The 57,671-nt window shown below is 41.7% G+C and carries 50 protein-coding genes and 2 pseudogenes (1 of these 52 running past the window's edge); 48 read left to right on the top strand and 4 right to left on the bottom strand.

Annotated features, from left to right (window positions below; translation table 11 throughout):
- From cps2T to BVE84_RS08165, 13 genes are all read left to right on the top strand, one after another.
- Window positions 1-1,127 carry the 3' portion of a beta 1-4 rhamnosyltransferase Cps2T gene (cps2T, locus tag BVE84_RS08225; protein WP_076996560.1) on the top strand. Its footprint begins 22 nt before the window's first position, so the window shows 1,127 of its 1,149 coding nt (coding positions 23-1,149); its start codon lies off the left edge, out of view; the stop codon is at window positions 1,125-1,127.
- On the top strand, window positions 1,124-2,059 hold the full coding sequence (locus BVE84_RS08220; RefSeq protein WP_076996559.1) for a glycosyltransferase family 2 protein: 936 nt from the start codon (window positions 1,124-1,126) through the stop codon (window positions 2,057-2,059). The genes cps2T and BVE84_RS08220 overlap by 4 nt, the downstream gene beginning before the upstream one ends.
- 2 nt (window positions 2,060-2,061) lie before the next feature.
- A complete protein-coding gene (locus tag BVE84_RS08215) occupies window positions 2,062-2,865 on the top strand; it encodes an ABC transporter permease (RefSeq protein ID WP_076996558.1) in 804 nt (267 codons plus the stop codon).
- Window positions 2,865-4,082 carry an ABC transporter ATP-binding protein gene (locus BVE84_RS08210; protein ID WP_076996557.1) on the top strand — a complete coding sequence of 406 codons (1,218 nt, stop codon included), beginning with the start codon at window positions 2,865-2,867 and terminating at the stop codon, window positions 4,080-4,082. The genes BVE84_RS08215 and BVE84_RS08210 overlap by 1 nt, the downstream gene beginning before the upstream one ends.
- A 20-nt stretch (window positions 4,083-4,102) precedes the next feature.
- Window positions 4,103-5,872 (top strand): glycosyltransferase family 4 protein, encoded by a 1,770-nt coding sequence (locus BVE84_RS08205; protein WP_076996556.1) that lies wholly within the window; start codon window positions 4,103-4,105, stop codon window positions 5,870-5,872.
- Window positions 5,869-7,623 (top strand): rhamnan synthesis F family protein, encoded by a 1,755-nt coding sequence (locus BVE84_RS08200; RefSeq protein ID WP_076996555.1) that lies wholly within the window; start codon window positions 5,869-5,871, stop codon window positions 7,621-7,623. Before BVE84_RS08205 ends, BVE84_RS08200 begins: the two co-directional genes overlap by 4 nt.
- 47 nt (window positions 7,624-7,670) lie before the next feature.
- Window positions 7,671-9,134 (top strand): DUF2142 domain-containing protein, encoded by a 1,464-nt coding sequence (locus BVE84_RS08195; protein ID WP_076996554.1) that lies wholly within the window; start codon window positions 7,671-7,673, stop codon window positions 9,132-9,134.
- An 18-nt stretch (window positions 9,135-9,152) separates the two neighbouring features.
- Window positions 9,153-10,397 carry a lipopolysaccharide biosynthesis protein gene (locus BVE84_RS08190; RefSeq protein WP_135017483.1) on the top strand — a complete coding sequence of 415 codons (1,245 nt, stop codon included), beginning with the start codon at window positions 9,153-9,155 and terminating at the stop codon, window positions 10,395-10,397.
- 8 nt (window positions 10,398-10,405) lie between these two features.
- The gene (locus BVE84_RS08185; RefSeq protein WP_076996552.1) at window positions 10,406-11,128 is read left to right on the top strand and encodes a glycosyltransferase family 2 protein; all 723 of its coding nucleotides are present in this window, start codon (window positions 10,406-10,408) and stop codon (window positions 11,126-11,128) included.
- Window positions 11,129-11,133: 5 nt separating this feature from the next.
- Window positions 11,134-11,487 carry a DUF2304 domain-containing protein gene (locus BVE84_RS08180; RefSeq protein WP_076996551.1) on the top strand — a complete coding sequence of 118 codons (354 nt, stop codon included), beginning with the start codon at window positions 11,134-11,136 and terminating at the stop codon, window positions 11,485-11,487.
- Window positions 11,480-12,253 (top strand): glycosyltransferase family 2 protein, encoded by a 774-nt coding sequence (locus BVE84_RS08175; RefSeq protein WP_076996550.1) that lies wholly within the window; start codon window positions 11,480-11,482, stop codon window positions 12,251-12,253. Before BVE84_RS08180 ends, BVE84_RS08175 begins: the two co-directional genes overlap by 8 nt.
- Window positions 12,219-14,732 (top strand): LTA synthase family protein, encoded by a 2,514-nt coding sequence (locus BVE84_RS08170; protein WP_083708318.1) that lies wholly within the window; start codon window positions 12,219-12,221, stop codon window positions 14,730-14,732. The genes BVE84_RS08175 and BVE84_RS08170 overlap by 35 nt, the downstream gene beginning before the upstream one ends.
- 316 nt (window positions 14,733-15,048) lie before the next feature.
- Window positions 15,049-15,525, top strand: a complete 477-nt coding sequence (locus BVE84_RS08165; RefSeq protein ID WP_076996548.1) for an EbsA family protein — start codon at window positions 15,049-15,051, stop codon at window positions 15,523-15,525.
- On the opposite strand, the gene BVE84_RS08160 is transcribed toward BVE84_RS08165, so the two are convergent.
- Window positions 15,526-15,723 carry a ferredoxin gene (locus tag BVE84_RS08160; RefSeq protein WP_076996547.1) on the bottom strand — a complete coding sequence of 66 codons (198 nt, stop codon included), beginning with the start codon at window positions 15,721-15,723 and terminating at the stop codon, window positions 15,526-15,528.
- A 50-nt stretch (window positions 15,724-15,773) separates the two neighbouring features.
- On the opposite strand from BVE84_RS08160, the gene BVE84_RS08155 reads away from it, so the two are divergent.
- The 5 genes from BVE84_RS08155 to rplT all read left to right on the top strand — a co-directional run bounded on the left by BVE84_RS08155 (window position 15,774) and on the right by rplT (window position 18,303).
- The gene (locus BVE84_RS08155; protein WP_076996546.1) at window positions 15,774-16,286 is read left to right on the top strand and encodes an SAG1386/EF1546 family surface-associated protein; all 513 of its coding nucleotides are present in this window, start codon (window positions 15,774-15,776) and stop codon (window positions 16,284-16,286) included.
- A gap of 8 nt (window positions 16,287-16,294) precedes the next feature.
- Window positions 16,295-16,972, top strand: coding sequence for a (d)CMP kinase (gene cmk, locus BVE84_RS08150; protein ID WP_076996545.1), 678 nt, complete (start codon window positions 16,295-16,297; stop codon window positions 16,970-16,972).
- 170 nt (window positions 16,973-17,142) lie between these two features.
- Window positions 17,143-17,673, top strand: coding sequence for a translation initiation factor IF-3 (gene infC / locus BVE84_RS08145; protein ID WP_075098933.1), 531 nt, complete (start codon window positions 17,143-17,145; stop codon window positions 17,671-17,673).
- Window positions 17,674-17,699: 26 nt separating this feature from the next.
- Window positions 17,700-17,900: a 50S ribosomal protein L35 gene (rpmI, locus tag BVE84_RS08140; RefSeq protein ID WP_003025048.1), complete on the top strand. Its 201-nt coding sequence runs from the start codon at window positions 17,700-17,702 to the stop codon at window positions 17,898-17,900.
- Between the two features lie 43 nt (window positions 17,901-17,943).
- Window positions 17,944-18,303: a 50S ribosomal protein L20 gene (gene rplT, locus BVE84_RS08135; protein WP_000124834.1), complete on the top strand. Its 360-nt coding sequence runs from the start codon at window positions 17,944-17,946 to the stop codon at window positions 18,301-18,303.
- Between the two features lie 96 nt (window positions 18,304-18,399).
- Here the strand turns inward: rplT and BVE84_RS08130 are convergent, their stop codons facing one another.
- A complete protein-coding gene (locus BVE84_RS08130; protein WP_279625869.1) occupies window positions 18,400-20,577 on the bottom strand; it encodes an LTA synthase family protein in 2,178 nt (725 codons plus the stop codon).
- 126 nt (window positions 20,578-20,703) lie between these two features.
- Between BVE84_RS08130 and BVE84_RS08125 the strand changes: the two genes are divergently transcribed.
- The 9 genes from BVE84_RS08125 to BVE84_RS08085 all read left to right on the top strand — a co-directional run bounded on the left by BVE84_RS08125 (window position 20,704) and on the right by BVE84_RS08085 (window position 30,130).
- Window positions 20,704-21,867, top strand: coding sequence for a class I SAM-dependent rRNA methyltransferase (locus BVE84_RS08125; RefSeq protein WP_076996544.1), 1,164 nt, complete (start codon window positions 20,704-20,706; stop codon window positions 21,865-21,867).
- Window positions 21,864-22,538, top strand: a complete 675-nt coding sequence (gene aroD, locus BVE84_RS08120; RefSeq protein WP_076996543.1) for a type I 3-dehydroquinate dehydratase — start codon at window positions 21,864-21,866, stop codon at window positions 22,536-22,538. Before BVE84_RS08125 ends, aroD (BVE84_RS08120) begins: the two co-directional genes overlap by 4 nt.
- The gene (gene aroC, locus BVE84_RS08115) at window positions 22,539-23,705 is read left to right on the top strand and encodes a chorismate synthase (protein WP_076996542.1); all 1,167 of its coding nucleotides are present in this window, start codon (window positions 22,539-22,541) and stop codon (window positions 23,703-23,705) included.
- Between the two features lie 3 nt (window positions 23,706-23,708).
- Window positions 23,709-24,812 carry a prephenate dehydrogenase gene (locus BVE84_RS08110; RefSeq protein ID WP_076996541.1) on the top strand — a complete coding sequence of 368 codons (1,104 nt, stop codon included), beginning with the start codon at window positions 23,709-23,711 and terminating at the stop codon, window positions 24,810-24,812.
- 9 nt (window positions 24,813-24,821) lie between these two features.
- On the top strand, window positions 24,822-25,160 hold the full coding sequence (locus BVE84_RS08105; RefSeq protein WP_076996540.1) for a YlbF/YmcA family competence regulator: 339 nt from the start codon (window positions 24,822-24,824) through the stop codon (window positions 25,158-25,160).
- A gap of 1,235 nt (window positions 25,161-26,395) precedes the next feature.
- Complete coding sequence (locus tag BVE84_RS08100) at window positions 26,396-27,367, top strand: ABC transporter substrate-binding protein (protein ID WP_076996539.1); 972 nt, start codon at window positions 26,396-26,398, stop codon at window positions 27,365-27,367.
- Between the two features lie 20 nt (window positions 27,368-27,387).
- Window positions 27,388-28,362, top strand: a complete 975-nt coding sequence (locus tag BVE84_RS11170) for an ABC transporter substrate-binding protein (protein ID WP_076996538.1) — start codon at window positions 27,388-27,390, stop codon at window positions 28,360-28,362.
- Window positions 28,363-28,419: 57 nt separating this feature from the next.
- Window positions 28,420-29,316 (top strand): ABC transporter permease, encoded by an 897-nt coding sequence (locus BVE84_RS11165; protein WP_076996537.1) that lies wholly within the window; start codon window positions 28,420-28,422, stop codon window positions 29,314-29,316.
- Window positions 29,317-29,329: 13 nt separating this feature from the next.
- Window positions 29,330-30,130 (top strand): ABC transporter ATP-binding protein, encoded by an 801-nt coding sequence (locus tag BVE84_RS08085; protein ID WP_076996536.1) that lies wholly within the window; start codon window positions 29,330-29,332, stop codon window positions 30,128-30,130.
- 689 nt (window positions 30,131-30,819) lie between these two features.
- On the opposite strand, the gene BVE84_RS08080 is transcribed toward BVE84_RS08085, so the two are convergent.
- Entirely contained in the window at window positions 30,820-31,719 is a 900-nt protein-coding gene (locus BVE84_RS08080; protein ID WP_076996535.1) for a LysR family transcriptional regulator, read from the bottom strand.
- A gap of 155 nt (window positions 31,720-31,874) precedes the next feature.
- Here BVE84_RS08080 and BVE84_RS08075 point away from each other — a divergent pair, with 155 nt between their 5' ends.
- From BVE84_RS08075 to BVE84_RS11340, 15 genes and pseudogenes are all read left to right on the top strand, one after another.
- Entirely contained in the window at window positions 31,875-32,711 is an 837-nt protein-coding gene (locus BVE84_RS08075) for a sugar phosphate isomerase/epimerase family protein (RefSeq protein ID WP_076996534.1), read from the top strand.
- Window positions 32,712-32,738: 27 nt separating this feature from the next.
- Window positions 32,739-33,596 carry an SDR family NAD(P)-dependent oxidoreductase gene (locus BVE84_RS08070; RefSeq protein ID WP_076996533.1) on the top strand — a complete coding sequence of 286 codons (858 nt, stop codon included), beginning with the start codon at window positions 32,739-32,741 and terminating at the stop codon, window positions 33,594-33,596.
- A 131-nt stretch (window positions 33,597-33,727) separates the two neighbouring features.
- On the top strand, window positions 33,728-35,044 hold the full coding sequence (locus BVE84_RS08065) for an MFS transporter (protein ID WP_076996532.1): 1,317 nt from the start codon (window positions 33,728-33,730) through the stop codon (window positions 35,042-35,044).
- Window positions 35,045-35,388: 344 nt separating this feature from the next.
- Entirely contained in the window at window positions 35,389-36,615 is a 1,227-nt protein-coding gene (locus tag BVE84_RS08060; protein WP_179098469.1) for an MFS transporter, read from the top strand.
- A 444-nt stretch (window positions 36,616-37,059) separates the two neighbouring features.
- Complete coding sequence (locus BVE84_RS08055; RefSeq protein WP_076996530.1) at window positions 37,060-37,947, top strand: shikimate dehydrogenase; 888 nt, start codon at window positions 37,060-37,062, stop codon at window positions 37,945-37,947.
- A gap of 256 nt (window positions 37,948-38,203) precedes the next feature.
- On the top strand, window positions 38,204-38,977 hold the full coding sequence (aroD, locus tag BVE84_RS08050; RefSeq protein WP_076996529.1) for a type I 3-dehydroquinate dehydratase: 774 nt from the start codon (window positions 38,204-38,206) through the stop codon (window positions 38,975-38,977).
- A gap of 3 nt (window positions 38,978-38,980) precedes the next feature.
- Window positions 38,981-41,887: an FAD-dependent oxidoreductase gene (locus BVE84_RS08045; RefSeq protein ID WP_076996528.1), complete on the top strand. Its 2,907-nt coding sequence runs from the start codon at window positions 38,981-38,983 to the stop codon at window positions 41,885-41,887.
- 978 nt (window positions 41,888-42,865) lie between these two features.
- Window positions 42,866-43,795 (top strand): lactate/malate family dehydrogenase, encoded by a 930-nt coding sequence (locus tag BVE84_RS08040; RefSeq protein ID WP_076996527.1) that lies wholly within the window; start codon window positions 42,866-42,868, stop codon window positions 43,793-43,795.
- Between the two features lie 329 nt (window positions 43,796-44,124).
- Window positions 44,125-45,411 (top strand): 3-phosphoshikimate 1-carboxyvinyltransferase, encoded by a 1,287-nt coding sequence (gene aroA, locus BVE84_RS08035; RefSeq protein WP_076996526.1) that lies wholly within the window; start codon window positions 44,125-44,127, stop codon window positions 45,409-45,411.
- A gap of 1 nt (window position 45,412) precedes the next feature.
- On the top strand, window positions 45,413-45,904 hold the full coding sequence (locus BVE84_RS08030; RefSeq protein ID WP_076996525.1) for a shikimate kinase: 492 nt from the start codon (window positions 45,413-45,415) through the stop codon (window positions 45,902-45,904).
- A complete protein-coding gene (gene pheA, locus BVE84_RS08025) occupies window positions 45,895-46,722 on the top strand; it encodes a prephenate dehydratase (protein ID WP_076996524.1) in 828 nt (275 codons plus the stop codon). The genes BVE84_RS08030 and pheA overlap by 10 nt, the downstream gene beginning before the upstream one ends.
- A 13-nt stretch (window positions 46,723-46,735) precedes the next feature.
- Complete coding sequence (locus BVE84_RS08020; protein WP_076996523.1) at window positions 46,736-48,025, top strand: LCP family protein; 1,290 nt, start codon at window positions 46,736-46,738, stop codon at window positions 48,023-48,025.
- Window positions 48,026-48,473: 448 nt separating this feature from the next.
- Window positions 48,474-49,832, top strand: coding sequence for a 23S rRNA (uracil(1939)-C(5))-methyltransferase RlmD (rlmD, locus tag BVE84_RS08015; protein ID WP_076996522.1), 1,359 nt, complete (start codon window positions 48,474-48,476; stop codon window positions 49,830-49,832).
- A 417-nt stretch (window positions 49,833-50,249) separates the two neighbouring features.
- A pseudogene (locus BVE84_RS11345) lies at window positions 50,250-50,297 on the top strand (hypothetical protein); the annotation flags it as partial.
- Window positions 50,298-50,348: 51 nt separating this feature from the next.
- Complete coding sequence (locus BVE84_RS11340) at window positions 50,349-50,585, top strand: resolvase (protein ID WP_416222645.1); 237 nt, start codon at window positions 50,349-50,351, stop codon at window positions 50,583-50,585.
- 151 nt (window positions 50,586-50,736) lie between these two features.
- Here the strand turns inward: BVE84_RS11340 and BVE84_RS08005 are convergent.
- Window positions 50,737-50,841 (bottom strand): annotated as a pseudogene (locus BVE84_RS08005) (IS3 family transposase); the annotation flags it as partial.
- A gap of 119 nt (window positions 50,842-50,960) precedes the next feature.
- Between BVE84_RS08005 and BVE84_RS08000 the strand changes: the two are divergent.
- From BVE84_RS08000 to BVE84_RS07975, 6 genes are all read left to right on the top strand, one after another.
- A complete protein-coding gene (locus BVE84_RS08000) occupies window positions 50,961-51,575 on the top strand; it encodes a CadD family cadmium resistance transporter (protein WP_306170843.1) in 615 nt (204 codons plus the stop codon).
- An 11-nt stretch (window positions 51,576-51,586) separates the two neighbouring features.
- Entirely contained in the window at window positions 51,587-51,925 is a 339-nt protein-coding gene (gene cadX / locus BVE84_RS07995; RefSeq protein WP_000711078.1) for a Cd(II)/Zn(II)-sensing metalloregulatory transcriptional regulator CadX, read from the top strand.
- A gap of 458 nt (window positions 51,926-52,383) precedes the next feature.
- A complete protein-coding gene (locus BVE84_RS07990; protein ID WP_076996520.1) occupies window positions 52,384-52,833 on the top strand; it encodes a CopY/TcrY family copper transport repressor in 450 nt (149 codons plus the stop codon).
- A 17-nt stretch (window positions 52,834-52,850) separates the two neighbouring features.
- A complete protein-coding gene (locus BVE84_RS07985) occupies window positions 52,851-54,293 on the top strand; it encodes a multicopper oxidase family protein (RefSeq protein WP_076996519.1) in 1,443 nt (480 codons plus the stop codon).
- Between the two features lie 339 nt (window positions 54,294-54,632).
- The gene (locus tag BVE84_RS07980; RefSeq protein WP_076996518.1) at window positions 54,633-55,082 is read left to right on the top strand and encodes a CopY/TcrY family copper transport repressor; all 450 of its coding nucleotides are present in this window, start codon (window positions 54,633-54,635) and stop codon (window positions 55,080-55,082) included.
- Between the two features lie 19 nt (window positions 55,083-55,101).
- Entirely contained in the window at window positions 55,102-57,228 is a 2,127-nt protein-coding gene (locus tag BVE84_RS07975) for a heavy metal translocating P-type ATPase (RefSeq protein WP_076996517.1), read from the top strand.
- Window positions 57,229-57,671 lie beyond the last annotated feature (443 nt).

Genomic DNA, 57,671 nt, shown 5'->3' with positions numbered 1-57,671 from the left:
GTAGTCGTGGACTGCCAGCTAAGTATGGTGGTTTTGAGACCTTTGTTGAGCAACTGGTCAGTCATCAGGTCAGTAAGGAAATCCAGTATCACGTAGCTTGCTTGTCAGACCAAACGCACCAAGTGCATAAAGAGTACCAAGGAGCAGATTGCTTTACCATCAATCCTCCTAAACTAGGACCAGCGCGCGTCATTGCTTATGACATGATGGCGCTCAGCTATGCCCTCAACATAGTCAAAAAACAGCAGATAGAGCGGCCCATTTTCTATATTTTAGGAAATACTATCGGCGCCTTTATTGCGCCGTTTGCCCATCAGATTCATGCGGTCGGAGGGCGCCTCTTTGTCAATCCAGACGGTCTGGAGTGGAAGCGCAGTAAATGGTCGCGTCCTGTTCAGGCTTATCTGAAATATTCTGAAAAGCTAATGAGCCGTCATGCAGATCTTGTAGTGACGGACAATGAGGGGATTGAAGCCTATATTCGGGAGTCTTACCCCTGGTCCAAAACAAGCTATATCGCCTATGGGACAGACTTGCTCCCAAGCCGTTTGACTAAGGACAGCCCCGAAGTACGTGCATTTTTTGACCGTTTTTGTCTAGTGGAAAAAGGCTACTATCTTGTCGTAGGGCGCTTTGTTCCCGAAAATAACTATGCGGCAATTATCCGAGAAGTGATGGCGAGTCACACGAGACGTGATTTGGTCATCGTAGCCAACCATGAAGGTTCCGCTTATTTCCAAGAGCTAAAAGAGGAAACAGGACTTGAATTGGATAAGCGAATCAAATTTGTCGGGACAGTGTATGATCAAGAACTACTCAAGTACCTTCGTCAAGCATGTCGTGCCTATATCCACGGACATGAGGTGGGGGGAACCAATCCTAGTCTCTTGGAGGCTCTTGCCCACACCACGGAAAACGTGATTCTAGGAGTTGGTTTTAATCAAAAGGTTGCTCTTGATACCGCCCACTATTGGACCAAGGAACCAGGTGATTTGGCAGCATTGCTAGATAGCATGGACAGACAAGAAGAAAATCAAGCGCTTGGTCAAGCAGCCAAAGAGCGAATGGCAACCCATTATACATGGGCGAAAATTGTGAACCAGTATGAGGATTTATTTTTAACATGAAGGTACATATCTTGCTATCCACCTATAATGGTGAACGCTTTTTAAGCGAACAGATTGACAGCATCCGCCGGCAAACCTTTCGAGACTGGACCTTGCTGATTCGAGACGATGGCTCAAGTGACGGGACACGGCAGGTGATTGAGGAGTATTGTCAAAAAGATGAGCGAATCTCTTTCATCAATCCAGACGATAGGACCAATCTCGGTGTCATCCGGAGTTTCCATGCTCTTTTACAATATGAGCGAGCAGACTATTATTTTTTTAGTGATCAAGATGATGTTTGGCTTGAGCAGAAGATGGAGCTGCAATTAGCGACTGCCGAGGCCTATCCATCAGATCACCCCTTGCTCGTCTATACAGATTTGACAGTAGTAGGGCAAGACTTGACAGTGATGTCTCAAAGTATGATGAAAAGCCAATCGGACCATGCCAATACTCAGCTATTGCAGGAGTTAACAGAAAATACAGTCACTGGTGGTGTAGCGATGATCAATCATAGCTTGGCTGAGTATTGGACTGGTCAAGAAGAGCATGCGATACTCATGCACGACTGGTACTTGGCGCTTGTGGCTTCTGCCTTGGGGAATCTGGTTTATATAGATGAGTCGACGGAACTTTACCGGCAGCACGAAGCAAATGTTTTGGGAGCCCGAACACTCAAAAAGCGGATGCGTAATTGGCTTTTCCCCCAACTACTTTTTTCCAAGTATTGGAAGCTGATTAAAGATAGTCAAATCCAGGCTAAGAACCTGTTAGCCCTGCCTTTAACAGACAGAGATCGAGCATTGGTGGAGAATTTTGTCACCCTTATGGACTGTCCATTTGTAGAGCGTTTCAAGCGCTTGCGCACCTACGGTTATCGAAAAAATAAGGGATTTCACACCCTGGTCTTTACCAGCCTAATTTTGACAAAATTTGCGTATAAGGAGTAAACATGGATATTTTTTCCAAAAAAAATCGAATTTTACTAAAAGAATTGATTAAGACAGATTTCAAATTGCGATACCAGGGTAGCATGATTGGCTATCTGTGGTCTATCTTAAAACCCTTGATGCTGTTTGCTATCATGTATGTTGTTTTTATCCACTTCCTGCGTTTAGGAGGAGATGTTCCCCATTTTCCTGTAGCTCTCTTATTGGGAAATGTCATCTGGTCCTTTTTTGCAGAAGCGACCAATATGGGGATGGTGTCGATTGTCACCCGTGGTGATCTACTTAGAAAACTGAATTTCTCAAAAGAAATTATCGTCCTATCCTCAGTCTTTGGGGCAGCAATCAATTTCTCAATTAACCTGATTGTTGTGTTAATTTTTTCACTCTTTAATGGCGTAGAGTTCACATGGGCTGTCATTGTGGCCCTTCCTCTCTTTTTGGAATTATTTATGCTGGCAACAGGCGTGGCCTTTATCTTATCAACCCTCTTTGTGCGCTTTCGCGACCTAGCACAAATTTGGGAAGTTGTGATGCAGGCAGGGATGTATGCCACTCCTATCATCTACTCTCTTTCTTTTGTAATGGATAAGAGTCTGTTAGCAGCGAAACTGATTATGCTCAACCCTCTTGCACAAATCATTCAAGATATGCGCTATTTTGTAATCGATCGTGCCAATATTCCCGTATGGCAGGTCATTCAACATAAGGCTATTGTTCTTATTCCTTACCTCATTCCAATTATCATCTTTGTCATTGGAACAGCGGTATTTAAGAAACATTCTAAGAAATTTGCGGAGATTCTTTAATGACAAATAAACAGATTGCAGTACAAGTAGATCATGTTAGCAAGTTCTTTAAATTGCCGACGGAAGCCACACAAAGTCTGCGGACAACTATGGTGAACCGTTTCAAGGGTATAAAAGGCTATAAGGAGCAGCATGTCTTAAAAGACATTTCTTTTGAAGTGGAAAAAGGAGATTTTTTTGGGATTCTTGGGCGCAATGGCTCAGGAAAATCGACCTTGCTCAAAATCATTTCTCAAATCTATATGCCCGAAAAAGGGTCGGTCACAGTCAATGGTAAGCTCGTATCCTTTATCGAGCTGGGGGTTGGCTTTAACCCTGAGTTGACAGGGCGAGAAAATGTCTACCTAAATGGCGCCCTTCTCGGCTTTTCCCGAGAAGAAATTGATGCCATGTACGATGATATTGTTGACTTTGCTGAACTTCAAGAGTTCATGAACCAAAAATTGAAAAATTATTCTAGCGGTATGCAGGTTCGTCTCGCTTTCTCTGTGGCGATTAAAGCACAGGGGGATGTCTTAATTTTGGATGAAGTCTTGGCGGTTGGAGATGAAGCCTTCCAGCGCAAATGCAATGATTACTTCCAAGAACGCAAGAAAAGTGGAAAGACAACGATTCTTGTCACCCACGATATGGGGGCGGTGAAAAAATACTGTAATAAAGCTGTTTTGATTGAAAAAGGCTTGGTCAAAGCGATGGGAAATCCCTACGATGTAGCCAACCAGTATAGTTTGGATAATACAGTAGTAACGGCCCCTCAGGCTATTGTCGAAGAAGACACAGCAGAAGTATCTCAGCCAATCCAATTAGAAGTGGAAGATTTCTCAGTCACCTTACTCTCTCGCCCTCATTTGACACCGGACGAAGAATTTGAGTTTGAATTTTCCTATAAATTGTTAAAAGATCAGGAGACTCACATTGCACTGTCCTTCATTGACTTGGATACAAATGTCGGCTATTACAATGACAACTCAATGGAGATCGAAGTCAATGAAATAGGTGTCCATACCCTTCGATACCGTTGTAAATTCCCTTATTTTAACCAAGCAAGGTTAAAATTAGTGGCTACTGTACGAGATGCTCAAAAACGTGTTCTGGCTTTTTTATCGGAAGAACAGGCGCCTGTGATTTTTGTTGAACGATTGAAAGACGAGACACTGACAGAATCAGAAAAAGATGCTGCGACAGGATTGTTGAGACGAAGCGGTAAGTGGATGTAGGGATAAGGGTGCAGTAAGGAATGAAAAAGAAGATTTTAGTTGTTTCTCCAACAGGAACCTTAGATAATGGAGCAGAAAAATCTATTGTCAATTTGATGGTGTATCTAGTAGAACAGGGGTATCAAGTTTTCAATGCTTTTCCGGATAATCAACATGAAACCAAGGAGAGGTATGTGCAAGTCCTGGAAGAACACCAGATCAAATCGATTTCTATCCAGACTGCAAAATGGTGGTGGCCCGAAGCGCCGGGAACGGTTCCATTTTTGAAGACGGAGCAGATTTTGGCCTATCAGCAGGCGGTTTTTACCATTCGTCAAATCATTAAAGATGAAGATATTCAGCTCGTCATTTCAAACACAGCCAATGTTTTTCAGGGAAGTTTAGCAGCTGCTTGTGAGGGGGTTCCGCATTTTTGGCTAGTCCACGAATTTCCGACCAAGGAATTTGCATATTACCGCGAAAAAATAGAGTTTATGGCGCAACATTCTACAGCGATTTTTGCGGTTCATGGCAATCTGTGTGCCAGATTACAAGAGCTGTTTCCTGCCTCTACGGCTGTCCAAGATTTTATTCCCTATTCCCATATAGAAGGGACACCCTTACAAGAAAGTACCAGTCGTCGAATTGTCTCTATTGGGCGCATCAATGAAAATAAGAATCAATTAGAATTGATAAAAGCCTACCATCAGCTAAAACAACCGCAATATCCCCTCATTTTTATTGGAGACTGGGATGAGGCCTACAAGGCACAATGCGATGACTATATTGCTGAACATAAAGTGACAAATGTCCATTTTCTAGGGCATCAGAACCAGCCCTGGAAATGGGTCAGTCAATCGGATATTTGCGTCTTTACCTCTCAATCAGAATCCTTCTCACTGGTCTTTGTTGAGGCTGTTTTAAATGGAGTCCCAGTTATTGTCTCGGATAATCTAGGTTATCAATCGGCCAAGAGTTTCTTGCAGGCAGGTACGATGTATCCTCTAGGAAATGTGGAGCAATTAGTACGGGCCTTGCAGGAACATTTGGAGCAATTTGAAGCCTACAAGGCAGAGAGTTTAGCGCAGCAGAAATATGCCCAAGAACTCTACCGTCTAGATAGGTGTTACCAGAACATCCTGCAGGCGATTGAGGAGGAGCTGACTCCGCCTGCTAACGAGCTGTATGCCATTCGCCATCTGTTGGGAGAAGTTGATCATCGTCACCTCCTATCCTTGGTTGATGAACAGTCTATTACTGTCTATTTTGAAAAAGAGGGGGCTTTTAGTGAAGGGCATACGTCGGTCTACCCCTTAGAATTGGAGGGGACGATTGACATTGTCCTTCCTGAAGATTGTCAAAAAATTCGTATCGATATGACAGAGCGTCCTAGCTTTTATACTGCCATTCAGCTTCTTGCCCTGGACTATGATACCAGCCTTTTGCCGACCTTCACGAACGGTCTGGTCTATCGTGATTCCTATATTTTTCCAAATCCAGATCCACAGATTATTTTTCATGTCCCCCCTTTCTATGGGAAAAGACTGCGCTTGAGTTATTGCTTATATGACATTGATCAGGTAGCTTCAGATGCCTACATTGGAAAACACTTGGCACAGGAATTACTGGATCTGCGCAGAAAGTTACTCCAGCTAGAAGCAAAGGAAGTTGCCTACCAGCAAGAACTGGTCGTCAACAAGAACCTGCGTCAGCAACTAGAAGAGGTGCAAGAGCAGTACAACCGCGTGATTTCTTCCAGACGCTGGACCATTCCAACTACACTAATCAATTTCTTTAGGAGAAAAAAATGAAACGCCTACTTTTATATGTGCATTTTAATAAATTGAATACGATCAGTTCCCATGTTACTTATCAGTTGATGCACATGCGACCACTTTTTTCAACCGTTGTTTTTCTTTCAAATAGTAGCCTCTCCTCAGAAGTAGTTGAACAACTGCGGAAAGAACAACTCATCGATGAGTTTATCCAACGGGAAAATATCGGCTTTGACTTTGCCGCTTGGCGTGATGGAATGGCACATATTGGCTTTTCAAATCTCCAAGAGTATGATTCGGTCACGCTGATGAATGATACTTGTTTTGGACCTCTGTGGGATATAAAAGAAGTCTACCGTCGTTTTGAGCAGGATGAGGCGGTTGATTTTTGGGGGATGACCAATCACCGAGCGACCAAGGCCTTTCCAGAACATATCCAGAGTTACTATCTATCCTTTTCTGCCAGAGTCGTACGTTCCGAAGCCTTCCAAGATTTCTGGCAAGGAATCCAAAATTTTACAGATGTCCAAGACGTCATTCAGCAGTATGAGACCCAGGTGACGACCTCTCTCGTAGAAGCAGGGTTTCGCTACCAGACAGTATTTAATACAGTTACTGCGGATACAACAGGTATGCTACATCCGGACTTTTCTTACTATAATCCGACGAGTATCCTAGCCCATAAGGTTCCCTTTATTAAAGTAAAGACCTTTGAAGGGAATCAAATGATTGCTCCCTTCATTCTTGATGAGATAGCAAGGGTGACAGACTATCCGGTTGATCTCATCATTTACCACCTATCAAAGGTGTTTAGTCCTACCCGTGACTACCTGTTAGGAAAGAAATATCATACAGATACCGCCATTAGTGCTTCATTACAAGATGCGAAGGTGGCCGTTCATTTACACACCTTCTATGTTGATTTATTAGAAGAATTTTTGGATGCATTTGCAGAGTTTGTCTTTTCATATGATTTATATTTGACGACAAATACCGAGGAAAAAATTCAGGAGATTCAAGCCATTTTAGACCGGCGCAATGTTTCTGCCGTCATCAAACTGACTGGAAATATTGGCCGAGATGTCTTGCCGATGTTGAAATTGAAAGAGGAACTGTCACAATATGACTATGTAGGACATTTCCATACCAAAAAATCAAAAGAAGCAGACTATTGGGCTGGACAATCCTGGAGGACCGAATTGATCGATATGTTAGTCAAGCCATCCAATGAAATTCTCTCAAGTATGATGGAGCAGGATGAATTAGGGCTGATGATTGCAGATATTCCGAGTTATTTCCGCTATGTCCGTATGGATCCCTGGGCAGAGCTTGGAATGATTCCGTTTATGGAAGACTTGTGGGAAAAAATGGCCTTGCCAAAACAGATGGACTTTTATGAGGCAGATGTCTTTGTCATGAGTTATGGTACCTATGTTTGGTTCAAATACGATGCCTTGAAACCCTTGTTTGAAATCGGCTTGACAGATCATGACGTGCCCAAGGAACCCTTGCCACAGAATACCATTCTTCATGCGATTGAGCGCTTGCTCGTCTATATTGCTTGGGGACAGGGATACGATTTTAGAATTAGACAAAATCCGAATCCGATTCCTCCTTTTGTTGATAATCGTATTCTGAATAGGAGACGCCTAGAACAATTTAGCCCCTATGCCTACATTGATTTTACCTATTTTGGCGGCATCAAAGGTGCTATCAAATATTTAAGAAAATCTTGGATAAATACCTTTGCCTACCTATGGAAACGATTGTTAGGGAAGAAGGGCTAAGGCCTTATACTCAATAAAAATCAAAAAGGAATAGAGTGAAGTTATCGATGTTAGTAAAACAAAATATGAAGTATAGCCTGGTCTTACTCTTAGTAGCGATTGTTGTTTTAATTGCTTATCCAGGAGAGATAGGGATTCCGAAATTGGTGTATCTGATTACGGGGCTCTTCCTTCTTGTCAGTCTGTTTCTACCCCACTTATTGGATAAGTGGAATGGGAAAGGCTTGTATTTGCTGATTGCTTTTTTAGGGACAGTCAGTGCCTTAGTCACTCCTGTTTTAAATACACCGGATGAACCAGTTCACTTTGCTCGTGCCTTAAAGGTAGCAACGGGGGAAGTGAATCTAGATAATCGTCCCGAACATTTGACCGTTTCCCAAGACTATCAAGAGGTCAATCGGCAGGGAAAGGTTCAAGTGACAGAGACAGATCTATTTTCTGTTCCTACATCAGATAAGCAGACAGAGTTTGTCAATCAGGCAGATTACAGAGCGACCAATCAGTATAGTTTTTTAAGTTATCTACCTCAGGCCTTTGGCATTGTAATCGGAAAGTTTCTACACTTGAATGTAGGATATATCTTTTATCTAGGACGTATCTTTAACGCATTAGCCTATGCTGTATTTGCTGTATTTGCCATTAAACTTAGCGGTAGATGTAAGCAGCTCATGTTTGCAGGAGCAACTCTCCCGATGACGATCTCGCTGGCAGGCTCTTATAATCAAGATGCTACTAGTATAGGTGTCCAGCTGTTGGCGATAGGTTTCCTCCTCCATCTACTAGAAAAGGAGGAGAAAATAGGGCTTTTAGATGTTGTCTTGTACGCCCTTATTTGTGGGATGATTCTATTGACAAAACTTCCTTTTGTGGCTTTTGCTGGTCTGTTGATCTTCATTCCTAGAAAACGGTTCAGCAGTAAAGGAGTCTATCTATCCACATTTTTAGTGGCGGCCATGCTTGTGATAGCGACTGGTATTTGGTATAAGGTGAGTGGAGAGGTTCATTATTCTTTTCATCTGCCAGATACAGATGTATCGTCTCAGCTTCATAATCTAGTGAGCCAACCAAGTAGCTACCTGCCCGTTCTTTTCAAGGAGTTTGTAAATATAGGGTATCGAATGCACCAGTTATTTATTTTTGGTTGGTTGGATTTACCGATGTCACATCTCTATCCCTACTTCCTCCTCCTTTATGCGGCCATTGTAGGCCTCAATATGGGGACAGTCAAGCTACCTAAGTGGACCAAACTAGGATTTCTACTAGTTAGTTCAGTCATTATTCTAGGGATTGTCACGGTCATGTATCTAACTTGGACTCCCGTTGGTGCCGTAGAGGTTTTAGGGGTTCAAGGCCGGTATTATATTAGTATTTATGTTATAATAATGCTCATGATAGCATCCATCAAACCAAAAGTATTCGCTGTAAATCAAGTTTCGGATTCACTTGTTCTGCAAACAAGTTTATACTCGAATCTGGCCATGCTACTTTTGAGTATATCGATGCTTCCTTAAAAGATGGAAAATAGAGTGATGAATAATAAGCGTAATTATTTTTGGAATATGATTGGATCCATATCCTCTTCCTTGGTTTCAACCATTTTACTTATCTTTGCTTCTAGGCTACTATCACCAACCTCCTCGGACTTATTTGGTATTTTATATTCTTTGGGGCAACAGTTATTCATCATTGGACTCTTTCAAGTGCGGGATTACCAAGCCACAGATGTCAAGGAGAGATTCTCTTTTCAAGTTTACTTAGAAACCAGAGTCGTTACTATTGTTATGATGGTTGTTTCGACGTTTGTTTTCGTCTATTTGAATCAATACTCAGTTGAAAAAACATTGATTTTCCTACCGCTGGTTTTAAGTCGCGCAGTTGATGCTTTTTCGGATGTTTTTCAGGGTTTTTTTCAGCAACAAGAACGATCAGACTTGTCAGGGAAGATTTTATTCTTTAGAAGCATTGTGGTGATGGCGTCCTTCTATTGTTTTTTAGTAGGGACTCATTCCTTGTTGATAGCGTGTTGTGGTGTATTGATGTTGAATGTTGCTCTGACATTTTTCTTGGATTTTCGCTACTTTGGAGCTGTTAGTTCCAAGCTGTCTCTCAGGTTAAAAAAAGAGGATTTGCTGCAAGTCAAATGTGTTCTAAAGGCGTGTTCCCCCCTATTTCTAAGTGGTTTTTTGATTACCTATATTTTTAACGAGCCTAAAATAGTACTCGATCGTCTTTTGAGTGCAGGGCAATTACCAGTAGGAATACAGAGGGATTTCAATATTTTATTTATGCCAACCTTCATCATGTCCTTATTATTGATGATTTTACGACCATTGATAACAGATTTATCCCGAGTGTGGCTAAGGCAGGACTACCAGCAGTTCTTTAAGTCATTTAGTAGGCTCATTCTCATCTTATTGCTATTTGGTAGCATGGTGTTGTTCTTCGGCTATTTAATAGGCACTGAGATATTGGGCTATTTGTATGGTGTCTCGCTTACTGCTTATAAAGTTGAGTTTGCCATCTTGTTAGTCGGTGGAATATTGAATGTCTTAGCTTCGGTTATTGGCAATATGCTCATTATTTTTAGAAAGCAGTCTAATGTCATCATAGTCTATATTTTGACCTTTCTTGTTTCAAAATTGATGTCAACTCGTTTGATTGTGAATTTTGGAATGCTTGGGGCTGCTTATAGTTTTGTCATTTCGATGGCAGTATTTTTACTGCTGAGTATTTGTGTATTCCTGTTAACGAAAAAATATCTCAATGAAGGATGAGGTAAGAGATGAAAGTATTAGTCATTATTCCTGCTTACAATGAGGAAAAAAGTATCTTAAAAACGGTTCAGTCCATACTGGATTTTAAGGCAAAGAAGACTGTAGATATTGAATTGGATTATATCGTCATCAATGATGGTTCAAGGGATAGGACCAAGGAAATTTTGGTAGAAAATGGCTTGCATGCGATCCATTTAATAGCTAATTTAGGAATTGGTGGGGCTGTCCAGACAGGTTATAAGTATGCTCTAGAAAAGGGCTACGACCTAGCCGTCCAGTTTGATGGTGATGGCCAACATGACATAGAATCCTTACCTAGTTTACTTCTCCCTATCCAAAGAGGGGAAGCAGATCTAGTCATTGGCTCACGCTTTGTGGGAGAGGTTCGTTCGGAGTTTCAAACCTCCTTTATGAGACGTTTTGGAATCACCATCATTTCCCTTGTGATGCAGTTAGTGACCGGCCAGAAGATCTATGATACAACTTCCGGGTATCGTGTGGCCAACAGGGAGATCATCGGTCAATTTGCCAATCGTTATCCAAGGAAGTATCCCGAACCAGAATCAACCGTTCATGTATTGAAACGACATCAAAAAGTTGTAGAAGTCCCAGCTAATATGTACGATCGGACAGGAGGGAGTTCCTCTATTACCCCGCTTAAATCCGTCCGATATATGATAGAAGTATGTTCTTCCATTTTAATTGCAGTATTTATGAAGGAGAGTGAGTAAGTAAGATGACGATTTTTTCTCTGGTCATGTTAATAACAGCCTTGTTATTTTTGTACTTTGTGATTCGTAATATCAATAAAAATATTATGTTAATTGACCAGGCAGCGATGTGGCTGGTTTTGGGGCTGCTTATGCTAGCTTCTGCCCTATTTCCGATGGTTCCCGCTCGGATGGCCCACATGCTAGGTTTCCAATTAACGTCTAATTTTATCTTGTTTTTAGCCGTTATTTTACTGCTAGTCTTACTATTTTTGCAAACTCTTCAAATTTCTAAGCAAAAAGAAGATATTAAAAATCTTATTCAAGAAATTTCAATGGTAAAGACAGGCTTGATAGAGAGTGAGAACCAAGATGTTTAATCATACATTTGTGATTTGTGCTTATGGGGATAGCCCGTATTTGGAGGAATGTATCCTCTCCTTAAAGCAGCAGACGCAGCCATCGACGCTTATTTTATATACCTCCACACCGAGTGACTATATTTCTAATCTTTGCGAAAGATATGGGATACCAGTATACACAGGTGTAGGCGGTTCTATTGGCACAGACTGGAATAATGCCTTATCATTTGTAGAAACACAGTATGCGACGATTGCGCATCAAGATGACTACTATGAACCGACCTATGTAGAAGAAGTGATGAAGAAGCTATCTCCCAACACCCTCATTGCCTTTAGTGATTATTATGAGTTCAAAGGTGGCAGGAAGGTGAGAGAGAATACTAATTTAAAGATAAAACGTCTCATGTTGAACACCCTCTCTCTATTTCCAAATCTAAGGTGGTGGCGAAGAAGGATCCTCGCCTTTGGAAATCCAATTTCTTGTCCAGCGGTGACCTATAATTTAGCAAGGTTAACTGGTTTTACCTTTGATTCACAGATGCGTGTTTCGATTGATTGGTACGCCTGGTCACAGATTGCAACCTATGAAGGTTCTTTTGATTATATTCCAAAGCAGTTAATGTTCCATAGAATACATGGAGAGTCAGAGACGAGCCAGACCATAAAGGATAGTACGAGAAGCAAAGAAGACTTATTTATGTACGAGCAATTTTGGCCTAAAAGCATAGCTAGATGGATTAGTAGGCAGTATGAAAGGAGTCAAAAATCGAATGATGCTCAGTAGTTATACCTCTTTTAAGAAATGGTGTGGTGATCTATTGGGGCATGTGGTGAAAGGGCTGAGCTATCTCCTTACGTCAAAGCGATTTTGGTATCAGTTTCTTCTTTTGACTCTCTTTTTTCTAACGTCCATTTACTTTGTTTGGAATGGTCTAGCCCAGTCGCAAGAGGAAATGGCTAGACTTTTCCCTAGTTTCTACGCCTTTCTTTTGCTGGGTTTGCTGGGGCTTTTCATCAGTGAGAGTATAGACTGGCGATTTATTTTTCCATTTTTAGCCTGCTATCTTTTTTATTTAGTGACGGCTTATTTTATACGAATGACCCTTTCTTTGAATGATTCGGGATTTCATTGGGATAGGTTCAAAAACTTTTTCCAGTCTAATTTTTTAGGGGAGGCTTTCCTGATGATTGGCCTTGCCCTGTCCTGTCACCATATAAGCAAGTGGATGCAAAGAGTAAGACGCAGTTACAGTACCCGTATTCCTACATTAAATACCAACGTCATCTTAGCGGGATTGATGAGTACTGTCTATTTGACAGGCGCTGAATTTTTAAATCGATTAGAGACGAATCACTTCATGCCGGTCACCAAAGGAACAGATCAGGAGATACTGTATGCGGTAGTAGTCTATTCCTTAGGCTTCTTTTGTCTTTATTTTTTTATAAACCTTGTTTTGTTTCATGGCTTACGGCTTCTACGGACCAATAGAGCAAGCTTATCGCTCGCTTTTGCTTCCAGCGTCATCATTGCAGTTGTTGATAATTATTTTATCCAAGCAGGAATTACATTGAAGGGGAAGTGGTATAATTACTATATTGCCTCAGGTGCGACCATTTTTCAAATCGTCCTGCTGACACTCCTTTTCTTTTTTCTTTTCTTGGTCATCAACCGCTTTTTACCAGCCTTCGTATTGAATATTTTTCTAGCAGTTGTGCTGGCTGTGGTGAACCAAGTGAAATTTGCACTTCGTGAGGAACCTTTTTTACCGTCCGATCTTATTTGGTTGAAGGACATCACTTTTTTTAAGGAATATGTTTCGAGTGACGCTCTCTCTAGCTTCTTTCTTATCCTCGTGATAATTTCGATATGCTTATTTTTTATTAGAAAAAAAGTGTTACCTAACCGTCTGATACCAGATTTGAAAAAACAATTCTATTTTGTATTGGCCTTTCTTCTACTGGTTGGCTCCAGCAGTCATCTGATTAGCCAGCATGATGAGGGAAAGTTTCCGAAGAAAGTTCCTGTTTTATCATCGCTCTATAATTTATATGATATTAACTGGCTTGGGATCAATGCTAAGGCAAATTACCAATCTGTAGCCTATGTATGGTTTCGTAATTTGACATCTGAAAAAATGGTCAGACCCGAAGGATACAGTCATGTTAGGGTACGGGAAATTTATGAAAAATACCAAGCCATCGCCTTGGAAATGAATCAAGAGCGGAGTCAGTCGATTTATGACCAAACGGTTATCTACATCTTGAGCGAAAGTCTATCCAATCCACTCAGGCTGCCAGATATTGTAGCTAGTGGGAATCCTATTCCAGCTATTACCGACATTATGACACAGTATACTGGTGGCGAGATGCAGTCAGATGGCTACGGTGGAGGGACTGCCAACATGGAGTTTCAGTCGCTTACGGGATTAGTAATGCCCTATTTTGATACAGGAGTTTCGATACTTTATTCAGAGATATTTCCCACTATGCTCTATGTTCCCACTATCAGCGATCAATTTTTAGAGAAAAATCGGATTGCCATTCACTTAGCTGGAGGGGGAAATTATAACCGCAATTTGGTCTATTCTAAATTGCAGTTTGATCAATTCATCGCCCAAAGTGGAACAAAAGATAAAGCAAAGGATATTATACCTTTCGGCGTACATGCTAGTGACCACTCCACCTATCAATATATTCTCAATTCTTTAGATGAGAATGAAAATCAATTTTTTTCTGTCATCACCATGCAAAATCATACTCCCTATGTCGTAGAAGTAGATAATGGCATTGCGATAGCAGGGAAGGGATTTTCAGATAAGCGGAATCAACAGTTGCAAACCTATGCCAACCTTCTGATGGAAACAGATAGGGCAACCAAGGAGTTATTGGAGCAGTTGCAACACTACCCTAAAAAGGTAACAGTGGTTTTTTATGGGGATCATCTACCGGGAATCTATCCCGATGACTTTTTCCAAGCAAATGCGGAAAATCAATATTTGACCGACTATTTTATTTGGTCGAATGATCAACCCCAAAAATTGGATTATCCGAAGATTCGTGCCAATGATTTTCCAGCCCTCCTGCTGAAAGAAACAAATTCCAGACTCTCTCCTTACTATGCCTTGCTGACACAGTATTTACCAGATAGAAATGGTGAACGGAATCAAGAAGTCGAGGAGGAATTGAGAATTATTCAGTATGATTTGACCGTTGGACGTAATTATATCAGCCACTATCCATTGTTTTTTGAAATAGGAAAGTAATACTCAATAAAAATCCCAGAGTGATTCTGGGATTTTTGTGCGATAGGATGATATAGAGGTATCGGGAAGTGGTTCATCAAGTTATCAAACCTCATCTGCTCCTAGATGATACGATGGATGTTGTGTCACATCTTCATCGGATACTGGAGTTGCTTCGTTCTGTGATTGTTGGATAGCTTTCGTCCAAAGTAAATGGCCTATCAACGATTCCTCAGAAAGGGGAGAGTAACTGGATAGGAAAAGTTTTTATCCTCAAAAGGGGTTTGCTATGAAATTTTTCTGATTTTATGCTAAAATAAGTAACAGGAGGAGCGAAATGATTAAGATATTTGGTAAGGTTCGCTATCATTGGCAGCCAGAATTGTCATGGTCGATTATCTATTGGTCCTTATCCATTACTCCTGCCTTTCTCGCCCTATCTCTGATACTGGAAAGGTTACGCATATCGAATACGATTATTCAGCTATTCATATTGGTCATCATCATGTTTGGCATAGGCTGGCATCGTTATTTTGTAATCGAACAGGAGTATCTACGGATTGCTTCAGCAAATCCATTTGCTTCGAAAAAAATAGGAATCGATACGATTTCTAAAATTGAAGTAACCTATCTATTCGTGAAAATTTTTTCAACAGAGATGCCAGAAGGAAAAATCTATTATATTCGCAAATGGCCTAAAAAGTATTTTGTCAATGCGCTGGCCCTCAATCCCCACTTTCAAGGGGAGATTGTCCTGACCGATCATCTAGTCACACAGGATTATTTTGAAGAATATTATGCGAGTAAAGATTAGCTAGTCGATGGAAATGGCTTTTGTCGGGCAGGATTTAGCCGCTAGCAGCGTCTCTGGACAGTCAGCCAGAGTGACGGTCCTTTCTTGCGGGTAATCAGCAAACAAGACGATTCCATCATCATTATAGTCAAAGGCGCTTGAAATGGTTTGGCACAGTCCGCAAGCAATACATTTTTCTGGATAGAGTGTCGTTTTCATATTATTATTGTAATGAGATTTTATAAAAAAGACAAGGAGAAAGATTAGTCATGTCACAAGAACCCTGGAATGAGGAAATTTATCAATCTACAGAGAGTAGAAGAAGCCGCTCGACGAAAGGTAGCTCAAGCACTCGAGTGCTAAGCATTTTAGCAGTGTTATTCTTGTTTATTGTCATTATTACAACCATTGCCATGGTGTACTTATCTCATGGAGGTAGTAAGACAGACGCCAGTCAAGAATTTTATAACACGAGTAGTACGACTAAGGTGGAATCTACCAGCACAAAGGTGACGGCTTCCACTACTAGCCAGTCGTCAGAAGCCTCAGTCTCAGCAAGTGAGGCTAGTAGCACTAGCAATAGTAGTACAGAGGAGACAGCCTCATCTTCTGCTACAGTAAGCGGTGAGACGATTGCTGTTCAAGCGGGAGAGGGACGCGATATGATTGCAGCTCGTGCGGGTATTTCTCCTGAGGAGTTGGAACGTTTGAATCCGGATAAAATGACCGGACCTGGTGGCACTTGGTGGGCAAATCCAGGAGACCTCGTTAAAATCAAGTAAGGGGAATTATGAGAAGCATTCAAATCGCCATCGATGGTCCAGCATCGAGTGGTAAGAGTACAGTGGCAAAGGTGATTGCCAAAAGATTTGGCTATACTTATTTGGATACAGGGGCTATGTATCGGGCTGCGACTTACTTAGCCTTGCAACATCAGGTGGCTCAAGAAGATAGTGCAGCTATTGTGGCCCTCTTGGATCAATTCCCTATCAGTTTTGGTCGAAATAAAAATGGGGAGCAACTTGTTTTTGTGGGTGATGTGGATATTACCCATGCCATTCGTGAGAATCAAGTGACTAGCAATGTTTCTTGGGTGTCAGCTCTTGCTCCGATTCGTGAGAAATTGGTTGATTTACAGCGCAAGATTGCGGCTCAAGGGGGCATCGTCATGGACGGACGTGATATTGGAACGGTCGTGCTTCCTGATGCAGCATTAAAGATTTTCCTTGTCGCCTCGGTCGAAGAAAGGGCCCTTCGTCGTTTTAAGGAGAATAAGGCTAAGGGAATTCCGACTGATTTAGAGCGCTTAAAAGAAGAGATTGCTCTTCGTGATCATAAGGATAGTACACGGGCCGTGTCTCCTCTTAGGGCAGCAGATGATGCGATTACTTTTGATACGACAGGTGTCTCCATTGAGGGTGTTGTTGAATTTATTTCAAAAAAAGTAAACGAAATTCTTGACAAGTAAAAAAAGTATTGGTATACTGGTAGCATTGAGAAAAGCAGAAGTGAGAGCTTCTCGCCTTGCGACTAACGTTGTCTGGCTCTACGTGTTACAATTTCTTCGGAAGGATAATGATGTAGTGGTGGACTTGTGTTGGCGAGTTCATTTTCTTTTCTCGAAAAAAATAAAATGAGGTGAAAGCCATAGCAAAGCAAGATTTGTTCATCAATGATGAAATTCGTGTGCGTGAAGTTCGTCTTATCGGTCTCGAGGGTGAACAGTTAGGAATTAAACCGCTCAACGAAGCCCAAGCAATAGCTGATAGTGCTAATGTTGATCTAGTGTTGATTCAACCGCAAGCTAAACCACCTGTTGCAAAAATTATGGACTACGGTAAGTTCAAATTTGAGTATCAGAAAAAACAAAAAGAGCAACGTAAGAAACAGAGCGTTGTCACTGTCAAGGAAGTACGTCTGAGTCCGACTATTGATAAGGGAGACTTTGATACAAAACTTCGGAATGCCCGTAAGTTCCTTGAAAAAGGAAATAAGGTAAAGGTATCGATCCGCTTTAAAGGACGGATGATTACCCATAAAGAAGTTGGAGCAAAGGTCTTGGCCGAATTTGCTGAAGCAACGCAAGATATTGCGATTATTGAGCAACGAGCTAAGATGGATGGACGTCAAATGTTCATGCAGCTTGCGCCAGCTTCGGAGAAAAAATAAGCTAACTAAGCAAAAGGAGAATAAACATGCCAAAACAAAAAACTCATCGTGCATCAGCTAAACGTTTCAAACGTACAGGTTCTGGTGGATTGAAACGCTTCCGCGCTTATACTTCCCACCGTTTCCACGGTAAGACTAAAAAACAACGTCGTCACCTTCGTAAAGCAGCGATGGTACATTCAGGTGACTTCAAGCGTATCAAAGCAATGCTAACAGGACTTAAATAAGTCGTACTACTAGAAATTAGAGAATTATTCGGAGGACAATAAAATGGCACGTGTTAAAGGTGGCGTTGTATCACGCAAACGCCGTAAACGTATTTTAAAATTAGCTAAAGGTTATTATGGTGCAAAACATATCTTGTTCCGTACAGCAAAAGAACAAGTCATGAACTCTTACTACTATGCATACCGTGATCGCCGTCAGAAGAAACGTGATTTCCGTAAATTGTGGATTACACGTATCAATGCGGCAGCTCGTATGAATGGTCTTTCCTATTCACAACTGATGCATGGTTTGAAGTTAGCTGAAATCGAAGTGAACCGTAAGATGTTGGCAGACCTTGCTGTTAATGATGCAGCTGCTTTCACAGCACTTGCAGATGCAGCAAAAGCAAAACTTGGCAAATAATCATAAAAAGGTAGACTATTCTGCCTTTTTTGCTTTTTCAAGGGAATAAAAGGCTGTAGAAAAAAGAGTAAGGACTGGGCAGAAGATGCCCAGTCCTTACTCTTTTTTCTCGCTGGATGTTGAATTAGTTGTGGTGGAGCTTTCGTTCGTGCTTGAGGGCTGTGTTGTCTCATGCAGGATGCGATAGCTTGGCGCTTGGAACAGTTCGCTGGTTGATTGACCACCCTTTTGACTGTAGAGACTGGTTGACTTGTCCCCTAACTCCTCCTCAATAGCCAGTTGGGCTTTGAGAGAGTCTATATAAGAGAAGTCTTTCGTTTTTACAGTCGGGAGACCATTATTGAGGAAGCGCAGGAGGTCGCCTGTTTGGATGGCATCGCTAGCAGCCAGCTGGTTTTTTACGTGCGTGCGGATCTCTTCGACCTTTTTGAGTGTATCTTCATCAGGATTGGTAATCTCTTCTCCGGTTGGAGTGCTGTAGAGTTTACCAGCATAGCTGGTGTAGTCTGGCGTAATGAAGTTACCTGGAGTCCGGAGGGCGACAATCTGTTGGTTATCCTTGGATAAGAGGTCCTGTCCAACCTGTAGGTATTTTTTCGCATCAATTCCCAACAGATGCTCTAGAGTAGGGAGAGCATCGATTTCTCCTCCGAAGGTATCGATGATTCGTCCCTTGTTTGTTCCGGGTACCACAATCATATAAGGGACCCGTTGGAGCATGGCATTGTCATAGTCTGACCAGGTTTCAGGATTAGCACCGAGCAAAGGGGCCAGGCTTGGATTACGGGAATTAGAGATTCCATAGTGATCTCCATAAAGGACAATAATCGATTTCTCGTATAGGCCAGTAGCTTTCAAATAGTCAAAGAAGGCTTTGATAGAAGCATCTAAGTAATTAGCAGTAGCAAAGTAGCCATTGATTGTCTCATCCTTGGTATTGGCTAAAGGAAATCCCACTTCATCACCTGTGAGGCTTGTCGTATAGGGATAGTGGTTTGAGACAGTGATAAACTTGGTATAGAAAGGCTGTTGGAGGTGTTCAAAGTATCGGATGGAATCCGCCAACATGACCTTATCATTTAAGCCATATTCAAAGGAATTTTCAGCGGTTGTCGCCGTGAAATAAGATTTATCAAAAAAGTAATTGTAGCCCCATTGTTTGTAGGTGTTGTTTCGATTCCAAAACGCAGCTGCATTTCCATGAAAAACAGCAGAAGTATAGCCGGCTTCTTGGGCGAGGATATGAGGTGCAGCCTGCTGTGTATTGCTCCCCCCGTACTGTACCATGAAAGAACCTTGATTGAGTCCAAAGAGTGAGGTTTCAATCATGGTTTCTGCATCGGATGTTTTTCCAGCCTTTACTTGGTTGAAGAAATTGGAAAAAGCAAAGGTAGAATTGGAGTGATAAAGGGAGTTTAGAAATGGTGTGACCTCATACTCTTTTCCATCGACATGTAATTTATAATCAATAATAAACTGCTGTAGACTCTCCAAGTGCATGTAGATGACATTGCGTCCCTTTGCCAGGCCGAAGTATTCATCGTTTGGCTTGGCATAATGCTCCTCGACGTATTGCTTCACGGGATTCAGGTCCCCTGCCGATGCTTCGGAACGATCTTTGTGAGCATGATAGGTCTGATAAGCATTGTAGCCTAAGAAGGAAGGAAGCCCCAAGGCACGGACGATATAGGTGTTGGAAAAGCCACGTGATAATAGCTCTGGTCGGTCAATTTCTGCTAGAAAAAGATTGATAGAAAAGAGCAGGATGGAAAGGGCGGTAACTGCAAAACTTGACCGCTTGTTGAAAGGTTGCACATCGACAGGAATTTTTTTCTTCATGTATAGATAGGCAAATCCAATAAAATCTAAGAAATAAATCAAATCCCATAGTCTTAAAGCCTTGACGGTCGTTTGAAATAAACCAGCCGCAACACTTGAACTCGCCATCATGGTAGAAATCGAGATGTAATCAGAAAATTCTCTAAAGTAGAGTGCATTGGAAAATAGCCATAAAAACAACAAGAAGTAAAGAAGGCCAGCAGTTCGATAAAACCACTTGGTTGATTTTATGTAGAGAGCTAGACCAATAAAGAGGAGACCGACAGGAAGCGGGTTGATAAAGAGGATAAAATGTTGGTAAAAACTTTTGGTATCTAAATTGAAGTCAACGAGGTAAGCCCATAATGTCTTTATCCAGTAGAGCATGACCAGAATGAGGATAAAGCCGATTCTAGAACGTAAAATTTTTGATAATAGGTAGCGGTTTTTGTTCACAGGAGCCTTCCTTTCTAGTAGTAGTACTTTTTACAAAATCTTAGTTCATTATACCATATTTTTAAAATATTCCTTCATCAGAGAAGTTTTTTTGAGATATAATACAAAATTTGTTATAATCAACTTATGATAGAATTGACAGTAAGCCCCATTGTAGAACGAAAAATTCAGCAAGGAATTTGTGTGCTTGAAGCGCGTGATCTGCCGCATCTTGAGATGGAAAATACCTCGGTCTACCTAGTGAACCAACAAGGAAGATTTTTAGGACAAGCCTATCTTTCTCTCCAGCATAAGGGAGTTGGGTGGTTGATTTCCAAAGAAAAGGTGCCCTTGGACCTAGCTTTTTTTCAGCACCTATTTGCTCTAGCGAGAACAAAACGTCGCTCCTTTGAAGCCTCTGATCGAACCACAGCTTATCGCTTGTTTAATCAAGATGGTGATGGATTTGGAGGTCTCACCATTGACCGTTACAACGATTATGCGGTCTTTGGGTGGTATAATGAGTATGTCTACTCCCTCAAAGAGGAGATAGTTGCTGCTTTTCAAATGGTTTATCCAGAGATTAGGGGAGCCTACGAAAAAATTCGTTTTAAGGGACTAGACTATGAATCTGCCCATCTTTACGGAGATGAGGCTCCAGAGACATTTCCTATTCGAGAACATGGTGTCACCTATCAAGTTTTTTTGAATACAGGCTTGATGACGGGAATTTTTCTGGACCAGCATGAGGTCCGAGGAGCCTTAGTTGACGGGCTGGCAGCAGGTAAACGTCTTTTGAATATGTTTTCCTATACAGCAGCTTTCTCAGTAGCTGCTGCCGTGGGAGGGGCTGCTCAGACAACCTCTGTTGATTTGGCAAAACGTTCGCAAGAGCTATCAGCAGCGCATTTTACAGCTAATAACCTAGCGATGGATCATCACCGTTTCCATGTAATGGATGTCTTTGCTTATTTTAAATATGCAAAGCGAAAGGGACTTTTTTATGATATGATTGTTCTGGATCCTCCAAGTTTTGCACGCAATAAAAAGCAGACCTTCTCAGTAGCCAAGGACTATCATAAGTTGATTGCTCAAGCGCTTGATATTCTCAGTCCAAAGGGGATTCTTATCACCTCCACCAATGCAGCAAATGTCTCTCTCGAAAAATTTAGAAAAGAAATCGAAAAGGGATTCGGTGATTGCAAACATCGCTATCTCGAGACCTATCGCCTTCCGAGCGATTTTGTATTCAATAAAAAAGATGAAAGTAGTAATTACCTCAAGGTCTTTACAATACAGGTAGAAAAATGAAAATAGTAGTACCAGTCATGCCTCGTAGTATCGAGGATGTTGCCAATATCGATTTAGACAGATTAGCAGGAGCTGATCTGATTGAATGGCGAGCTGATTTTCTTCCTAAAGAAGAGATTTTAACGGTTGCACCAGCTGTTTTTGAAAAATTTGTCGGCCGTGAGGTCATCTTTACGTTGAGAACAAGCCGTGAAGGTGGTCAAATTGAGTTGACAAATGAAGAATATATCCAGTTATTAAAGGAAATTGCCAGTCTCTATCAACCTGAATTTATCGATTTTGAATACTATTCGCACAAGGAAGTCTTTGATCAAATGTTGGAGTTTCCAAATCTGGTCTTAAGCTATCATAACTTTGAAGAGACTCCTGAAAATTATATGGAGATTATGTCAGAATTGACCAGCCTATCTCCTGCTGTCGTTAAGATGGCAGTGATGGCAGAAACGGAGCAGGATGTACTGGATGTGATGAATTATACACGTGGGTTCAAGACACTTAATGCAGAGCAGTCCTATGCGACCATGTCTATGGGAGCCTTGGGAAAATTATCGCGTGTTGCAGGAATGCTGACAGGCTCTTGCTGGACTTTTGCAAGCCTAGATGAAGTAAGTGCGCCAGGGCAGATGTCCCTAGCGAATGTACAAAAGATATTGACGGTATTGGAGGAGTAGATGCGGTATTTGACAGCAGGCGAGTCTCATGGTCCACGCTTGACAGCAATTATCGAGGGGGTACCAGCAGGATTAAGTCTTACAGCAGCAGCTATTAACAAGGATTTGAAACGGCGCCAAGGTGGCTATGGTCGTGGTGCTAGGATGCAGATTGAGACAGATCAGGTTGACATCACCTCTGGCGTACGGCATGGAAAAACGACAGGGGCTCCCATCACGCTGCATGTCATGAATAAGGACCATCAAAAATGGTTGGATATTATGGCGGTGGAAGATATTGAAGCCCATCTTAAAAGCAAGCGGAGAATCAAGCATCCCCGCCCGGGTCATGCCGACTTAGTCGGAGGAATCAAGTATCGCTTTGAGGACTTACGCAATTCCTTGGAGCGTTCGAGCGCACGTGAAACCGCTATACGGGTGGCGATTGGAGCCGTTGCTAAGTGCCTGTTGGCAGAGTTGGGGATTGAGACTGCTCATCATGTAGTCGTTTTTGGCGGTAAAGAAATCGCTATTCCCAACGGACTGACAGTAGAAGAGATTCGGAGCCGTGCTAGTGAGTCAGAGCTATCTATTGTTACTCCAGAACGTGAGAAAGAAATCAAAGATTACATTGATCAGGTAAAGCGAGATGGGGACACCATTGGTGGAGTTGTCGAGACGATTGTTTGCGGTGTTCCGGTAGGTTTAGGCTCCTATGTCCATTGGGACCGTAAGTTAGATGCAAAACTGGCGCAAGCTGTTGTATCCATCAATGCCTTTAAGGGAGTGGAATTTGGTCTAGGCTTTCAAGCAGGTTACCGTAAGGGGAGTCAAGTGATGGATGAAATCACTTGGTCAAAGGAAACAGGTTATCGTCGCTTGAGCAACAACCTAGGTGGTTTTGAAGGTGGAATGACCAATGGTGAACCCATTATTGTTCGTGGGGTCATGAAGCCGATTCCGACCCTCTATAAACCCTTGATGTCTGTTGATATTGATAACCATGAGCCTTACAAGGCAACAGTGGAGCGTTCTGATCCAACAGCCTTGCCAGCGGCTGGTCTTGTGATGGAAGCGGTCGTGGCAACAGTTCTTGCGACTGAAATCATCGAAAAATTCTCCGCGGACAATATGGAGGAACTCAAAGAAGCAGTGGCACAACATCGAACATTTGTGAAAGAATTTTAAAAGATGACAAAGACGATTTATATTGTGGGGCTAGGATTGATTGGAAGCTCATTGGCTTTAGGGATTCGTAAGGCTCATCCAGAGTATCGAATTGTCGGCTATAATCGTGGCGAGCAGTCTCGGACAATCGCTTTGAAGCGTGGGATTGTTGATGAGGGAACGGACGATATCAGCCATTTTGCCGCAGAGGCTGATATGATTTTTCTCTGTGTACCCATTCAGCAGACTATCCGCTTTTTAGAGGAATTATCCACCTTACCCCTAAAAGAAGGGGTTATCGTGACGGATGCAGGCTCGACCAAGGAGGCGATTGTAGAGGCTGCAGAAACCTATCTTTCTGCAAAGAACCTTCAGTTTATCGGAGGGCATCCTATGGCAGGAAGTCACAAGACAGGAGCCAATGCAGCGGATGTCCATCTATTCGAGAACGCTTATTATATCCTTACGCCGAGTCGTCTGACGCAAACAAGTACGGTTTCACGTTTAAAAGAGGTTCTCTCAGGACTCCAGGCGCGCTTTGTGGAAATGGACGCTGCCGAGCATGACCGTGTGACGAGTCAGATTTCTCACTTTCCCCACATTCTGGCCTCCAGTCTGATGAACCAGGCAGGAACTTATCGACAAGATCATCCCTTTACCCAGCATTTTGCAGCAGGTGGGTTCAGAGATATGACAAGAATTGCAGAGAGCGATCCAGGGATGTGGACCAGCATTCTGTTGACCAACCAAAGCAACATCATTGAGCGCTTGGAAGAATTTGGAAAGCGTCTGAAAGTCATCCAGCACCAGATTGAAGCGGGTGACGCAGATGCTATATGGCAGTTTTTCAATCAAGGCCGGGAGATTCGTAAGGAAATGGAAATCCACAAGCGAGCTGGAATCGATAGCTTTTATGATCTTTTTATCAATATTCCCGATCAAGAAGATACTATTTTAACAGTTCTTGAATTGCTGAGGGGAATTTCAGTCGTTAATATCCGTATCAATGAGGAGAATCGGGCGGATATTCACGGTGTTTTACAAATTACGTTTAAAAATAAAGAAGATTTGGAGCGGGCTGAGGGCATCATCCGTACCCAAACTAGCTACCAAGTTTTCGTAGATTAGGAGACAACAATGGCACAAAACATTTATGATATTGCAAACGAATTAGAACGTAGCATTCGTCAGTTACCGGAGTATAAGGTAGTTGAGGCAGTCAAGGCTTCAGTTGAAGCCGATAAAGAGGCGAAGAAGTTATTGGAAGAGTACATCTCTTTTCAGAGAGAGGTTCAAGAGCAACTCCAGGCAGGTCAACTACCAGATGGTGATTTGCAGGGACGCTTGCAGGAGTTTAATCAAAAAATTCAAGACAATTCTCTCTTGACAGAATACTTTAGCAAGCAGCAACAGCTTTCTATCTATATTGCAGATTTAGAAAAAATTATTTTTAAGCCCTTAAACGAATTATTGTAGTTTTTTGAACCGACTCCAATAGTTTAGTAGACTATTGGAAGTTGGAGGTAAAGCGGATTGACTCCTATCTATAGTCTAGGAGATGATTGGAGTTTCCTACAGTCCGCTTGACTTGGGAGCTTACAAGAGACGGCAGTTGATAGCTAGGCTAGCAATGCCCATATTGTCATAAGATTTGAACAAATTTAAAAATTGTGTATAAAAATTCTTGACAAGTGGATAAAAATAGTTTATCATTGTACTAACCTAAAAGAAATGAGAAACGGAGAACTATAATATGTTATTGAGTTGTCAACTAACATCAACCAATCATACATATTTCTACAGCTACTTTAGATGGTGTTTGTAGACATGGTAACATGGATGCAAACACGGGAACGTAACGTTTGTATCTATGTGGCTGTGGTAGTTTTGACGATGCCTACATAGATGATACATCTAGATGGCATGTCAAGTCAGTCTGTTTTCATTTTACAGTTTGAATTGAGGGACCGTTTAGATAAATCTAAGGCGGTCCCGTTTTTGTAGTCCAGACCTATCTCATCACTAGGAATTGTGTAGTCTTTTAGTTTGCTTTTAGTACTAGGCAACGAGCTGCAGGCTGCTTCAACAGTCTAATGACTGTTGAAGGTTGGAAATCATACTGACGATAGTCAGTAACAATCGTAGAGTACGGCAAAGCGAGTTCCAATAATCTGGGAGATTATTGGAAGTTGGAAATAGGGAAACGGAGTTTCTAACGACCACTTTTTTGATGAAAGGTGGTCGGCTGAAAACCTCCACTGGAGCTTTTCACTCGTCGAAGTAATAGAAGATAAACTAAATGACTATAGCATCTTTCAGCTAGCTTTTGTCACTGATACCCCATGACATCACTATCAGACTAGGAGCCGCAGCGGCAGAGAGAACTGAACATCCCTCTTATTTTCTGAGTTTGATGTTAAAGGGCATGAGTGGAGTCGCTTACCTAATGAATGTTAGGAATAGGTGGCAATCTAAAAGATACGTTGGAGGATGATAATAGGGAGGGGACGCCCAACCTACTATAATACTCTTTAAAAATCAAAAGGATACTTCGTCCACTCACCTCGGTGAACGCTAGTTCCACCTTCGGCTTCGTTTCCTAGTCTACTTTTGATTTTTATTGAGTATAAGCTAGAAATAAGCTGAGTTTTTTGGCTCGTTTCTAAGGTTGCTTATTTTTACTATTTTTTACTATAAAGGAGATTTCGATTATGGGATTTAAGCAGTTTTTTACAGGTTCAGTAGCCCTTCTTTCAACACTAGCACTCGTTGCTTGTAGCTCTGGGGACAAATCCGTGTCACCAAATAGCGAAAATGTGAAGATTGGAATTATCCAATACGCAGAGCATGATGCCCTATCAGAAGCACGCAAAGGCTTTCTTGAGGCTCTGGAAAAAGGGGGATACACGGAAGGAAAAAATCTTACAGTAGACTACCAAAATGCTCAAGGAGACCAAGCCAATTTACAGACAATGGTCGAACAATTAGCTGGGGAAAATGATGTGAACTTTGCCATAGCAACTCCCGCTGCTCAGGCCTTATTGAGTGCAGATAGTGAGACCCCTTCCCTCTTTACTGCTGTCTCTGATCCAGTCGCTGCAGGTTTGGTCGATTCTTTTGAAAAACCAGGCGGTAATATGACAGGGACAACAGATGCTACAGATGTGGCTGGTCAGATTGAAAAATTGTTAACAGTAGTTCCAACAGCGAAAACGATCGGCATTTTCCATAACTCAAGTGAGGTAAATTCAGAAGTACAGGCCAAGGAAGCTAAGAAGTTGTTAGAAGAACAAGGCTTCAAGGTCGTTGTGAAAACTGTTACCTCTACCAACGATGTTCAACAAGCGATTACTTCGTTGGCAGGACAGGTAGATGCAATTTACCTTCCTTTGGATAACACGGTTGCCTCAACAGCTTCTACTATTGGTGATGTCTTGATGAAGGCAAAAGTGCCAGCTATAGGGAGTGATGAGGCGGTCTTGGAAGCAACTCTCTTTACATACGGAGTAGACTTCCATGCCATCGGTGTGCAGGCTGGTGAGTTGGCACTCAGTATCTTAAAAGGTGAGAAGCCTGAAGATTTAGCAGTGAAAACACCGGAAACAGCAGCGATTGCTGTTAATGAAGAAATGGCAAAAGTAGTTGGAATTGATCCAGAAATGATTAAAAAATTAGGAAAATAAACAATGTAGGAGACAAATCTATGAATAAAATCGGAAAATATCTGCTGAATGCATCTATCGTTGGTCTTAGTACCCTTGCCCTTGCGGCTTGTTCAACCTCAGATAGCAAGAAAGAAAGCGACAATACAGTAAAGGTCGGTATTCTACAGTACATGGAACACGACTCTTTATCAGCTGCTCGCAAAGGATTTGAGGCGGAATTAGCAGAAAATGGTTATAAGGAGGGAGAAAAGATTACCCTTGACTATCAAAATGCGCAAGGAGATCAAGCTAATCTCCAAACGATTTCAGAGCAATTAGTTGGTAACAATGATATTGTCCTAGCCATTGCAACACCGGCTGCTCAAAGTTTGGCCACTATTTCAGCGGATACACCGATTCTATTCACAGCGGTAACCGACCCACAGTCTGCCGACTTGGTTAGTTCTATCAAGGAGCCTGGGGGCTTGTTGACAGGAACCAGCGACCAAGCACCGATTGATAAACAGATTGAATTGCTAGGTCAGGCTGTGCCAGGTGCCAAAACAGTTGGAATCTTGTATACAACGAGCGAACGCAATTCAGAAGTGCAAGTTGAAGAGGCTAAGCCCTTGCTTGAAAAAGCAGGATATAAAGTTGTAATGAAAGGTATTTCCAATACCAATGAGGTCCAAGATGCGGCAACCAGTTTGATGAAGTCGGTCGATGCGGTCTTTATTCCGACAGATAATACTGTTGCCTCCACTATGACCATGATTGGTGAGTTGTCTGTTCAGTATAAGGTACCAGTTATCGGTGGTTCGACAGATATGGTTGATGAAGGTGGCTTGTTGACCTATGGAACAAACTATGAGGCCCTAGGTCGTCAAACAGCTAAAATGGCTATTAAAATTATGGAGGGGGCAGACCCTGCTAAGACGGCCGTCGAATATCCCGCAACCGTTGACCTGCATGTAAATGAAGAAATGGCTAAGAAATTAGGGATCGATACATCAAAACTGTCCGTATCACACTAAACCATCAAAAAAGGAGGAGGAGAAGAAATCAACTCCTCCCGACTAAAGGAGAACATCGTGGATCTTATATTATCAAGTATATCGCAAGGCCTATTGTGGTCCATCATGGCGATTGGAGTTTATTTAACATTTCGTATTTTAGATATTGCTGACCTGACAGCAGAAGGGGCTTATCCCATGGGGGCAGCCATTTGTGCTACAGGAATCGTAAATGGTCTCAATCCCTTACTCGCAACCGTGCTGGCTTTTGTAGGCGGTATGGTTGCTGGTCTGATTTCAGGTCTACTTCATACCAAGATGAAAATTCCAGCCCTGTTAACGGGGATTGTCACCTTAACAGGCTTGTATTCCATTAACTTGAAAATTCTCGGCAAGGCTAATGTGGCACTCTTACGCCAACAAACTCTAGTCACTCAACTGCAGAAAATGGGCTTGTCTAAAACTTATGCAGTCCTGCTCATTGGTGCGATTTTTGTTGTACTTGTGATTGTTTTATTGACCCTATTATTAAATACCCAAGTTGGTCTAGCTCTTCGTTCAACAGGGGATAACATTCCGATGAGTGAGGCCAATGGAATCAATGTTGATAAGATGAAGATATATGGCTACATGTTGTCCAATGGCTTGATTGCACTTTGTGGCGCCCTTTTGACGCAAAACAATGGGTATGCAGATTTGAACTCTGGAACAGGAACCATCGTAATCGGTCTTGCTTCTGTCATTATCGCAGAGGTTATCTTGCGCAATCTTCGTATTGGTTGGCGCTTGCTCTCTGTTGTTCTTGGAGCTGTTGTCTATCGTTTGATTATTCTAGCCATTCTTGAAATTCCGGGCATGGATGCGGACTTGGTAAAATTATTCTCTGCGCTCCTTCTTGCAGTGGTACTGTTTGTACCAGAATTACAGAAAAAGTGGCAGATTCCGAAAGTAACACTGTCAGAAAAATCAGCCTAGGAGGAAGTAGAAAATGACAACAATTTTATCCATTCAAGACATTCATAAGACCTTTGAAGCAGGAACAATCAATGAGAACTATGTCCTGCGTGGCATGAATTTGGATGTTGAAGAAGGAGACTTCATCTCTATTATTGGAGGAAACGGAGCTGGTAAGTCAACATTGATGAACAGTTTGGCAGGAGCCTTGACAGTTGATTCAGGTGACATTTTATTGGAAGGCAAATCAATCAAGAATGTCCCTGCAGCCAAACGGGCGCGCGACATCAGCCGTGTTTTCCAAGATCCCAAAATGGGAACGGCCTCTCGCTTGACTATTGAAGAAAATATGGCGATTGCCTATCGTCGTGGTCTTTCTCGTAGCTTGAGCTGGGGAGTGAAGGATAGTGAGCGCAAGATTTTCAAAGAAGCTCTAAAAGAATTGGGGCTAGGTCTTGAAAATCGGATGAAGGTGGATACGCAATTCTTATCGGGTGGGCAGCGTCAGGCCTTGACACTCCTCATGGCTTCGCTCGTCAAGCCTAAGGTTTTGCTGCTAGACGAACATACGGCAGCCCTTGATCCCAAAACCAGCGATATGGTAATGAAGTTGACTGAAAAAATCGTTGCGAAAGACAAGTTGACAGCTTTGATGATTACTCACAATATGGAAAATGCGATTGAATACGGAAATCGTTTGGTAATGCTTCACCAAGGACAAATCGTTGTTGATGTACGTGGTGAAGAAAAAGCCAATTTGACGGTTCAAGATCTCATGGAGCTATTCCATAAAAATAGTGGTCAAACACTAACAGACGATGAAATGATGTTATGATACAAAGGACGTGAAGTGAGCAAAGCAAAAATAGGAGCTTTTCACTCACCTAGATAAGTTGAAGAAGGCTCCTTTTGATTTTTAAAGAGCATAAGTGGTATCGTCCCATATGATGCTCACCTGCTTTGCTATCCTCGACGAATGTTGACTGACATTGCATACAGGATGTGAGAACAGTTAAAAAATAGGAAATCGAAGCAGATTGCGTTAGTAATCCATCCGATTTCCTATTTTTTAATGCTCTCGTATCTTATATAATTGAGTTCGGACTCAAAATGTGAGAAAAAAGATAGAAATAGTCAGAGGAGTGACTATTTCTACCCGAGGCTACAAATTAGACAGCGAGGTTAGCGGTTGTCGGAGTCGCCTACTTCGATTTCCTATTTTCACTTTGAGTTTTTCACGGGCTTTGTATCTTGTGTAACTGAGTTCGGACTAAGGTCTGTGTGAAAAAGACAATTCCTCCTAGAGTCTCTAGACTCTGCGTCAGAATTCCTATTTTCACTTAGACCTTTTAACGTCCTCACATCTTAATTGAACTCGGACTAAAAGCTCGGAAAAAAGATAGGCAGCTGTTTCAGCTTTAGCTGATTACAGCTGAGAATCCCTTTAGGGATAGATTCCCTCGTGTTCATAGAACACATCGGTAATCTCCTATTTTTCATTTGCTTTTTTAACGTCCTCGTATCTTATATTTCCAGCTCCATTGAGGAAGTGGTGATGAAGTCGATAAAGTTTTTCAAATCTGTGGAGAGTAGCCTATCCTTACGATAGGCAGCATAGTAAATGCGGGCATCTTTCAGTTCTTCCATTTCGATGACCTCAATGTCGTCAATGCGATTTAGAAAATCAAACTTGGGGATAATCGCTAGGCCAAAACCTTGAGCAACGAGACCTGCGACGGTTTCATCTTCGCTGACTTCAAAAGCGATGTGAGGTTTTTCAGCAAAGGGTTGATAGAGCTGCTGGATGACCGGACGGACACCACTACGTTTAGAAAACCAGACTTGTGGAAACAGTAATGTATCCTCCAGACTGATTGTCTCCTGTTTGGTGAGAGGGTGTAGCTTTGGAACGATGAGGACCAAATCTTGAGAGAAGATGGGGATATAAGAAATGGTAGGATAGTCATCTAGCTTGGAACAAAAGGCTAAATCATATTTGTCGTTAATGAGTCCTTCAATCATATCATGTGACATGCCACTATCATTGTGAAAATCAAAGATAGCATCTGTTTCAGGATAGAACTCTATGAACTTGCGTACCAGCTGGGGAACCGCTTTACGGCCGAGAACGCGAAGGAGGGTCAAGTGGATGTTGGGCTTATTGGTATAGCGTCGTTGTAAATTTTGTACTCCTGAGTCCAAAATGGCAAGGGAAGATTGGACAGTTGTATAGAATTCCTTGCCCTGTTCTGTCAAGATGACATTTCGTCCTTGCTTGGTCAATAGGGGGACTTGGAGTTCCTCTTCCAACATGGCAATGGCGTGGCTTAGGGTCGGCTGGGTAATGTGCAGACTTTTGGCAGCCTCAGTATAATGTTCTAAATTGGCTAATGTTAGGAAGTAGCGGAGATGTTGTAAGTTCATAGGCCCTCCTTCTTTCTGCTTGCTCTTATTATATCACAAAATATATAAATTTTTTCTATCAATTATTGTGAAAAAATTCATTAGTAATTTATGTCCCTTCGTTCTATAATATGAACTATAGAAAGTGAAAAAGTTAACAAGGGAGGGACACAAAGATGTCACGTATGTCACCGCTTACGATCAGTTCTTGGACCTTGGGCGATCAATGTCGCTTTGAGGATCGTGTGAAAGCTGCTAAAGAAGCCGGTTATGAAGCCATTGGTCTGCGGGCTGAAACCTATGTTGATGCCTTGAATGAGGGTTTGACAGATCAAGAGATTCTAGCTATACTTGAAAAATATCAACTCATTGTTTCAGAAGTAGAATACATCGTCCAATGGGCAGAAGCCCAAAGAAGTTACGAACAAAAATATAAAGAGCAACTGTGCTTTCATATGTGTCGTCTTTTCAAGGTAGGTCATATTAACTGCGGGTTGATGGAAGACTATTCGATTGAATACACCGCTCAAAAATTAAAAGAATTGTGCCAACGTGCAGGTGATTTGATCATTGGGGTAGAGCCGATGCCTTACAGTGGCTTGCCAACCTTCGATAAGGCCTATGCAGTAGTTAGAGAATCAGGTGCTGAAAATGCCATGTTAATTCTTGATACTTGGCATTGGGTACGGGCAGATCAACCCTATAGAGACCTGACCCCTGAAGAAGCTGCAAAGGTTATCTCTATTCAAATCAATGACGCCTACGAACGTCCATACGCCACATCCATCTTACGTGATGAGTCAATGCACGACCGCTTAGCACCTGGAACAGGTGCGAAAGATACAGCAGGCTTCCTCAAGATGGTCAAAGAAGCGGGGATATTGCCAAAAGTGGTGGGGGTTGAAGTGATTTCAGATGCCATTTTGGCAAAAGGTCTGGCAGAAGCTAGTCACTATACCTTTGCCCACACGAAAAAAGTTTTGGCGGAAGTATGGCCAGAATTATTGCCTTAATTAAAAATAGGAAGAAGGAGAAACAACATGTCAGATACTTGGTTAGGCCTTAGAGGAAAAACAGCAGTTGTAACAGGAGCTGTTGGTGGAATGGGAAAGACTATTGTACAAGAATTTGCAAAACAAGGAACCAATATTGTCTTGTTAGACATTCGTGAGAAAGACCTGAAAGAATATGCGCAAGAAATAGCCGATACATACGGTGTAAAGACACTAGCCATTACGACCAACTCTACCGTGGAAGCAGATGTCGATCGAGCCGTGGAGCTTGCTGTTGAAAAATTTGGAACGGTTGATATTTTGGTCAATACAGCAGCCATGCTTCGTGCTTGTCCACTGGAAGATCTTCCGCTGGAAGAATGGCGGCAGACGGTGGACATCAACCTAACAGGCTATTTCTTGGTATCCCAACGCTTCGGTCGTCAGTTTATCAAGCAAGGAAAGGGAAATATGGTTCATATTTCAACCATTGCCTCTGTTTTCCCAGAAACGTATTCAGCGGCTTATAGTTCCACCAAGGCTGGTGTCAATATGATGTCGCGGCAGATGGCAGCAGAGTGGGGACAATTTGGGGTTCGCAGTAACTGTATCCAACCGTGCTTTGTTAAGACGCCTCTGTCAGAAGCCTTTTATGCAGATCCAACCGTAGAAGAAGGTCGCAAGGCGCTTACTGCCAACAAACGAATTGGAACGACCATGGATATCGCCAATGCTGTCTTGTATCTTGCAAGTGATCGTTCTGACTATACCAACGGACACGAATTACGCGTAGAAGGTGGATTTGGTATCATGATGGGGGATCAGACTCCCAAACCAGGTGGTCGTCGCGAATATGCCATCAAGGAACATAGGGCTTATCTAGAGCGATTAAAGGGAACTAACTAACCTCTTGTGAAGTTCTCCAGCTGCCTTCTTCTGTCCTTGCCTGACTGTAGACTCTTTAAAACTCAAAAGGATACTTTGTCAGCTGAGATGTTCATTGTTTACACTATTTGTATGAAGGGATTATGATGTAAATGTTTAAGAATAATAAATATAATTTTTCGGCTTTCTTGTTATGGATGGCATACTTTTGTCACGGTATCCAAGCCCTAACGATTTCTCAAAATGCAAAATTCTTTGCCGTCAAATGGAATTTGATTAGCACTGCTGATTTGGCTGATCCGGATAAAATGAAGATTGCCACAGCGGCTGTATTGGGAGCGATTGCCTGGACAGGAATCGGAAAAATTTCCTTCCTGATTTTCTCAGGTCCCTTGTCTGATAGAATTGGACGGAAACCATTGATTGTGGCAGGATTGCTTGGGTATGTGTTGATGTTTGGCGCTTTCTTGTTTGCGACCGATCTCTCCATTGCGAAGATTCTTGGATTTGTGGGTGGAGCCATGACTTCTTTATTTGATGGAGCAATCAATCCAGCCTTGTTTGAAATGTATCCGAAGAACAAGGCGACAGCTTCTGTTCTTAGTAAGGCTTTGATTTCTATCTCCTCGATTCTTTATCCGCTATTTGTAGCCTTCCTCGTCACCAATAATCTCAATCCACAAATTGGGATTATCGTACCATTCGCCTTGAGCTTGCTGGTCTTGGTGGGAGTCATCTTTGCCCATTTCCCAGATGCGGATTTGCAAAAAGCAGAGAAACTATCTCCAACAGAAGCTATCCGTCAGCTGGAAGCACGTCAAAGTGCTGCCAGTGCTGGTACCAACAGCGGTCTTGTGAAGAAAAATGAAGGAAAATTTGCGATTGATGGGCTTGTCTTACCACTCTTTGCCCTAACGATTTATTCAAACTTCTATCTTTTTCAACAAGCCTCCAAAATATATGCACAAAATGTGCTCAACATGTCTGAAACAGCAGCAGCATCTGTTACCTCCCTCTACCAATTAGGGGGATTGGTCGCTACTATCGTATTCTCCTTGATGATGGCGCGTGGTATCCGAGATATTGCCATCCTCGTTGTGAGTCCAATCTTTGCAGGTCTCGCAGGCTTGGTGGTATTCCTCGCTCCAAGTCCGACTACCTTGACCATTGCGGGCATTGTCGTTGGTTTTTGTTCAGCTGGTGGTTTACTCCAAATGGGAAATGCGGTCTTGAACCAATTCTTTGATACCAACAAAGGTCGTAATACAAGTATCTATTACTTTGTCATGGCTCTTGGTTCCTACATTGTCCCACAATTAGCGGCTAACTTGATTGCTTCAGGACAAGCAGAGATTATCATGGTAATTGTAGCGGTAACGGGGATTGCTTCAGCGGCCTTGATGCTGTTTGCTGGGACACGCTATCGTCATATTTTTGGAGTATCGGTTTTCTCAAACTCTAAGAAATAATACTTTATAGACATCGAAATCAGAATAGACAAAGGGAACTGAAGGTGTTTGAAATAGTTGATAGCTATTCCAAGCTGGGAAACTTTCGCAGGAGCTGTTGACAGGTCAGAATTTCTGTTTTCCCTTGGTCTTTACATCTTCAATGACATCAGGGCTTGATGTTGACGAGTATAAAGGCTGAAGCAACAATAATGAACTGGAGACGATAAGAGTAGGAACTCCCCTAGAGCAGTTGTCGGAGTTTCTGTGATAGACTTTTAGTTTACTTTTTGTACTTGTTTCTAAAGAGCAGGAGAATCTGTCTTTGCAATACTGATTTGGAATGAGAGGGGAATAGGATTCCTGTGAGTAAAAATAAATATATACCAACCATCAGTAGTTTGTATGTAAACTACATTTTTCAGGGGATTGCGACGATTATTGTATCGCAAAACATGTCCGTACTCCGTGAGAATTGGGGTGCAAGTATCAGTCAGATTACTCTCGTTATCAGCGCGATCGGACTGGGGCGCATTTTAAGTATCAATACGGCTGGAGTGATTTCGGACACCCTTGGCCGCAGATGTGCGGTACTGTTAGGGATTGTCTCGTATATCATCTTCTTTATCGGTCTGCTCCTTGCGCCAAATTACATTGTGGCCTTTATTATCTCGATTTTTGCAGGATTCGGGAATGCGTTTTTGGATACGAGTACCTATCCAGTTGTTGTCGAAGCCTTTGAGAATCGTAGTAGTAATAGTGCCTTGAGTGTTTTGAATAAAGCATTTATTTCTATGGGTCAGTTTGTCTTTCCCATCATTACTAGCTTCATTTTAAAAAATGGTCATTATTTTGGTTGGACCTTTATTGTATCAGCTATTTGTATGATATTGAATTTAGTGGTCTCTCTAAAATTACCTTTTCCTGCGGTTGAGAAAAAGCCAGAAGTGGAGATGAAGGCCACTGTTGAGGCAGCTTCTGTAGCTCGTCATGGACAGGCAAACTTTAGGGTGGAGGGACTCGCCTTACTCACGTTTTCCTTTGTCTCTGTTTCGCTCTTTAATATCTACATCACTTGGATTCCCTCCTTTGCCCAGCAGGCAATAGGAATGGCAGAAGCCGACAGTCTAATCTTGGTGAGTGCCTATAGCATTTTTTCCTTTGTTTCTGTCTTTCTGACCTCCTTTATTGTCAATCGTGGCATTAATGTTCCTACCTTCATGATTTTTTGTACGACGACGACAGGCCTTGCCCTGCTCTTGATGATTCTCCTTCCGAATCTTTATACGGTCATGTTTTCAACTTTTGTCGTTGGCTTTTTTGCAGCAGGAGGAATCTGGCAGCTGGGTCTTGCCATCTTGCTCGAATTTTTCCCTTTCAAGCGTGGATTGATTACGAGCTATTATTCGCTTGCAACATCGATTGCGGTCATGGGGATTCCTTATTTGACCGGGGTGTTAGCGGAGCAAAATTTGAATTATATATTCATACTGATCATTAGTCTGGCCTTTCTAGGCTCAGCGTGTCTATTCATCGTACACAAGCGTTATCAAACAATTTTTATACTCAATAAACAGCAGCAAGTAGACTAGGAAGCTGGCCGAATGGAACACAGGCAAAAATCTCGGAAAAGGTAGGCAGCTGTTTTGGCTTTAGCCAATTACAGATGAGAATCCCTTTAAGGGGGTAGGCAGCTGTTTCGGCTTTAGCCGATTACAGATGAGAATCCCTTTAAGGGGGTAGGTAGCTGTTTCGGCTTTAGCCAATTACAGATGAGATTGAAACAGTTCGGGGAACTGTTTCAACTGGTCACCCAAAAAGAAGAAAGTGACCATAGAAGCCCGAGCCTAAAAATTAGACAGCGAGGTTAGCGGTTGTCTGAGTCACCTGCCCCAATTCCCTATTTTTGCCGTAGCTGTTGCAGGCCTTGCCTGCTTTACAGATATGGATGCCCTTTGGGTACTTACATTTTCTTAACGTCCTCACATCTTACTTGAGCTGGTTTAGTATTACAAATAATAGAAAGAGGTATCTATATGTCAGAACGTCTGTCAGGACACACTTTATTAGTTAGCTTGATTGCTACTCCCATTCGCCATAGTCTCTCTCCCAAAATGCACAATGAAGCCTATGCCAAACTGGGGTTAGACTATGCCTACTTGGCTTTTGAAGTGGGACAGGAGGAATTAGCAGATGCAGTCCAAGGTATTCGTGCCTTGGGTATTCGTGGTTCCAATGTTTCAATGCCAAATAAACAGGCCATCATTCCTTATTTAGACGAGTTATCACCAGCAGCAGAATTGGTTGGTGCAGTCAATACCGTGGTGAATAAGGACGGTAAGGGGCATCTAGTAGGGCATTGCACAGATGGTACAGGTGCAGTTCGAGCCTTAGCAGCCGAAGGTGTGGAGGTTAAAGACCAAATTATCACCTTGGCAGGTGCTGGTGGAGCCGGCACAGCGATTGCTATTCAGCTAGGACTAGATGGGGCAAAAGAAGTTCGGATTTTCAATATCAAGGACAAATGCTATGAAAATGCAGAGAAAACCGTTGAAAAATTAAATCACCGCACGGAAACCAAGGCGAGTTTGCATGATTTGGAAGATACAGCAACCTTCTATCAATCGATTGCAGAAAGTTCCATCTTTATTGACGCAACTGGTGTGGGTATGAAGCCATTAGAAAGTCAAAAACTGATCAATGATCCATCCGTCATTCGCCCGGACCTCGTAGTTTTTGATGTGGTCTATAGTCCAGCAGAAACAGAGTTGCTCCGCTTTGCCAAAGAACATGGAGCGAAAAAAGCCATCAATGGTATCGGTATGATGATCTACCAAGGAGCAGAGGCTTTCAAACTCCATACAGGAGAAGATATGCCAGTTGACTACATCCGAGACCTCTTCTTTGGTGGAGATGTGAAGTAAAAGCTGTTATAAAAGATAGTAACAAACAAGGATTATTTTCGCTAAATAGTCCTTTTTTCTCGAGTTTCTAGCCCTTGGTAGCCATTTCGTTTCCTGGTTTGATTTTTATTGAAGTAGAAAAAATAGTGTTGCTATCAATCAGGAGCTGGTGTAAAACATAGATGAAATTTATCGATTGGCAAAATATATCTATTAGATTTGGTAGGTAGGATTTGGTATACTTTTAAGTGAATATTATCACAAAAAGGTGGTTGAGATGAACAATAATGTTAAGTATGTAAGGGTTGGAGATGTTACCTTTGGTAAGGGAAGACCCAAAATCATAGTGCCTTTAGTTGGCAAAACAGCAGAGAGTATTTTGACAGTAGCCACACAAGCCAAGGACTTGGATTGTGATGTGGTGGAGTGGCGGATTGATTTCTATGACGATGTGACGCAGCCAGAATCAGTAGCAAGCCTTTCACATCAGGTGAGGCAAGCGGCAGGAAAACCCCTTCTTGTAACCTTTCGTACGGCAAAAGAAGGTGGTGTCTTAGAGATTTCAGATGACCTATATTTTGAGATTTACCGTGCTGTACTAGAAAAGGGGCAGGCAGATTTGATAGATCTGGAGCTCTTCATGCCAGAAAAAGAAGTGGCAGCAATGATTGCACTTGCAAATGAAAAAGAAGTGAAAGTCGTGATGTGTAACCATGACTTTGATGCGACACCTGCTAAGGAAGAAATTATCCGTAGACTCCGTCTCATGGAAGCTAGAGACGCGGACATTTGTAAGATTGCTGTGATGCCTCAGTCTAATCAAGATGTTCTGACCCTCCTTCAAGCTACTGCTGAGGTTTCTAAAACTGCAAGCCGTCCCTTGATTACGATGTCAATGGGAGCGCTCGGGATGGTTAGTCGTGTTAGTGGTGAAGTCTTTGGCTCGTCGGCAACCTTTGGAGCCGCTGCTCAGGCCTCCGCACCTGGACAAGTTCCTGTTACTGCCTTGCGGGAGATGTTAACCACTTTACAATTAACAAATGAGGAATAAAATATGACAAAAGAACTTTTTGATACCGTTCGTTTGGCTTCTGGACTAGAGCTAAAAAATAGGGTCGTCGTCTCTCCGATGACTACCCAATCTGCTTATTTTGATGGAAGTATGACAGAAGAATTGATTAGCTACTACGCTCATCGCGCTGGTGAGGTCGGTGCTGTTATCGTAGAGTCTGCCTTTGTGGAAAACTATGGTCGTGGCTTCTACGGTGCGCTAGGGATCGACAAGGACGATAAGATTGAAGGACTGGCTCGCCTGGCAAAAGCTATTCAAGAAAAGGGGTCAAAAGCCTTTATTCAAATTTATCATGCAGGTCGGATGGCTTTTCCAGAAATGAATGAAGGGAAAAATCCGATTTCTGCTTCCGCAGTAGCAGCACTCCGCCCCAATGCCCCTGTTCCCACAGAGATGACCCATCGAGAGATTTTGGACATGATTGCTGCCTTTGCCGAAGGGGTTCGCCGTGCCATTCGAGCTGGTTTTGATGGTGTAGAGCTACATGGAGCCAATACCTATCTGATCCAGCAATTCTTTTCTCCCCACTCCAATCGTCGTGAAGATGCCTGGGGTGGCAATAGAGAAAAACGGGTGAAATTTCCAGTAGAGGTCGTTAAGGCAGCGAAACGCATTATCGAAGAAGAAGGGGCAGAAAACTTTGTTCTAGGCTATCGTTTTTCACCAGAAGAACTGGAAGAGCCGGGGATTTGTTTTGAAGACACCATGTATCTCTTGAACACCTTGGCAGAATACGACTTGGATTATGTTCATTTCTCAATGGGAATCTACAATCGCTCGTCAATTATAAAGATAGATGATACGGAAATGCTCATCACCAAATTCCTTGAACAGCGTTCTGAAAAATTAGCGAATATTCCTGTCATGGGCGTTGGAGGTATTCTCCAAAAGGCCGATGCTGAGGGGGCTTTAGCAGCAGGTTATGATCTATTAGCCGTTGCCAAAGGTTTCTTGACAGAGCCAGACTGGCTGAGTGTGATTCGTGAGGGGAAAGAAGCTCGTCCCTTTGCAGATATTCATGATCGCGAAGCACTCGTTATCCCATCACCTTTATGGCAATTTATGGATGATACCTTCTTCCTAGTGAAAGATATTGAGGCAGAAAAGAAAAAACAAGCCCGTTTGGCAGAGTTGATGGATCAAGATTTATCCTTTACTCCTGGTCAATACCATGTCACAGCGCATGGGCATAACAGCGAATTGCCAATGCTTGTAACATTTGATGACACACGCATTACAGCTATTGAAATTGATAGTGGTGGGGAGTCAGAGGGTCTATCTGACTTGGTATTTGAACGGCTGCCAAAACAAATCATTGAGTTCCAAACCCTCAATGTCGATGCTGTGTCAGGTGCCTCCTCTACCAGTCAAGGGGTTATTGATGGGGTAGCAGCAGCAGCCCTTCAAGCCAGTGGTCAGGATGCAGTGGATGTACTGAAAGCCCGCCAAAAGCCAGTCATCGAGCGTTCAACAGCAGTTATGGAGGAAAGAGCTGATGTCGTCGTTGTTGGTGGTGGAGCAGCAGGGATTGCAGCAGCCCTTAGGGCAGAAGAACTAGGCCTATCAGTAACACTGATTGAAAAACTCAGCTTTATCGGTGGTGCGATTTCGGTTTCAGGAGGAAATCAGGTTGTGATGGGGTCTCGCCTTCAACACGAATCAGGTGTAGTGGACGATACGCCTCAGCTGATGATCGAAGATTTTCTGGAAAATGGAAACCATAAAAATGTCAGGGAACTCCTTGAGCTTTTAGCCAACAATGTTGGTCAAGCAACAGATTGGGTTCATGATTATGTTGGTGTTGAGTATGATATGGCTGGAGGCTTGCATGTTCTAGCGGAATACCGTAAGGATAGGGAATTGGCTTATGCCCATGGAGGTCATGGATTTGCAGCCTCAGTCCGAGCGAAAATGGCTGCCTCATCTGTAAACCTGCTCCTTCAAACCAAGGCTGAAAAACTCTTGACAGATGATCAAGGGCGTGTGACAGGCCTCGTTGCTGTTGAAGAAAACGGGACCACCCATCGTATCTCCTCGAAGGCGGTAATTCTCACAACAGGTGGATATGGAAATAACAAGGCCATGCTCTCAGATGAGTTGAAAGATGTCCTGTTCTATGGGACGCGCTCCTCTATGGGAGAAGGAGTACAGATGGCACAAGCACCGGATGTCAATGCCGCAACTCTGATGATGGAGCTAGGAAAGATCTATCCAAATGGTGTTGAGGTTTCACCAGGGACTGCTAAGTCAACCATTGGAGGAAACATCGCCGTCCTTCGTGAAAATGGTCTCTTGGTCAATACCAATGGACAACGGGTAGTGAATGAACGAGCAAGTAACCATGACATTCTCGATGTTCTTATGGAGCAAGAATCAAAAGTTCTCTATCTCTTGCTCGACCAGCACCACTTCTCCATCTTCCGCAAGGAGATTGCAGAAGGTGGTATTTCAGAAAAAGAAGTGGAAGAATGGTTAGACAGTAATGGTCGTAAGACTCCCTATCTTTTCCATGCGGAAACGCTAGAAGAACTGGCAGATTTAGCAGGCATGGATACCCATGCTCTGGCTAATACTGTAGCACGCTTCAATCGCTTTGTTGCAAATGGAAAAGATGAGGATTTCAACCGTCAAATCGAATTCCTACAAGTTCCAATCGGTTCAGGACCTTACTATATGATTGAACAAAAACCGCGTTTTGCAACGACTATGGGTGGTCTAGTGGTCAATGATCGACTAGAGGTTATGAACCAAGAAGGTCAAACGATTACAGGCTTATATGCTGCTGGTGAGGTAGTCGGTGGTGTCATGGGAACAGACTCACCATCTGGCGCCAATAATGCTTGGGCCCTCACCTCTGGTAAACTAGCTGCAGAGCAAGTTGCAACCTAAATCAGATAAACATCAAAAGAGTTTGGGCTAATCTCAGACTCTTTTCTGCTTTCTATTGCAGTCATGTATGTACCAATTTATAGTGCTTTTGTTTTCGTACTCTTTAAAAATCAACAGGCTACTTGGTCAACTCGTGTCAACCAGTCTAGGGATAGACTGTTGAAGGTTGGAGATAGACCGAGTGGCACTCGTGTCAGGTTGTAGACAAAGTATCTCTGAGAAAATTTGTCAATGTCAATATCGAAGGATAGTATCAGTGCTCTTATCTCTTCGTGAAAAGGCGAGCGAAGCGAGCTCATAACCGCTACTTTACGCCGTAGCAAAAAACACCAGAAACGTTATGTTTCTGGTGTTCGGAGATTTTGAGACTTAGGCTCAAAATCTAGGCATGAAATCCCGTAGGGAGTTGCTGCCGTCCGTGCTACCTAAGTAAAGTATCATAATAAAATAATCGTTTTGAAGAAAATAAACTTTTTCTTCAGTCTAAAACGAGTGGCACTCGTGTCAAACGCTCTCGTATCTTGTGTAATTGAACTCGGGCTACGAGCTGTGCAAAAAAGATAGTTTTTCCTAGAACTTGAGGTTCTGCGTCAAAACTCCTATTTTTGCTTTGCTCGCTTAACGCCCTTTGTATCTTGTGTAATTGAACACGAGCTACAACTCACTGCCAAAAAGACCAATCTCATTGGTTGCAAGCCAACCTGCTTCGATTGTCTATTTTGTCTAGGAGTTGCTTCAACAGTCTAGGGATAGACTGTTGAAGGTTGGAAATAGAACGAGTATTACTTGTATCAATCGCTCTCGTATCTTGATGAGTGACAACCTCCACTGGAGGCTGTCAGTCAGCCCCTTTCCTTCAAAGCAGATGGAAGGATTGAGAAAAAAGAAAGCAGTACGAAAAAAGAATGAAAAGTTTACCTAAATATGGTAGAATACTGACTAAGAATAGTGTATTGGACAAATATAGGAGGAATACTGATGGCACGTAAAGTAGGAATTATTGGATTAGGTCATGTAGGAGCAACTGTGGCACATGGATTGATAGCACAAGGAGCCTTCGATGATTATGTCTTGATTGATACTAATGAGGAAAAGGTTGCAGCAGAAGCGATGGATTTTGCAGATGCAGCAGCCAATCTTTTCCATCATCCAAACATCATTGTCAATGATTATCAGGCCTTGGCAGATGCAGATGTAGTCATTTCAACATTGGGAAATATTAAGCTGCAAGATAATCCCAATGCTGATCGCTTTGCAGAGCTTCCCTTTACTGCAAAAGAAGTTCCGATTGTTGCGCAGCAATTAAAGGCTGTTGGCTTCAAAGGAATCCTAGTAGTCGTTTCCAATCCAGTCGATGTGGTGACAAGCCTCTATCAGAAATATACAGGCCTCCCCAAAGAACGTGTCATCGGGACAGGAACCTTGCTCGATACCGCAAGGATGAAGCGGGCAGTCGCTCAGCACTTTACAATCGATGCTCGAAGCGTACAGGGCTATAATCTAGGGGAGCATGGAAATTCCCAATTTACAGCCTGGAGTCAAGTCAAGGTCAAGGGACAGGAGATTGCTACTTTCCTGAGTGCAGCTGAGTTAGCCGTATTGGAAAAGGCAGCCATTACAGGTGGTCATACCGTCTTTTACGCTAAAAAATACACCTCCTACGGTATTGCAAGCGCAACGATTCGGTTAGTGTTAGCTATCGTGTCAGATGCGCATGAAGAGCTGCCAGTCTCTCACTACTATGAGCCTTTAGAGACCTATCTTAGCTATCCAGCGATTGTTGGGCGAAAAGGCATCATCGAGCGAGTTCAGCTACAGTTAACAAGGGACGAAGAAGAAAAATTAGCAGCTTCCGCCCATTTTATTCAGGAAAAATTTACCGAGAGTTTGGCAGTCAAAAAGGAATGATGACCACTAAGATGTGAAGCCGTTAAAAACCGAATGAAAAATAGGAAATCGAAGCAGGTTGCTTTGCAACCACTAACCTCGCTCTTCCATTTTTACGGGCTTCTATGGTCACTTTCATATTTCTAGGTGACCAGTTGCAACAGTTCCCCGAACTGTTGCAATCTCATCTGTAATCGGCTAAAGCCAAAATAGCTGCCTATTTTTTCACACAGAGTTTAGGACGTGTTCAATTAAGATGGAAGTTTTACACTGTGAATGCAGCTTCCTAAGCTGTAACGAGAGGTACTTTCGGTCGAAATAAGGTAAAAAATGAGAGGAGGAACAACAGCATGCAATTAAGGACAAATGTAGACAGACTGGCAGGCCATCTGCGTGTACCAGGAGATAAATCGATCAGTCACCGCTCTATTATGTTTGGTAGTCTGGCACAAGGTGTGACCAAGGTGTCTGGTATGTTACGTGGAGAAGATGTCCTATCCACCATGCAGGTCTTTCGTGACTTGGGAGTCCAGATTGAAGACAAGGGAGAAGTCGTGGAGATTCACGGTGTGGGATTTGACGGACTACAGGCTCCCATAGTTCCCCTTGATATGGGAAATTCGGGTACCTCTATTCGCCTGATTGCAGGCATCTTGGCTGGTCAAGATTTTGAGGTGCGGATGGTGGGGGATGACAGCCTTTCCAAACGTCCCATGGACCGTATAACGACACCCTTGCGGCAAATGGGGGTAACGATTACAGGGGAAACCGAACGTGATCTCCCCCCTCTGATTATGAAAGGGAGCAAACAGCTGGAAGCCATTCACTATCAACTTCCCATTGCCTCAGCCCAGGTCAAGTCAGCCCTTATTTTTGCAGCCCTACAGGCTCAAGGAGAATCTGTTATTGTTGAAAAGGCAAGGACTCGCAATCATACGGAGGATATGCTTCAACAGTTTGGAGGAACCATTGAAATCAATGGCAAGGAAATCCGTATTACAGGAGGACAGAATCTCATAGCCCAAGAAGTAGAGGTACCGGGTGATATTTCGAGTGCAGCTTTTTGGCTAGTCGCAGGACTTATTGTACCAAAGGCTAAGATTGTACTTGAAAATGTTGGGATTAGCGAAACCAGAACAGGAATTTTAGAGGTGATACAAGCGATGGGAGGAAATTTCACCATCAGTCAGGTAGATGAAGTGGCAAAAGCAGCAACTATCACAGTAGAGACTTCTGAACTAAAGGGAGTAGAGATTGCAGGTGACCTCATTCCACGTTTGATTGACGAGCTTCCTATTATTGCACTGTTAGCAACGCAGGCAAATGGCACCACCATCATCAAAGATGCAGAAGAACTCAAGGTAAAAGAGACCGATCGCATTCAGGTGGTGTCAGATGTCTTAAATAGCATGGGAGCAGCTATTACACCGACTGAGGATGGGATGATTATCAAAGGACGGACTCCGCTTCATGGGGCAAGGGTCAATACACTGGGAGATCATCGAATCGGTATGATGACAGCTATTGCCAGCCTCTTAGTGAAAGAGGGCGAGGTCTATCTGGAGCGGGCAGAAGCCATCAATACGAGCTATCCAGATTTCTTTACTGACTTACAAGGATTGATAGAGGAGAAGTAGTATGGCAGTTATTTTACTAGGTTTTATGGGAGCAGGAAAGACAACCGTTTCTCAGCATATAGACCGTCCTTTTTACGATATGGATACAATCATAGAAGAAAAGATAGGGATGTCTATCTCTGACTTTTTTGCCAAGGAGGGCGAGGCTGCTTTTCGGAAATTGGAATCGCAAACCCTAGAAGAACTCCTACAACTAGAGGGAGATTATATTATTTCGACAGGTGGTGGCGTGGTTCTCTCCGAAAAAAATCGAGACCTTCTCCGCCAAAATCGCAAGGATAATGTGTTGTTAGCCGCCTCATTTGAGGTCTTATATGAGCGGATTAAGCAGGATCGTATCTTCCAACGTCCCTTATTTTTAAATAATTCAAAAGAGGATTTCCATGGTATTTATGAGCGTCGGATGATGCTCTATGAGGGCTTGTCTGATGTCATCATCAATACAGACCATCGTACCCCAGAAGAAGTAGCAAGGATTATTCGATGTATATAGCATTTTTAGGTCCGCGAGGTTCCTTTACGTATCAGGTAGCACAACAGGCCTTCCCGACAGCAAAATTGGTGCCTTATGACACGATTACAGAGGTCATGAAAGCTGTGGAAGAGCAGGCTGTCGATTATTCGGTTATTCCAGTTGAAAACTCGATTGAAGGGAGTGTCCATGAGACAGTTGACTATCTTTTTCATCAGGCAGACTTGCGAGCTGTAGCCGAGGTTATACAGCCGATTTTCCAGCAGTTAATGGCGACTGACCCATCAACCGATATTCAAGTGATTTACTCGCATCCTCAAGCCTTGGCACAAGCAAAAAAATATATTGATGTGCATTATCCACAGGCACGGCTTGAAGCCACAGCTAGTACAGCTTATGCAGCGCGTTTTGTAGCCAGTCATCCCAAGCAGCTCTTTGCCGCTATCGCGCCACAGGCAGCAGCTAAGGAGTACGGTCTTACCATCGTCGCACGGGACATTCAGGAAATGGCTCAAAATTTTACTCGTTTTTGGGTCTTGGGAAGTGGGGCTGTCACCTTGCCACTTGTTCAGACTGGCAGAAAATGTTCGCTAGCATTGACCCTACCAGAGAATCTACCAGGTGCTCTTTATAAGGCGATGTCAGTCTTTGCTTGGCGGGGAATTGATTTAACTAAGATAGAAAGTAGACCTTTAAAAACAGCTTTGGGAGAGTATTTTTTCATCCTTGATGTAGCCAATACTCAAGCAGTATTATTGGACTATGCCTTAAAAGAATTGACAAGTCTAGGAATTTCTTATAAGATTTTAGGAGACTATTTTATTTATCAGGCTCAATGAAGAGGAAAGTACAATGACAGAATATGAGAAGCGCCTCACCCACCATGAGGAATTACGATTAGACTACTTACGAAAAAACATTCACTATCTAAATGATAGGGAGCAAAGAGAATTAGCTTACCTAGAACGCAAATTGCAAGGAGATAGTGTGTATTCACAGAGTCCTGACCATCGTAGAAATCGCCCGCTAGAGGTAGAGGAGTGGACGGAAGAGCCAGAGGATTTCCTCGATTCTGATTTAGGACCAGCGGGGGACGTTTTACCAGCCTATCCACGCCAGAAAAAGAAAAGGCCCAAGGAACACCCCATCAAGAAAGCCAAGATTCGCAAGAAGAAAAAAGGACGGATGAAACGTCTCTTCATGGTATTATTGTTGGGACTTGTCTTGCTACTTGGTGGCTTTGGCTTTATGTTCATCAAAGGGATGAATAGTATTGACACCAAAGCCTCGGTGGAACCGTTTAATGGTCAAGCAACCAGTAATGGGGTCAATATTCTGATTCTCGGGACAGATGGACGGGCTGGCGAGAGTACAGATATGACACGGACAGATTCCATCATGGTCTTAAATGTGAATAATAAGGAAAAAAAAGTGAAACTTGTTAGTTTCATGCGGGATACCTTAATCGATATTGGTGGCTCGGACTATAAGTTAAACAGTGCCTATACATTCGGGGAACAAAATAATCATAAGGGTGCTGAAAATGTCCGAGAAGTCCTAAAAGAAAATTTTGATATTGATATCCAATACTATGCTCTCGTTGATTTTTCGGCCTTTGCAACAGCTATCGATACCCTCTTTCCGGAAGGGGTGACCATCGATGCCCAGTTTGCTCCTATCAATGGCCAAGTTGTTCCAGAGGTTACGATTAAGGATGACCTTCATATGGAAAATGGTACCATTCCAACTATAACGATTCCAGTGGGCGTTCAGCAGATGGATGGTAGCACCCTGTTACATTACGCGCGCTTTAGAAGTGATGATGAGGTGGACTATGGACGTACCAAGCGTCAACAACAGGTGATTGCAGCCATTTTAACCCAGGCTAAAAACCCAATGAAGCTCTTTTCAGGAGCCGAGGCACTGGGAAAAGTCTATGCCCTAACCTCTACAAATATTCCGCCAAGTTTTCTCGTCACGAGTGGCCCTCGTATGCTGCTGGATGCTCAAAATGGAGTAGAGCAGACAACGATTCCAGCCATTGGTGATTGGATTGATGAGTATGATGTGTATGGCGGTCTAGGAATTAAGATTGACTTTGAAAAGTATCAGACAAAACTTTCTGAGCTGGGCTTGCGCTAACTATGCTATAATGGAGAGGCGGAAGTCTCTCTTTTTCTACCTGAGCTAAAAAATGGAAGAGTGAGGATAGTCAGGGGATTGCAACAGTTCAGTGAACTGTTGCAACTGGTCACCTAGAAACAAGAAAGTGACCATAGAATCCTGAGTTTAAAAACTAAGTAGCGAAGATAGTTAGGGAAGTAAAATAATCCAGTGAAGTGAGATAGTTCAGTGAACTGTTGCAACTGGTCACCCAAAAACAAGAAGGTGACCATAGAATCCCGAACTAAGAAATTAAAAGGTGAGGGAATTTGTCATTGAACCTAAAAACAAAGAAGCGAGGATAGTCAATCGAGTAGGGGGTAATCTCTAACCTCTACTCGATTGAAAGAGGTCCAACCTTTCACAATTCTCGGTTGTGAAAGCTAGTCTGATGTTGGTGTTTATTGAGTATTAGAATGAGGAAAATATGTTCGTAAAAAATGATATGATTGAAGTGGAAATTGTAGATGTCACCCATGAAGGGCAGGGTGTGGCTAAAATTGATGGTTTTGTTTTCTTTGTGGAGAATGCTCTTCCGGGTGAACTAATCCGCATGCGCGTTTTAAAGACAAAAAAATCCATTGGCTATGGGAAGGTGGAAGAATATATCCGAGTATCTGAACACCGGAATCAAGATGTAGATACTGCTTACTTGCGCACTGGAATTGCGGATTTTGGACATTTGTCTTACAGTGAGCAACTCAAATTTAAACGCAAGCAAGTGGTGGACAATCTCTATAAGACCGCAGGCATTTCAGATGTCGAAGTGGCAGATACCTTAGGTATGGAGTATCCTTTTGCCTATCGGAATAAAGCTACGGTTCCTGTTCGCCGCGTCAATGGTCAGCTCCATACGGGTTTTTTCCGCAAACATTCTCATGACCTCCTTCCTATTGAGGACTACTATATTCAGGAGAAGGAGATCGATCGTCTGATCAATTTCACGCGCGATTTGCTACGTCGCTACGACAGTAAACCTTATGATGAAAAAGAGCAGACAGGTCTCATTCGTAACCTGGTGATCCGGCGCGGGCATTATTCTGGCGAAATGATGTTGATAGTTGTCACCACACGCTCAAAAGTTTTCCGTATTGAGCAAATGATTGAGCAGATTGTCACAGCCTTTCCAGCTGTCGTCTCCATTATCCAAAATATCAATGATCAACATACCAATGCCATATTTGGCAAGGAGTTCCGCCTTTTATATGGAAAAGAGACCATAGAAGATAGCATGCTAGGCAATGTCTACGAGATCTCCGCCCAGTCCTTTTACCAAGTAAATACGGTCATGGCGGAAAAACTCTATCAGACAGCCATTGATTTTTCTGATCTGACAGCTGATGACGTGGTTATTGATGCCTATTCTGGTATTGGCACCATCGGCCTGTCGTTTGCGAAAGATGTTAAAGCAGTTTATGGCGTAGAAGTAATTGAGACAGCTGTCCGTGATGCAAAGAAAAATGCCGAGCGAAACGGGATTACCAATGCCCACTATGTAGCCGATTCTGCTGAACATGCGATGACTAAATGGAGCCAAGAAGGCATCAAACCGACTGTTATTGTCGTTGACCCACCCCGCAAAGGACTGACTGAAAGTTTCATCAAGGCAAGCTGTGCCATGCAAGCTCAAAAAATCACCTACATCTCCTGCAACCCAGCCACCATGGCGCGTGACATCAAACTCTATGAAGAACTAGGCTATACATTGACCAAGGTCCAGCCGGTGGACCTCTTCCCACAGACGCATCACATAGAAGTTGTTGGTTTGTTAGTAAAACGCAAGTAACCTGTCTAGCTTGCTCTCTTGATTTCTGGCAAGCTACTTCAAAGGTCCACTGGACCTTTGAACTCCCACAGACGCATCACGTCGAGTGTGTAGCTCTGCTCGTAAAAGCCTAGAAACCCTTGAACGAAAGGGATAATGAAAAGCCTTGATTGCAAGGCTTTTTCTTGTATGATGGGGAAGTATCAGAGTGAGAAAATTTTTGGAGTGAGTAGAAGTGATAGCAAGAAATTATCCCATTCTATTTCTATTTACCCTGTGGGGACGTGTTTGTTTCCATTGACTAGGAGTTTGAGGGGAAAGAAACATAGCTAACGGCCATGAATAAATTATTGAAATGCTTCTTTTTATACCAAGAGCTTCTGTGCAGAATGTGGTTCTGCCTTTGGTCGAAAGAACTGGACCACCAGTCGAGGTAAACGCAAGGTTTGGCAATGTAACAATCGATATAGGGTCAAAGGACAGATTGGCTGTCAGAATAACCATATTGATGAAGAAACGCTAGAGAAAGCCGTAGTAATGGCTGTAGAACTACTAAGTGAGAATGTTGACTTGTTGCATGGGAAGTGGAATAATATTCTAGAAGAAAATCGTCCACTAGAAAAGTACTATAGTATGTTGCTGGCTGAGATTATAAATAAGCCATTGAGGACATTCGATTCCTTTGAGATGTGTCAGGTATTGGATAGTATTACAATTGTGGAGGATGGACAGATAACTGTCAGATTTTTAGAAGGAACTGAGGTAGACTTGTAACTAGGCTATTACTCTAGTTAATGTTTGCAATTAGACATATATACATCATACGAGATTTCCAATGGCTCATAAATCGAAATAGTTTTAAGCTCAATCAACGGTCGTGGGACTGACCCCAAAAAAGTGAGAATTTAATAAAAACATCCTAGGGCTACCGTCTCCGGTATTCAACCGGAGACAGGTAGTCCAATTTTTGTTGGATTCTTTTTTCATTATAATATTTGATGTAATTTTCTACAATTTGAATTACAATATATTTCTGAAACTACACAATACAAATATTGACATGCAATTATTAATTGGTTGATTTTAAGTTGACATCTATAAAGTTTAATGTTAGAATACATTCAAAAATATATTTGAATGAGGTGTTTTATGATTCAAAATATTGTTACTTCAATAATCCTGTATTCTGGGACAGCCATAGACTTACTTATTATCCTAATGTTATTTTTTGCCAAAAGAAAAAGTAGAAAGGACATCATTAACATCTATTTAGGACAATTTCTAGGCTCTGTTAGTCTAATATTCCTAAGTTTGCTTTTTGCATTTGTCTTAAATTATATTCCTAGTAAAGAGATTTTAGGTTTACTCGGTTTGATTCCAATTTTCCTAGGCCTCAAAGTTTTGCTTTTAGGAGATTCTGATGGAGAAGCTATTGCAAATGATGGTTTGCGAAAAGACAATAAAAACTTGATTTTTCTAGTCGCTATGATTACTTTTGCAAGTTGTGGCGCTGACAATATTGGTGTCTTTGTCCCATATTTTACCACCTTAAATTTAGCGAATTTGATAGTGACTTTACTTACTTTTCTAGTCATGATTTATCTCTTGGTTTTTTCTGCCCAAAAATTAGCACAAGTCCCTTCTGTTGGAGAAACTTTGGAAAAATATAGCAGATGGTTTATTGCCGTTGTCTATTTAGGATTGGGGATGTATATCCTGATTGAAAACAACAGCTTTGACATGCTATGGGCTGTGTTAGGCTAGGAGAAAAAATTATGAAAAAAGATAGTATCTGTCAAGTGGATGTTATAAATCAACAAAATGTTACAACCGCAACGAACTACCTTGAAAAGGAAAAAGTCCAAAAATCACTTCGCATTTTATCAAAATTTACCGATAATAAACAGATAAATATCATCTTTTATCTCCTTGCCGTCGAAGAACTCTGTGTCTGCGATATAGCCTGTTTATTAAATCTCAGTATGGCATCTGCCTCCCACCATCTTCGTAAACTAGCCAATCAAAACATCTTGGACACTAGAAGAGAGGGGAAAATTATATATTATTTTATAAAAGATGAGGAAATCAGAGATTTTTTTAATCAACTAGGATAACAACTATTTTTACTACTTTTCCATGATTATTAGGGAGATTATATATGAAATTTTTTGATGAAAATTACTCACAAGAAATACCTACTCGTATCAAATGTTTAAGAAAAAAGTATAATTTAAAGCAAAGCGACCTACGATTATATCAGCGTTTACAGACATTCAAGAGAAATCTCTTGGATGTCTTTTTTGGGCTAAAGCAAGGCTATGATTAGCCTTGGCAAATTTGCCTAACAGCTCCAAACCTGTCATCAAATGAAATCGATGACTTATCAGAATGAGTCGTAGCCTTCATCTCACAGTATAGGTAGATGGCTAATTTCATTTAAAAACTTTCAGTTTTAAGGGACTGACCCCAAAAAGTGAGAATTTAATAAAAAGACTTGACATAATTCGTTTACAATGGTAAATTTATTTTAAACATATTTGTTTACATTTGTAGACGAATAGGAGGAAGGAGAATGAGCACAATAGAATTTAATACTTACATCACAGATGCAGAATGGGAAGTCATGCGTGTAGTTTGGGCAAATGATCGAGTAACTAGTAAAAAAGTCATTTCCGTAATGCAAGAAAAAATGGACTGGACAGAATCCGCTATCAAAACAATCTTAGGTCGATTAGTTGAAAAAGGCGTACTAAATACAGAGCAAGAAGGTAGAAAGTTTATTTACACTGCCAATATTGAAGAGACAGAAGCCGTAAGGGATTATGCAGAAGATATTTTTAACCGTATTTGCAAAAAGAAAGTTGGAAATGTAATAGGAAGTATCATTGAAGATTATGTCTTAAGCTTCGATGATATAGATCGACTAGAGAAAATATTAGAGATAAAAAAATCTTTCGCAGTAGAAGAAGTGGCTTGCAATTGTCCAGAAGGACAATGCGAGTGTCATTTACATCATCATTAACATAAGGAGGAATAAAAATGAGTAAGAATAAACATATGTTATTAGGTATTGGACTTACAGTCGTATTAACTGCAGTTGGATATATTACATTTTTAGAACCAATGATTAGTTATTTTAAAATAAACCAGAGTGCAGTTAATATAGATATTCAAACAAGTAAAACAAAAAGTACGCTTCCTATACCACCACTATTAGAGGATAAAAATCCAGATCCTAATATTGCGGATTTTACTTTAGAACCTCAAGAAGGAGAAACTTCATTTTTACCAAATACCAAGACACGAACTATGGGTTACAACGGAAGCTTCTTAGGCCCTGTCATCAGAGTAAGTAAAGGTGAGCAAGTAAATGTGCACGTAAATAACAAGCTCAAAGAAGCAACTACAGTTCACTGGCATGGACTAGAGGTAGAAGGAGAAAAGGATGGGGGCCCTCATCAAGGAATTGAACCAGGAACAACTTGGGAGCCTAGTTTTACAGTAAATCAACAGGCTGCAACATTGTGGTATCATCCGCACTTTGGAGGAAATACTGCTACCCAAGTTTATAAAGGTTTAGCAGGACTATTCTATGTGGATGATGAAGTATCAAAAAGCTTAAATATTCCTAAGGAATATGGAGTAAATGATATACCTTTAGTAATTCAAGATAGAAGCTTTGGCAAGGACGGCAGTTTTATTTATAATACAAATATGATGGATGGAGCAACAGGGGATACTATCATAGTTAACGGAGCTATTAAACCTAATTTAGAGGTTAATAGAGTCAAGATGAGATTTAGAATAGTTAATGGTGCTAATGCAAATAACTTTAATTTGAAGTTAGATAATAGAGATGGATTCTATCAAATAGCATCTGATGGTGGATTTTTAGAAAAACCGGTTAGCCAGAGAAATATTATGTTATCACCTGGGGAAAGAGCAGAGATAATAGTGGACTTTTCAAAGTATGAAAAGGGAACGCAGCTATCACTTATGAGTAATAAGGAAGCCATTATGACCTTTAATGTTAAAGGCGATGGGAAAGATGATACTGAAGTACCTAGCACTTTAACGAATATAGAAAGAATGTCAGAAGCACAAGCTACTAAGATAAGAAGCTTTGAGCTTCAAGGTATGGGTCACATGGTATCAATAAACGGTAAAAAGTTTGATATGAATAGAATTGATGAAACAGTGAAGCTTGGAGATACAGAGATTTGGGAAATTACAAACCCAGGATCTATGATGCATGAAATGGGGCACCCATTCCATATTCATGGCACACAGGTTCAAATTCTATCAAGAAACGGTAATGCGCCTTCTCCAGAGGAGAGCGGATGGAAAGATACTGTATATATTGAGCCTAACGAAAAAGTAAGACTTATAGTTAAGTTTAATAAGAAGGGTACTTATATGTACCACTGTCACATTCTTGAACATGAAGAAGCAGGTATGATGGGACAAATTAAAGTAGAATAATAAATAATATTTTATAGGTTTTTTTCTATTTTTCCGCTTTTTCTCAATTCTTGATTTCCTAAATACGATAAACAATTAAATTGCTCAATAGTGTTCATCATATTTAGAAAATATAAATTTAAAAATAAGGAATTCTAAAATCAATAAAAATAAATCAATGGTAACCTTATAATTAGTATTGGGTAAAGATAGGAAAACAAAGGCAATAATAGCTGTTATATTTATTTAAAAAACAAGATGGTTACATTTATAAAAAAGACTTGACATATTTCGTTTACAATAGTAGACTTATTTTGAACATATTCGTTTACATCTGTAAACAACAAGGAGGAAAGGAAAATGAGCACAATAGAACTTAATACTTCTATCACAGATGCTGAATGGGAAGTCATGCGTGTAGTTTGGGCAAATGATCGAGTAACTAGTAAAAAAGTCATTTCCGTAATGCAAGAAAAAATGGACTGGACACAATCCACTATCAAAACGATCTTAGGTCGATTAGTTGGAAAAGGCGTACTAAATACAGAGCATGAAGGTAGAAAGTTTATTTACACTGCCAATATTGAAGAGACAGAAGCCGTAAGGGATTATGCAGAAGATATTTTTAACCGTATTTGCAATAAGAAAGTCGGAAATGTAATAGGAAGCATCATTGAAGATCATGTTTTAAGCTTCGATGATATAGATCGACTAGAAAAAATATTAGAGATGAAAAAATCTTTCGCAGTAGAAGAAGTGGATTGCAATTGTCCAGAAGGACAATGCAAATGTCATTTACATCATCATTAAGTATAAGGAGGAATTTAAAATGAATAATGACAACAGATATTCGTCCCATAATCACCATGATTATGACGACATGGATAAGTTAAAACACGAGCATGGAATCACAGATGAACATGGATACCATAAGGATCAACATCAAGTACATCGTGCTGGGCATGATCACTGCGGGCACAGTGGGCATAATCACAGCGGGCACAGTGGGCATGACCACCATCATCACGGAAGCTTTAAGGAACTTTTCTTAAAGTCATTGCCACTAGGAATCATTATTATGCTCTTATCCCCTATACATGGATTTAAACTACCATTCCAGTTTACTTTTCCATATTATGATATTGTAGTAGCTATTTTATCTACTATATTAATTATTTATGGTGGACGTCCATTCTATCAAGGTGCAGTTGACGAATTTAAACAAAAAAAACCTGGAATGATGGCACTCGTTTCTTTAGGTATAAGTGTTTCATATTTATACAGTATTTATGCTGTGATCATTACCTACGTAACGGGTGAACACGTGATGGACTTTTTCTTTGAATTTGCTTCATTACTATTAATCATGCTATTAGGTCACTGGATTGAGATGAAAGCTATTGGAGAAGCAGGAGACGCACAAGCAGCATTGGCTAAGTTAGTGCCGAAAGATGCTCACGTTGTATTAGAAGACGATTCAATTGAAACACGACCAGTTGCTGACTTAAAGGTAGGTGATTTAATTCGTGTTCAAGCCGGAGAAAATGTGCCAGCAGACGGGATTATCGAGCGTGGCGAATCACGTTTAAATGAAGCTCTTCTAACTGGGGAGTCAAAAGCAGTAAAAAAAGGCCCTGGCGATGAAGTAATCGGGGGCTCAACAAATGGAGAAGGGGTACTTTATATTAAAGTGCTTGAGACAGGTGAGCAATCCTTTATCTCTCAAGTACAGACTTTAATTAGCCAAGCTCAAAGTCAGCCTTCCAGGGCAGAAAATATTGCGCAAAAGGTTGCAGGGTGGCTCTTCTATATTGCTGTTATTGTCGCGCTAATTGCTTTTGTAGTGTGGATGATTATTGGAGATATCCCAACGGCAGTTATATTTACTATTACTACATTAGTTATTGCTTGTCCGCACGCATTGGGTCTGGCTATTCCATTGGTAACCGCCCGTAGCACAAGCTTAGGAGCTAGCCGTGGCTTACTAGTAAAAGACCGCCAAGCCTTAGAAATAGCTCAAGATGCAGATGTGATAATTTTAGATAAAACGGGTACTTTAACAACTGGTGAATTTAAAGTATTAGATGTAAAACTTCTTAATGACAAATATACAAAAGAGGAAACCATTGCCTTATTGGCAGGTATTGAAGGAGGAGCTAGCCACCCAATTGCTCAATCAATTATCAGTTTCGCCGAGCAGCAAGATATACGTCCAGCATCTTTTGATTCGATTGATGTGATTTCCGGTTCTGGAGTAGAGGGTAAAGTAGGTGGGCACCGTTACCAATTAATCAGTCAAAAAGCCTATGGACGTAATATTGATATGGATATTCCAAAAGGAGCAACTCTTAGTGTCTTAGTAGAAAACGATGATGCCATTGGTGCTGTAGCTTTAGGGGACGAATTAAAACCAACGAGTAAAGAGTTAATTAAAGCTCTTAAAAAGAACAATATTCAACCAATTATGGCAACAGGTGATAATGAAAAAGCGGCTCAAGGCGTGGCAGAAGATTTAGGGATTGAATATAGATCAAATCAATCTCCACAAGACAAATATGAGTTAGTTAAAACACTTAAAGATGAAGGAAAGAAAGTTATCATGGTAGGTGATGGTGTAAATGATGCTCCTTCTCTTGCCTTAGCAGATGTTGGTATAGCTATAGGTGCTGGAACTCAAGTTGCATTGGATTCAGCTGATGTCATATTGACTCAATCCGATCCAGGAGATATTGAATCATTCATTGAATTAGCACACAAAACAACTCGTAAAATGAAACAAAACCTATTTTGGGGAGCTGGTTATAACTTTATAGCTATCCCTCTAGCTGCAGGAATTTTGGCTCCTATTGGTATCACATTAAGCCCTGCATTAGGAGCAATCCTAATGTCTGTGTCAACAGTCATCGTTGCCATTAATGCTATGTTATTGAGTTTAGACCCAAAAAATAACGGTTAGCAGATCGAATGATTGAAACTCCTTAAAGTATCAAGATAGAATAGTTTTACAGGAAAAAAAGAGATGTAAGTACTGGCTCTTTGTAAAATCGTGTTGATAGAAGTAGACGATTGATTTAGATCGAGAAGTAGTATTAGTTGCTGCTGAAGATGATGAAATTATAGGTGCAATTTGGGAGAGATTGCTTGATGCAGATAAAAGAGGCTGAAAAACTAGGAGCACAGAAATCTGCAGGCTCAAAAAAGTCAATAATACTAGAAAGAAGGGATTGAGCTTTACAAAGAATTAAATAAATAACAGAATCGCCATCTCGTTTTGATATACTCCCCTTATAGTGGACAGTGAAAAAACAAAAATTCACTAGAAACTATAAGGGGAGTTTTCGTATGTCAAAAAGAAGTCCAAAGTCGGTAGAAGAAAAACTTGACGTTGTGATGCTTTAT

This window comes from Streptococcus azizii (genome assembly GCF_001984715.1).
Classification (GTDB): Bacteria; Bacillota; Bacilli; order Lactobacillales; family Streptococcaceae; genus Streptococcus; species Streptococcus azizii.
This window is presented reverse-complemented; position numbering and strand designations above follow the sequence as displayed.

Excerpts from the sequence above, each read along its gene's own strand:
- BVE84_RS08185 (WP_076996552.1), top strand. The coding sequence starts at position 10,406 with ATGAAAGTATTAGTCATTATTCCTGCTTACAATGAGGAAAAAAGTATC.
- BVE84_RS08205 (WP_076996556.1), top strand. The coding sequence starts at position 4,103 with ATGAAAAAGAAGATTTTAGTTGTTTCTCCAACAGGAACCTTAGATAAT.
- BVE84_RS08045 (WP_076996528.1), top strand. The coding sequence starts at position 38,981 with ATGACAAAAGAACTTTTTGATACCGTTCGTTTGGCTTCTGGACTAGAG.
- cmk (WP_076996545.1), top strand. The coding sequence starts at position 16,295 with ATGAGAAGCATTCAAATCGCCATCGATGGTCCAGCATCGAGTGGTAAG.
- BVE84_RS08165 (WP_076996548.1), top strand. The coding sequence starts at position 15,049 with ATGATTAAGATATTTGGTAAGGTTCGCTATCATTGGCAGCCAGAATTG.
- BVE84_RS08070 (WP_076996533.1), top strand. The coding sequence starts at position 32,739 with ATGTCAGATACTTGGTTAGGCCTTAGAGGAAAAACAGCAGTTGTAACA.
- aroD (WP_076996543.1), top strand. The coding sequence starts at position 21,864 with ATGAAAATAGTAGTACCAGTCATGCCTCGTAGTATCGAGGATGTTGCC.
- BVE84_RS08085 (WP_076996536.1), top strand. The coding sequence starts at position 29,330 with ATGACAACAATTTTATCCATTCAAGACATTCATAAGACCTTTGAAGCA.
- BVE84_RS07985 (WP_076996519.1), top strand. The coding sequence starts at position 52,851 with ATGAGTAAGAATAAACATATGTTATTAGGTATTGGACTTACAGTCGTA.
- BVE84_RS08020 (WP_076996523.1), top strand. The coding sequence starts at position 46,736 with ATGACAGAATATGAGAAGCGCCTCACCCACCATGAGGAATTACGATTA.
- aroD (WP_076996529.1), top strand. The coding sequence starts at position 38,204 with ATGAACAATAATGTTAAGTATGTAAGGGTTGGAGATGTTACCTTTGGT.
- rpmI (WP_003025048.1), top strand. The coding sequence starts at position 17,700 with ATGCCAAAACAAAAAACTCATCGTGCATCAGCTAAACGTTTCAAACGT.
- cadX (WP_000711078.1), top strand. The coding sequence starts at position 51,587 with ATGAAAAAAGATAGTATCTGTCAAGTGGATGTTATAAATCAACAAAAT.
- BVE84_RS07980 (WP_076996518.1), top strand. The coding sequence starts at position 54,633 with ATGAGCACAATAGAACTTAATACTTCTATCACAGATGCTGAATGGGAA.
- BVE84_RS08155 (WP_076996546.1), top strand. The coding sequence starts at position 15,774 with ATGTCACAAGAACCCTGGAATGAGGAAATTTATCAATCTACAGAGAGT.
- BVE84_RS08190 (WP_135017483.1), top strand. The coding sequence starts at position 9,153 with ATGAATAATAAGCGTAATTATTTTTGGAATATGATTGGATCCATATCC.
- BVE84_RS08195 (WP_076996554.1), top strand. The coding sequence starts at position 7,671 with ATGTTAGTAAAACAAAATATGAAGTATAGCCTGGTCTTACTCTTAGTA.
- BVE84_RS08080 (WP_076996535.1), bottom strand. The coding sequence starts at position 31,719 with ATGAACTTACAACATCTCCGCTACTTCCTAACATTAGCCAATTTAGAA.
- BVE84_RS08100 (WP_076996539.1), top strand. The coding sequence starts at position 26,396 with ATGGGATTTAAGCAGTTTTTTACAGGTTCAGTAGCCCTTCTTTCAACA.
- BVE84_RS08210 (WP_076996557.1), top strand. The coding sequence starts at position 2,865 with ATGACAAATAAACAGATTGCAGTACAAGTAGATCATGTTAGCAAGTTC.
- BVE84_RS08065 (WP_076996532.1), top strand. The coding sequence starts at position 33,728 with ATGTTTAAGAATAATAAATATAATTTTTCGGCTTTCTTGTTATGGATG.
- BVE84_RS08160 (WP_076996547.1), bottom strand. The coding sequence starts at position 15,723 with ATGAAAACGACACTCTATCCAGAAAAATGTATTGCTTGCGGACTGTGC.
- BVE84_RS08000 (WP_306170843.1), top strand. The coding sequence starts at position 50,961 with ATGATTCAAAATATTGTTACTTCAATAATCCTGTATTCTGGGACAGCC.
- aroA (WP_076996526.1), top strand. The coding sequence starts at position 44,125 with ATGCAATTAAGGACAAATGTAGACAGACTGGCAGGCCATCTGCGTGTA.
- BVE84_RS08200 (WP_076996555.1), top strand. The coding sequence starts at position 5,869 with ATGAAACGCCTACTTTTATATGTGCATTTTAATAAATTGAATACGATC.
- BVE84_RS08125 (WP_076996544.1), top strand. The coding sequence starts at position 20,704 with ATGATAGAATTGACAGTAAGCCCCATTGTAGAACGAAAAATTCAGCAA.
- BVE84_RS08105 (WP_076996540.1), top strand. The coding sequence starts at position 24,822 with ATGGCACAAAACATTTATGATATTGCAAACGAATTAGAACGTAGCATT.
- aroC (WP_076996542.1), top strand. The coding sequence starts at position 22,539 with ATGCGGTATTTGACAGCAGGCGAGTCTCATGGTCCACGCTTGACAGCA.
- BVE84_RS08215 (WP_076996558.1), top strand. The coding sequence starts at position 2,062 with ATGGATATTTTTTCCAAAAAAAATCGAATTTTACTAAAAGAATTGATT.
- rplT (WP_000124834.1), top strand. The coding sequence starts at position 17,944 with ATGGCACGTGTTAAAGGTGGCGTTGTATCACGCAAACGCCGTAAACGT.
- BVE84_RS11340 (WP_416222645.1), top strand. The coding sequence starts at position 50,349 with ATGGCTGTAGAACTACTAAGTGAGAATGTTGACTTGTTGCATGGGAAG.
- BVE84_RS08055 (WP_076996530.1), top strand. The coding sequence starts at position 37,060 with ATGTCAGAACGTCTGTCAGGACACACTTTATTAGTTAGCTTGATTGCT.
- BVE84_RS08175 (WP_076996550.1), top strand. The coding sequence starts at position 11,480 with ATGTTTAATCATACATTTGTGATTTGTGCTTATGGGGATAGCCCGTAT.
- BVE84_RS08170 (WP_083708318.1), top strand. The coding sequence starts at position 12,219 with ATGAAAGGAGTCAAAAATCGAATGATGCTCAGTAGTTATACCTCTTTT.
- BVE84_RS08180 (WP_076996551.1), top strand. The coding sequence starts at position 11,134 with ATGACGATTTTTTCTCTGGTCATGTTAATAACAGCCTTGTTATTTTTG.
- BVE84_RS07990 (WP_076996520.1), top strand. The coding sequence starts at position 52,384 with ATGAGCACAATAGAATTTAATACTTACATCACAGATGCAGAATGGGAA.
- BVE84_RS08030 (WP_076996525.1), top strand. The coding sequence starts at position 45,413 with ATGGCAGTTATTTTACTAGGTTTTATGGGAGCAGGAAAGACAACCGTT.
- BVE84_RS07975 (WP_076996517.1), top strand. The coding sequence starts at position 55,102 with ATGAATAATGACAACAGATATTCGTCCCATAATCACCATGATTATGAC.
- BVE84_RS08040 (WP_076996527.1), top strand. The coding sequence starts at position 42,866 with ATGGCACGTAAAGTAGGAATTATTGGATTAGGTCATGTAGGAGCAACT.
- BVE84_RS08110 (WP_076996541.1), top strand. The coding sequence starts at position 23,709 with ATGACAAAGACGATTTATATTGTGGGGCTAGGATTGATTGGAAGCTCA.
- rlmD (WP_076996522.1), top strand. The coding sequence starts at position 48,474 with ATGTTCGTAAAAAATGATATGATTGAAGTGGAAATTGTAGATGTCACC.
- BVE84_RS08075 (WP_076996534.1), top strand. The coding sequence starts at position 31,875 with ATGTCACGTATGTCACCGCTTACGATCAGTTCTTGGACCTTGGGCGAT.
- BVE84_RS11170 (WP_076996538.1), top strand. The coding sequence starts at position 27,388 with ATGAATAAAATCGGAAAATATCTGCTGAATGCATCTATCGTTGGTCTT.
- pheA (WP_076996524.1), top strand. The coding sequence starts at position 45,895 with ATGTATATAGCATTTTTAGGTCCGCGAGGTTCCTTTACGTATCAGGTA.
- BVE84_RS08220 (WP_076996559.1), top strand. The coding sequence starts at position 1,124 with ATGAAGGTACATATCTTGCTATCCACCTATAATGGTGAACGCTTTTTA.